At 74.7% G+C, this 48547-nt stretch carries 27 protein-coding genes; 17 read left to right on the top strand and 10 right to left on the bottom strand.

Translation table 11 applies throughout. The features are described 5' to 3' along the window. Positions 1-389 precede the first annotated feature (389 nt). A complete protein-coding gene (locus tag O4J56_RS16990; RefSeq protein WP_270686876.1) occupies positions 390-926 on the bottom strand; it encodes a gluconokinase in 537 nt (178 codons plus the stop codon). A 156-nt stretch (positions 927-1082) separates the two neighbouring features. Between O4J56_RS16990 and O4J56_RS16985 the strand changes: the two genes are divergently transcribed. Then, entirely contained in the window at positions 1083-1850 is a 768-nt protein-coding gene (locus tag O4J56_RS16985; protein ID WP_270686875.1) for a FadR/GntR family transcriptional regulator, read from the top strand. On the opposite strand, the gene O4J56_RS16980 is transcribed toward O4J56_RS16985, so the two are convergent. Beyond that, positions 1834-3237: a GntP family permease gene (locus tag O4J56_RS16980; RefSeq protein WP_270686874.1), complete on the bottom strand. Its 1404-nt coding sequence runs from the start codon at positions 3235-3237 to the stop codon at positions 1834-1836. The genes O4J56_RS16985 and O4J56_RS16980 overlap by 17 nt on opposite strands. Before the next feature lie 746 nt (positions 3238-3983). Between O4J56_RS16980 and manA the strand changes: the two genes are divergently transcribed. Continuing rightward, a complete protein-coding gene (gene manA, locus O4J56_RS16975; RefSeq protein WP_270686872.1) occupies positions 3984-5162 on the top strand; it encodes a mannose-6-phosphate isomerase, class I in 1179 nt (392 codons plus the stop codon). Between the two features lie 25 nt (positions 5163-5187). Here the strand turns inward: manA and O4J56_RS16970 are convergent, their stop codons facing one another. Continuing rightward, on the bottom strand, positions 5188-5754 hold the full coding sequence (locus tag O4J56_RS16970; protein WP_270686871.1) for a TetR/AcrR family transcriptional regulator: 567 nt from the start codon (positions 5752-5754) through the stop codon (positions 5188-5190). A gap of 208 nt (positions 5755-5962) precedes the next feature. On the opposite strand from O4J56_RS16970, the gene O4J56_RS16965 reads away from it, so the two are divergent. After that, positions 5963-6619, top strand: coding sequence for an MBL fold metallo-hydrolase (locus O4J56_RS16965; RefSeq protein ID WP_270686870.1), 657 nt, complete (start codon positions 5963-5965; stop codon positions 6617-6619). Between the two features lie 24 nt (positions 6620-6643). On the opposite strand, the gene O4J56_RS16960 is transcribed toward O4J56_RS16965, so the two are convergent. From O4J56_RS16960 to O4J56_RS16945, 4 genes are read right to left on the bottom strand one after another with little or no spacing between them, the layout of a single operon-like run. Further along, positions 6644-7423 (bottom strand): hypothetical protein, encoded by a 780-nt coding sequence (locus O4J56_RS16960; protein ID WP_270686868.1) that lies wholly within the window; start codon positions 7421-7423, stop codon positions 6644-6646. Continuing rightward, the gene (locus O4J56_RS16955) at positions 7410-9080 is read right to left on the bottom strand and encodes a VWA domain-containing protein (protein WP_270686867.1); all 1671 of its coding nucleotides are present in this window, start codon (positions 9078-9080) and stop codon (positions 7410-7412) included. Before O4J56_RS16955 ends, O4J56_RS16960 begins: the two co-directional genes overlap by 14 nt. Next, entirely contained in the window at positions 9080-10282 is a 1203-nt protein-coding gene (locus O4J56_RS16950) for a toxic anion resistance protein (RefSeq protein ID WP_270686866.1), read from the bottom strand. The genes O4J56_RS16955 and O4J56_RS16950 overlap by 1 nt, the downstream gene beginning before the upstream one ends. Continuing rightward, positions 10279-11547: a hypothetical protein gene (locus O4J56_RS16945; RefSeq protein ID WP_270686865.1), complete on the bottom strand. Its 1269-nt coding sequence runs from the start codon at positions 11545-11547 to the stop codon at positions 10279-10281. The genes O4J56_RS16950 and O4J56_RS16945 overlap by 4 nt, the downstream gene beginning before the upstream one ends. Before the next feature lie 547 nt (positions 11548-12094). Here O4J56_RS16945 and O4J56_RS16940 point away from each other — a divergent pair. The 5 genes from O4J56_RS16940 (at position 12095) to O4J56_RS16920 (ending at position 20192) form a co-directional block, all read left to right on the top strand. Next, positions 12095-13534, top strand: a complete 1440-nt coding sequence (locus tag O4J56_RS16940) for a hypothetical protein (RefSeq protein ID WP_270686864.1) — start codon at positions 12095-12097, stop codon at positions 13532-13534. Continuing rightward, positions 13521-14276 carry a hypothetical protein gene (locus tag O4J56_RS16935; protein ID WP_270686863.1) on the top strand — a complete coding sequence of 252 codons (756 nt, stop codon included), beginning with the start codon at positions 13521-13523 and terminating at the stop codon, positions 14274-14276. The genes O4J56_RS16940 and O4J56_RS16935 overlap by 14 nt, the downstream gene beginning before the upstream one ends. Next, positions 14273-18658 (top strand): coiled-coil domain-containing protein, encoded by a 4386-nt coding sequence (locus O4J56_RS16930; protein WP_270686862.1) that lies wholly within the window; start codon positions 14273-14275, stop codon positions 18656-18658. Before O4J56_RS16935 ends, O4J56_RS16930 begins: the two co-directional genes overlap by 4 nt. Further along, positions 18655-19701: a hypothetical protein gene (locus tag O4J56_RS16925; RefSeq protein WP_270686861.1), complete on the top strand. Its 1047-nt coding sequence runs from the start codon at positions 18655-18657 to the stop codon at positions 19699-19701. The genes O4J56_RS16930 and O4J56_RS16925 overlap by 4 nt, the downstream gene beginning before the upstream one ends. A 116-nt stretch (positions 19702-19817) precedes the next feature. Then, complete coding sequence (locus O4J56_RS16920) at positions 19818-20192, top strand: FKBP-type peptidyl-prolyl cis-trans isomerase (RefSeq protein WP_270686860.1); 375 nt, start codon at positions 19818-19820, stop codon at positions 20190-20192. A gap of 84 nt (positions 20193-20276) precedes the next feature. Here O4J56_RS16920 and O4J56_RS16915 read toward each other — a convergent pair whose 3' ends face one another. Beyond that, on the bottom strand, positions 20277-21452 hold the full coding sequence (locus O4J56_RS16915; RefSeq protein ID WP_270686859.1) for an acyl-CoA dehydrogenase family protein: 1176 nt from the start codon (positions 21450-21452) through the stop codon (positions 20277-20279). Positions 21453-21669: 217 nt separating this feature from the next. Here O4J56_RS16915 and O4J56_RS16910 point away from each other — a divergent pair, with 217 nt between their 5' ends. Continuing rightward, entirely contained in the window at positions 21670-22347 is a 678-nt protein-coding gene (locus O4J56_RS16910; protein WP_270686857.1) for a TetR/AcrR family transcriptional regulator, read from the top strand. On the opposite strand, the gene O4J56_RS16905 is transcribed toward O4J56_RS16910, so the two are convergent. After that, complete coding sequence (locus O4J56_RS16905) at positions 22289-23353, bottom strand: SMI1/KNR4 family protein (protein ID WP_270686855.1); 1065 nt, start codon at positions 23351-23353, stop codon at positions 22289-22291. The two genes, O4J56_RS16910 and O4J56_RS16905, sit on opposite strands and share 59 nt — an antisense overlap. Positions 23354-23413: 60 nt before the next feature. Then, complete coding sequence (locus tag O4J56_RS16900; protein ID WP_270686853.1) at positions 23414-24748, bottom strand: hypothetical protein; 1335 nt, start codon at positions 24746-24748, stop codon at positions 23414-23416. 161 nt (positions 24749-24909) lie between these two features. Between O4J56_RS16900 and O4J56_RS16895 the strand changes: the two genes are divergently transcribed. From O4J56_RS16895 to O4J56_RS16855, 8 genes are all read left to right on the top strand, one after another. After that, on the top strand, positions 24910-26448 hold the full coding sequence (locus tag O4J56_RS16895) for a choice-of-anchor A family protein (protein ID WP_270686852.1): 1539 nt from the start codon (positions 24910-24912) through the stop codon (positions 26446-26448). A gap of 704 nt (positions 26449-27152) precedes the next feature. Then, the gene (locus tag O4J56_RS16890) at positions 27153-28661 is read left to right on the top strand and encodes a sensor histidine kinase (protein ID WP_270686851.1); all 1509 of its coding nucleotides are present in this window, start codon (positions 27153-27155) and stop codon (positions 28659-28661) included. Positions 28662-28737: 76 nt separating this feature from the next. Then, positions 28738-29163 (top strand): roadblock/LC7 domain-containing protein, encoded by a 426-nt coding sequence (locus O4J56_RS16885; protein ID WP_017624247.1) that lies wholly within the window; start codon positions 28738-28740, stop codon positions 29161-29163. Between the two features lie 45 nt (positions 29164-29208). Beyond that, on the top strand, positions 29209-29571 hold the full coding sequence (locus tag O4J56_RS16880; protein ID WP_270679255.1) for a DUF742 domain-containing protein: 363 nt from the start codon (positions 29209-29211) through the stop codon (positions 29569-29571). A 13-nt stretch (positions 29572-29584) separates the two neighbouring features. Continuing rightward, positions 29585-30142: a GTP-binding protein gene (locus tag O4J56_RS16875; RefSeq protein WP_270686850.1), complete on the top strand. Its 558-nt coding sequence runs from the start codon at positions 29585-29587 to the stop codon at positions 30140-30142. A gap of 43 nt (positions 30143-30185) precedes the next feature. After that, positions 30186-31439, top strand: a complete 1254-nt coding sequence (locus O4J56_RS16870) for a styrene monooxygenase/indole monooxygenase family protein (protein ID WP_270686836.1) — start codon at positions 30186-30188, stop codon at positions 31437-31439. A gap of 489 nt (positions 31440-31928) precedes the next feature. Continuing rightward, complete coding sequence (locus O4J56_RS16865; RefSeq protein ID WP_270686835.1) at positions 31929-39824, top strand: type I polyketide synthase; 7896 nt, start codon at positions 31929-31931, stop codon at positions 39822-39824. Between the two features lie 43 nt (positions 39825-39867). After that, entirely contained in the window at positions 39868-48345 is an 8478-nt protein-coding gene (locus O4J56_RS16855) for an SDR family NAD(P)-dependent oxidoreductase (protein WP_333563806.1), read from the top strand. Positions 48346-48547 lie beyond the last annotated feature (202 nt).

Raw genomic sequence — 48547 nt, 5'->3', positions numbered from 1 at the left:
CCCCTCAGGCCCGCGGCTCCCCCCGACCCCGCGGACCCTCCCGACGTCTAGGCGCGCCCCACCGCGGAAGCGGCGGGCGCCCCGAAGGGAACGGCGCCGATACGGCCCCGAGGCGCGCCGCTCCCTTCGGCGGGCGCCGCGGACGGCCGACCGATCGGACCCGGACCGAAGCCGTGCCGCGGACTCCCCGTTCTCCGCGCGCCCGGCGGACCCACGCGCACGACCGGAACGACGAACGATGAACGGCGAAGGAGACGCCTTGCAGGCGTCTCCTTCGCCGTTTCCGGGCCGGGCGGCGGGGGCGAGCGCCGGGGCTCCTTCTTTCGGGTGAACGAATCGACGGGCGGCCGTCCGGGCGGGTCCGCCCGGGAGCACGCCGCCGCCGTTCCTCAGCCGGCGCCGTGCGCCGCGGACTCGCCGTTCTCCGCCAGGGCCGCGCGGACCGCGGCGACGGCGGCCTCCACGATCTCCTCGGGCGGCGGGGCGATGTCGAGAACCGCCCCCTTCTCATCCGGCTCCAGCGGCTCCAAGGTGGCCTGCTGGGAGTCGAGCAGGCCCGTCGGCATGAAGTGGCCCGCCCGCTCGGACAGGCGCTCGCGGATCAGCCCGACGGGGCCGTCCAGGTGCACGAACCGCACGTCCGGGGCGCCCGAGCGCAGGACGTCCCGGTAGGAGCGCTTCAGCGCCGAGCACGCCATCATGCTGCTGGAGCCCTCCGCCTCGCGCTCGCCGATCCACCGGGCCAGCGACCGCAGCCAGGGGAGGCGGTCGGCGTCGGTGAGGGCGACCCCCTCCGACATCTTCGCGATGTTCGCCTCGGGATGGAACGCGTCGGCCTCGGCGAAGGGCAGCCCGAGCCGTTCGGCCGCGCGCAGCGCGACCGTGCTCTTGCCGCTCCCCGACACGCCCATGAAGACGAAGTGCATGTACTGTCCCTCCCCGTGAGGCGGCGTTCAGACGCCCGTTCGGTCGCGGGATCCCGAACGCCCCGCTTCAATAGTGTTATCAATGGGGCGGTGCCGTGTGCGACACGCCCCGGCCCCCGGCCCGCACGGTGCGGGCCCACCGAGCCGAGGAGCCCGATGAGCCGCGAGTCCGACCACCGCACCCTGCACAACCGCGTGCTCGCGGAGCTGGGCCCGGCGATCGCGGCCGGCCGCTACGGCCCCGACCACGTGTTCACCCTGGACGGGCTGGTCCGCGAGTTCGGCGTCTCGCGCACCGTGGCCCGCGAGGCGGTGCGGGTGCTGGAGTCGATGCGGCTGGTGGTCAGCCGCCCCCGGACCGGCGTGCGGGTGCGCCCGCGCGAGGAGTGGAGCGTCTTCGACCCCCAGCTCATCCGGTGGCGGCTGGCCGGGCCCGGCCGCCTGGAGCAGCTCCGCTCGCTGAACGGGCTGCGCGCCGCCGTCGAGCCCCCGGCCGCGGCCGCGGCCGCCCGGCTCGCCACCCCCGAGGAGCGGGCCTCCCTGGTGGACCTGGAGCGGCGGATGGCCGACACGGGCCGCCGCGGCGACCTGGAGGCCTTCCTCGAGCTCGACATCGCCTTCCACCGGCGCATCCTGGAGCTGTCCGGCAACGACATGTTCGCCGGGCTGTCCGGGGTGGTCGCCGAGGTGCTGGCCGGGCGCACCGAGCACAGCCTGATGCCGCCCACCCCGCGCCCCGAGGCCTTGTGCCTGCACCGGCACGTGGCCTCGGCGATCGAGGGGGGACTGCCCCAGGTCGCCGAGGCGGCCATGCGCGCGATCGTCCGCGAGGTGGTCGAGGCGCTGGACGCCGGAGGGGATCTGGGCCCCGAGGGGACGGACCCCGGGGCCCAGAGGCCGGACGGCCCTACAGCAGCAGGCTGAGGACCAGGGCGAAGGCGAAGCCCACCACGCCGATCAGGGTCTCCATCACGGTCCAGGTGCGCAGCGTGGTCGCCACGTCCATCCCCAGGAACCGGCCCACCAGCCAGAACCCGGAGTCGTTGACGTGGGAGAGCACGGTGGAGCCGCAGGCGATGGCGATGACGATCAGCGACAGGTCGACCGTGCTCAGCCCCGAGGACGCCTCCACCGCCGGGGCCACCAGGGCCGCGGTGGTGGTCAGTGCGACGGTCGCCGAGCCCTGGGCCACCCGCAGCGCGGTGGCCACCACGAACGCCGCCACGATCACCGGCAGCCCGGTCGACTCCAGGCTGGAGGCGAGCGCCTCGCCGATGCCGCTGGCGCGCAGCACGCCGCCGAACATGCCGCCGGCGCCGGTGATCAGGATGATCGAGCAGACGGGGCCCAGCGCCCCGTTGACGATCTGCTCCACCCGGTCGCGCGGGTAGCGCCCGCGGCCCAGGACGAACATCGCCACGATCGCGGTGATCAGCAGCGCCACCGGGGTCTGGCCGATGAGGACCATGGCCTTGGCCCAGGTCGCGTCGCCGTTCACCGTCCCGGCGGTGGCCAGGGTCTCCACGCCGGTGTTGAAGAAGATCAGCACCATCGGCAGCAGCAGGATGCCGAGGACGGTGCCCACGTGCGGCGGGCGGTCGTGCTTGGCGTAGCCCGCCTCGCCGCCCCCGGCCGAGTCGGCGTCGGCGGTGACGTCGGCGGGCACCGGCAGTTCGAAGCGGCGCCCCGCGTAGAGGGAGTACAGGTAGCTGCCGATGTACCAGGTCGGGATCGCGAGCACGGTGCCGATCAGCAGGGTGGTGCCCATGTGGGCGCCGAGCAGGTCGGCGGCGGTCACCGGGCCCGGGTGCGGGGGCACGAAGGCGTGCATGACGGCGAACGCCCCGGCCGTGGGCAGGGCGTAGAGCAGCACGGAGCCGCCGAGGCGCCGGGCGACGCTGAAGACGATCGGCAGCATGACGATCAGCCCGGCGTCGAAGAAGATCGGGAAGCCGAACAGCAGCGAGGCCACGCCCAGGGCGAGCGGGGCGCGCCTCTCGCCGAACAGCCGGATCAGGCTCTGGGCCAGGACGGCGGCGCCGCCGGTGACCTCCAGCATCCGGCCGATCATCACGCCGAGGCCGACGAGCAGGGCGACGCTGGCCAGGGTCCCGCCGAGGCCGTCGAGCATGGTCGGCACGACGTCGGCGAGCGGGATCCGGGTGGCCAGCGCGACGAGCAGGCTGACCAGGGTCAGCGAGACGAAGGCGTGCAGCCGGACCTTGATGACCAGGAACAGCAGGACGGCGATGGCGGCGGCCGCGATGAGCAGCAGCGGCGCCGTGCCGAGGGTGGGAGCGGTTGTTTCCACGGGTTCCTCCGGACGGAAGAGGGGTGCGCGGCACGCCCGGGTGTGATCCGGGTCGCGCCGTCGGCCAATGGTAATACCAATTGTGAGCCTGTGTGACCACCGGCGTAAGGAAATGTGATCCGGGTGTTTCCGGCCCCGGTACCCCGCCGTGACCGGAGAGCCCCGGCTGCGGGCCGCCTGCGCGCTACCGTCCGCGGGCGCGGCCCGGCCCGATCGTTACCCCCTTGAGGCGGGATCGCCGCGTCAAGGTGCACGCGCAGAGCTGGAATGCCCGGCCGATGGAGGGGATGCGCCCGGCGCGGGGCGCCCCTGTGCGGGCCAGGCGGTGGCGAGTGGTCCGGCCGACGGAGCCCTTCGTGGCCGTGAGGCGTCTCAGTCGTCGGCGCCGGGGTCGCCGGAGCCCCGGTGTTCGGCGTGCCGGGCGCCGTGCACCCCCGGCCGGCCGCCGCCGGCGGCCGCCGCCGACGGCCGCCGTCCGGGGATCGCCGGGTTCTGCGAGGCAGGGGCGCATCCGGCGGCGCGGCCGGGGGTGGACATCGGGCGGCGCGGAAGGTAAACCAATCGGTAACTTCGTGTCCGCCTGATGGGTGGGGCCAGCACCACCGGCAGAGGTAGAGCCTGTCGTGGAGACAGGCCGGGCCGCCTCCGCGAGACTGGCACCGGATCCCCCTCCCGGCAGGGAGGAGGATCCCGCAGCGGGTCCGACGGCGGCAGCGAAGCGACGGGAACGGGAAGAAGCAGCGCGGATGCACAGGCTGATCAACCAGGTACGCCCCTATGCCTGGGGAGCGAAAGAGGCCATACCCCGGCTGCTCGGCGCCGAGCCCGACGGCAGCCCCCAAGCCGAGCTGTGGATGGGCGCCCACCCGGCCGCCCCCAGCACACTGCTCACCGACGGCGGCGAATGCGCCTTCGACGCGTTCATCGCCGACGCCCCCAAGGAGGTCCTCGGCGAGGACACCGTCGCGCGCTTCGGCGAGCGCCTGCCCTTCCTCCTCAAGGTGCTGGCGGCCGACGCACCCCTGTCCCTCCAGGCCCACCCCGACGAGTCCCGGGCGCGGGCCGGGTTCGCCGCCGAGGAGGCCGAGGGCATCCCCGTGGGCGCCGCGGACCGCAACTACCGCGACCCCTTCCACAAACCCGAGCTGGTCCTCGCCCTGGAGCCGTTCGAGGCCCTGTGCGGGTTCCGCGACCCCGTGGCGGCGCTGCGCGACCTCGCGGGCATCCGGTGCGAGCTGGCCCGGCGCCTGCGCGCCGACCTCGCCGCCCCCGACCCGCACATCGCCCTGCGCACCGCGATGACGCGCATCCTCACCCTGGACAGCCGCGATCTCGACCAGGGGCTGGCCGAGTTCATCGAGGAGTGGACCCACCGCGGCGGCGGCACCCACCACGCCACCGTGCTCGACCTGGTGCGCCGCTACCCGGGCGACCCGGGGGCGGTGGCGGCGCTGCTGCTCAACCGGATCACCCTGCGGCCGGGGGAGGCGCTGTTCCTGCCCGCCGGGAACGTCCACGCCTACCTGCGCGGCACCGCCGTGGAGATCATGGCCAGCTCCGACAACGTGCTGCGGGCCGGGCTGACCGCCAAGCACGTCGACGTGCCGGAGCTGCTGGCGGTGGTGGACTTCTCGGTGCTGCCGATCCCCTACACCCGCCCGGTGGCGGTTGAGGGGCGCAGCGAGTTCCGCCCGGGCGTCGACGAGTTCTCCCTGACCGTGCTGGGTCCGGGGGAGATCGCCACCACGATGCCCGGCGGAGCCCCGTCGATCGTGCTCGCCCTGGACGGCGGGGCGGAGCTGCGCTCGGAATGCGGGGCGCAGGCCAAGCTGGAGCGGGGCCAGTCGGTGTTCGTCCCCGCGAGCAGCGGCGCGGTCCGGATCGAGGGCAGCGGCCACCTGGTGGCGGCGACGGTGGGGTTCTGACCCGGACGCCCGGCGGCCGCCTCCCTCAGCGCTCCAGGGTCGCGCGCAGCGCGTCCAGCGACGCGTCGAGGAGCTCACCGAGGGACCGGTTCTCCTCCGGACGGGTCCACTTCTCGACCGCTGCCCGCTGCACGAGCATCCCGGCACCGGCGGCGAAGTGGGCGGCCTCGGGGTCCAGGCCCCGGTCCTGAAGCGCCCCGGCGATGGCGCCGGTGAGCGCGGCCTGCTTGTCGAGCTCGCGTTCGCGCAGCTCCGGACTGGCTCCCACGATCCCCTCCCGCCGGATCACCGCGGTACGGCGGTGCTCGAACAGCGTGTCCGCCGCTCCTTTGAGGGCGTGCACGACGGCGTCGAGGGGGCAGTGGGGGTCCGGACCGGCGGCGATGCGGCGGATGATCTCCTGCCGGTGCCGGGTGGCCAGGTCGAACAGGACCTCGCGCTTGTCGGTGAAGTGGTTGAAGAACGTCCGCGGGGTGAGCCCCGCCCCGCGCGCGATCTCGGCGACCGTCGTGCGCTCGAAGCCCTTCTTCTCGAACAGGTCGAAGGCGGAGGCCTGCAGGCGCTCGGCGGCGCCCGGTTCCCAGCGTGGCATGCCCCGAGGATAGCGATTGCATGGTGTGCAATCGCGCGGTTATGCTGATTTCACAGGATGCAATCGCCAATGGTGGGTGTACCGTCCTGCGGGGGTGCGGGGAACGCGAGGGTCCGCGGCCGTGCACGAGGGGTGCGGCGAACGGTGGACACGGGTGCCCGGCTCACCACAGGGGGACGGCCGCCTCCCGAGCGGAAGGAGAACGCCGATGCCGTCCGACGACACACTGGAGGAGCCGATCAAGGGCCTGCACGCGACCCCTCCGGCGCAGCTGCCGTTCCTGGCCCACGTCGAGGTGCGCGCCTTCCTGCTGGAACGGGACCACGGGAACGTCATCGTCTACAACGCGCCCGGCATCACGTCCGCCGCGCAGGGGGTGCGGGCGCTCGGCGGGGCGACCCGCCTCCTGGTCAACCACGGACACGAGGAGATGTACGGCCGTCCGGACCTCGATGTACCCGTCTACGTGCACGAGCGGGACCGCGGCCAGGTGGCCGGGACCCTTCCCGTCGCCGGGACGTTCACCGGGCGCCGCATGATCGACGACGATCTCGAGGTCATCCCGACCCCCGGCCACACGCCCGGGTCGACCGCCTACCTCTGGGACAACGGCGCCCACCGGTTCCTCTTCACGGGCGACTCGATCTGGGTCGATCGCGGTGAGTGGTCCGCGGTCGTGCTCGACCCCGGCCAACGCGCCCGCTATGTGGAGAGCCTCGCGCTGATGCGCGACCTCGACTTCGACGTCCTCGTCCCCTGGGGCGCGACCAAGGGGGAGCCGTATGTCGAAGAGGTGACCCGGGCACAGGCACGGGAGCGGATCGGGGCGATCATCTCGCGCGTAGAGGCCGGCGGCACCCGCTGAGGCCGACGGCCCCCGGCACGTCGGCTATGGGTCCTGAAGGGGCGGGTCGTCCGTCGGTGTCTCCGGGGGTGTCCCGGGATGGGGTGCAGAGGGGGCGGCACCCGGGGGCACCTCCGGGGCCGACGACGTTGACCGCTCACGTTCGCGCAGGTAGGTGGTGTGATCGCGCTGGCGACGGGTGTGGGCCTCCAGCAGTCGTTCGGCGGCTGTGCCGACGGACGCCTCCAGGAGTGCCAGCTGCGTGCGCAGCTCCTCGGCGGCGCTGCCGCCCCCGCCCGCCCTGCGGCCCGCGTCGAACCACCACGGCAGGTTCAGGTACGCCTCCACCGCCTCGGGCAGGTCCGTGCGCACCACCCGCTCCAGCTCGTAGGCGGTCTCCGGGTCGGCCTCCAGGTCGGTGTCGAGCTCCAGCAGGTCCGCGAGCCTTCCCCGCAGGCGCTCGAAGGCCTCGGCCGCGTCCCCGGGCAGGCGCGACCGGCTCCGCCCCACCGTCCGCGCCAGCCCTTCCAGGTCCTGCTGCAACTCTTGGGGTGTCCGGCCGACGGCCTCAGCGGCCAGGCGCACCCGCTCCGGCGGCGCGGCCAGCGCTCCCGCCACGTACAGCGCCACCACCGCGAGCGGCCACAGCGGCCCGAGCACGCCGGTGAACGCCAGCGCCACGCCGACGAGCCCGGCCCCCGCGCCGACCAGGTTCCGCGTCGACGACAGGTACGCCGTCACCCGGCCCGGCGGGCGGTCGGCGCCGCGTCCGGCACCGCCACCGCCGCCGACACCGCCACCGCCGCCCCCGTCACTGGTACCCACGGATCTCCCGGAAGGCCTCGTCGAGGGAGGCCCCGCCATCCCCCTGGGCGTTGAAGGCCCGGCCGCCGGTGAGGGCGGCCAGGTCCTCCATCTCCTCGGGGTCGGACTCGCCGAACACCACGGGGAAGACCGGCACGCTCCGCAGTTCGTCGGGCAGGTCGGCGTGGGCCTCGGCGAGGTCGTCGAAGGACATGCCCTCGTTGATCCTGCCGTCGGTCATCAGAACGATCGACGTGAAGGCGCCATCGGTGTCCTCGCCGTCCTCGTCCTCCAGGAGCGCGTAGGCCTCGTCGAGGGCGTCGTATCCGGCCGTTCCGCCCTCCGGCCGCAGGGCGTCGACATGGTCGCGGATGGAGGTGAGCACCCCGTCCGGCTCCTCCTCCGGCACCTCGAAGGACTCCGGGGCATGGACCGACGAGGAGAACGGCAGCACCGTCACCCGCTCGCGGCCGTAGAACCGCTGGAACCGCCCGGGGATCGAGTCGGCGTCGCCGCCGGTCAGGGTGTGCATGGCCGACCGGAGCCCCTCGATACGGTCCCCGGCCATCGACGAGGACACGTCCAGCACGTACACGGTGCGGGCGGGCTTGCGGATGCGGTCGTAGTAGGCGGCGATCAGCGCGTCCGCGGATTCGGCGGTGGCGGGGAACGGCAGCTCCGGCAGCTCGGGGAAGGCACCGCGCGCGTCCTCCGGAAGGGCGTCGCGCTCCATGGGCCTGCGGTGGGTGTCCGCCGCGATCTCCCGCTGCACCTCCGGCGACAGCAGGTGCTCCACCACGGCGTCGTAGTCCGCGGCCGCCCCGTCGGAGGCGGACTCCAGCAGGGACAGCGGGTAGTCGGCGGTGACCGCGCCGTCGGTGGGGTGGACCGGCAGCAGGCCGCCGGGGATCCCTTCGTCCTCCAGCGACATCAGAACCGACTCGTAGTTGATCATCGCGTCCGGCGCGGGCCGGCCCTCCGGTTCGCGCACCCGGTCCGCGTACTCCTCGGCCAGCCACCCGGAGGATCCGGCGGTGAAGGTCTGCCCGGCGAAGAACCCCTGCAGCTCGTCGGTCACGCCGTCGATGTCGGAGGGCTCCAGCGCCGCGCCCGTGTCGGCGAGCGCCGCCGCCACCCCGACCAGCGCGGAGAAGCCGGAGTTGGAGGCGGCCGGGCCGGTCATGGCGTAATCGAGGTCGCCCGCGTTCACGGCATCGGCGATGCCGGACCAGGACACGCCCGTGACGGCGCCGCCCTTCGACACCTCCCAGCCCAGTCCCCGGGCCTTGTGCTCGCTCACGCCGAGCACGACCGGCGAGGCCATGACCGGCGTCTCCTGGCGGAGCGCCTCGCGCGCCTCCGGGTACAGGTTCAGGTAGCGGTTGGAGGAGAACCAGACCGCGTCGTACCGGCCCTCCGTCCCGCCGCCGACCACCTGCTCCACCCCGTCCAGGGTGCCGGTGTACTCCATGGTCACGGTCACGCCGGTCTCCTCGGCGGCCCGCTCCAGCAGCGGCTCCATGTCGGCCAGCTCGCTCCCGGCCAGCACCCGCAGCTCGCCGGAGCCGCCCGACCCCCCGTCGCCCCACCCGCACCCGGAGGCCGCGGCGAGCACGGCGGCGGCCGTCGCGGCCGCGGCGAAGGAGGAGCCGGACGCCGGGCGCCCCGTCCCCGCCATCAGCCCTCACCCCCCTCGCGGGAGCGCGAGCGCTCCACGTACCCGGCGGCGTTCTCCAGCTCCCCGCGCAGGGCGTCGACCGTGGCGGCCATGTTCTCCACCGCCTGCTCCTTGAACCTGTCGATGCTGTCGATGGAGGCGTAGATGCTGCGGAACGACGAGCGCAGCGTCTCCACCCCGACCGCGGGATCGGCGGCGATGCGCTGGATGTCCTGGCTCTGCGCGGACAGCATCTCGGCGTTGGCGGCGATGATGTCCTCGGTGGTGCCGCGGAGCGCGTCCACCTGCTCGACGACCCGCTTCTGCGCCGAGAGCGCCTGCGCAGCCGTGACGGCCACCCGCAGCGCCGAGACGGTGGTGTTCGCCGCCCGGTCCACGCCCTTGATGAGCTCGTCGTTGCCGCGGCGGACCGTGTCCAGCGCCAGGTACCCCTGCACGCACACGGCGAGCTGGGTGAGCAGGTCCTGGTGGCGCTGCCGGATGGGGAACAGCACGTCGGAGCGGAGCCGGGAGGCGGCGTCGGGGTCGGCGGCCGCGGTCGCGTCGATGCGCGCGGACGCGGCCCCGTCCAGCGCCTCGGCCAGCACCGCGTACTCCTGCAGGCGGCCCATGGTCTCCCAGAGCCGCTGCCGCTCGTTCTGCAGGGCGGCGTTGTCCCTGCGCAGCTCGTCCTGGCCCGACCGCAGGGCCACGACGATGCGGTTGATGTGCGCGTCGGCGTTCTTGTACTTGTTGACGAAGTCGCGCACCGGCGAGCCGAAGGGCAGGAACGACAGCAGCCTCCGGCCGGTGGGCCGCGCCGCGTCCTTGGGGTCGAGGTCCTCCACGGTCCGGCGAAGCTCCAGCAGGCCGCGCCCGACCCGTTTCTGGGCGTCGGCGCCCTCGCCCTTGGCGTCGGCCAGCGCGGTCACCGAGCGCTTCAGCATGCGGTTGGCGGACTGCGCCGATGCGCGCAGCTCGTCCTCGCCGAGGGCGGCGATGTCGGCGGCGCGGGAGGCGAACTCGGGGGAGCGGGGGTCGAGCCCGGACAGGCCGCTCACGTAGGCCTCGGCGCGCTCGCGCAGCTCGGCGCGTTTGGCGTCGTCGACGGGGACCAGCGCCCCGGCGCGTTCGGGGCGTACCGGCTCGACCGGCTCGGGCGGGGTGAGCACCGGCGGCTCCGGCTCGGGCGGAGTGAGTGGTGACGTGGGGCCTTCGTTCATGCGGTCTCCGGGTTCGGGTCGGGGCGCGACGGGGGAGCGCCCGGCGGGCGGGCGGGGGCGGCGCCGTCGCGCGGGTCGCGGGTGCCGGTGTCGCCGCCGCCGTCGTCGCTGTCGCTGCTGCTGCCGCCGCTATCGCCGTCGTCGGCCCCGTCCCCGCCGATGCCCGACGCCTCCTCGGCGGGCGCGGGCATGCCGCCGTCGGCGTAGGCGGTCTCCAGGCCGGAGAGCATGCCCTCGACCACCTCGAAGGCGGGCGCGTTCACCACGTCGGCGACCTGGGCGCGCACGGGGCGGCCGGCCTCCTCGGCTGCGGCGGCGAACTGGTCGGCGTCGGCGGTGCGGAAGCCGTGCTCGGCGGCGAGCCGCTGCAGTTCGGGGTCCTCGGTGAGCAGGCGGCCGACCTCGTCCCCGGCGTCGGTCAGCGGGAGCAGGGTGTGGTTGGAGACGGTCGTGGGCGCGGGGTACATGACGACCGCCCCGTCCGGAAGGCCGGTGCCCGACCCGCGGGTCCCGGCGTACTGGGCCTCGTAGGCCCACAGCAGCGGGGTGTGGCCGGGGCCCAGCGCGGCGTACTGGTCGAAGGGCTGCTTGGAGCTCTCCGGCGGCGCGCCCTGGGCCAGGAAGAGGCGCGCGATGCGCTCGGCCTCCCCGCCCGCGGGGGGCTCCTGCGGCACCTCCTCCCCGTTGAGGAGGTAGGCGATGACGGCCAGGTACATGGCCGCGGAGTTGGAGGTGCGCGGGTCGGTGGTGCGCACCAGGACCTCGCTGCGCCCGGCGCCCTCGTAGCCGCCGCCCGGAAGGTCGCGCCAGCGGGTGCGCTCCTCGGTGAGGTCGAGGTAGGCGGCCATGTCGAGGGTCCAGGTGCCGTCGTCCTCCTCGGCGGCGGCCCCGGCCTCGCGCAGGGCCTCGGCGACGGGGCGGTGGCTGAGCACCACCATGGGCGAGTAGAAGGGGCGGTACTCGCGCTCGGTGCCGTGCTCGCGCTGGAAGGCCTCGGCGGACGGGTCGCTGCCGGGGAAGCCGAAGTCGGCGCCGTCCAAATCGGCGCGGGCGATGGAGCGCGACCCGCGGGTGCGCACCTCCACCTCGTACCCGAGGTCGGCCAGGCGGGCGACGACGTCGGGGTCGTCGAAGTAGGCGGCCTTCTCCGAGCCGATGACGCCGGTGACGCGCTGGGGTGTGGGCCCGGCGAGGTTCCACACGACCGCCGCGAGGACGCCCGCCACGAGCAGGCCCGACACCACGAGTGCGGTGATCCGGCGCATGCGCCTCCCGTCGAGGGGGCGCGTCGGCCGCCCACCCGGCGGCCCGGGGGACCCGCGCACCCCGTACGACGAGTCTCGGACCGTGCCCTGTCACAGGGATGGCGCGCCGTTGGCGGAGTGGTGACGGCCACATGTCCAAACGCACGCTACCGACACTGGCGGGATCGGCCTCCCCGGTGAGGCCGTCGACGATCCGTGACGCCACCCCGACCGCTCAGAGGCATCCGCTGGTGGCCCGATCCGGCCAGACATAACGGCGTGGAAAGGTCCGACGAGCCGCGCGTTTCGGCCATATGCTCGCCAAAGGTCCATGACATCTCGGACCTTTCCCGCGGTGTCCGCCCTCGGTACGGGAAAGGGGTCGCGCCGTGCCAGCTGCGCCCAGACGGACCGCGGACCGGTCCGACCCGATCCGTCGCGACATCGCGAGTCGCTTTCTCCACCCATGGGCGGGCATCGGGTGAGGCCGCGGCCCGGGGAGACGGGCGGGGGCGGCGATCCCCCGAACATCGGCGGTGCCGGGCGTCGGCGCCGCGCCTTGGCGCACTTGTCGCCCATCTTCGATCTCCACATCAATCGGGCCCGCAATCCTTCCGAGGTCGACTGGTCGGCCTACGACTTCATCGCGCTGATCCAGTTCACCGTCGACACCGTCGCCCTCTCCTCGGGCCTGGACGGAACACTCGGCATCGCGCGTGAAAGCCTGCTGGGCGAGATGACGCGCGCGGCATCGGGGATGGCCTCCGACCGGCCGCCCGATGAGCATGAGAGGGTCGCCGCCCACGTCTTGGAGCACCTTCTGCGGCACGGTGAACCCACGCCCTACTTCACCGTCGTCTACGCCGACCCCGACGCGGACTGGGCGAAGGTCTCCCTCAAGGTGCGGATCCTGTACGAGACCATCGCCGCGGACGGCGCGACGCTCTACGTCAACGTCGACAACACGGCGGTGATGCTGCTGCTGGTTGCCACCAACCGCTCGCTCGAGGACGAGCACGAGGCCGTCATCGCCGTCATGCGTGCACAGACGGAGAGCGGTCGTCTCGAGGCGGCGATCGACTCCGCCGAAGACGCGCTCGCCCTTTCGCGCACCTATGCCGCCAACGTGCGCCGGATGATCGCCGAAGCGGAGCGCGACGTGACGCGGGTCGACTACCTCGCCGTCCTCCGTCCCGAACTCGCCGCGGCCATGGGGCATCTCGACCGGAGGGTCGCGATCGACGGCGCGTTCCTCCGCCACTTGGAGACCCTGCGCTCCCAGGCCTCGCACGACGAGGAGCCCGGGGCCGTTCGCCGGCTCATGAGGGCGGCCTCGCGCCTCCGCGACGCCGTGGACACGCTCGCCGGGCTCCACACCGAGGTCGTGGGGGCCACACCCCGCTGGAGGGAGGCCCAGGCCGCCCAGGCGTTCACGGCGGTCCCGGCGGGCGAGATCGACCCGTCCACCGATGTCCTGGGGGCGCTGCTCGCGGGCGAGAAGCTTCCCCGAGGAGCGGAGATCACCCCGCCGACGGCGGGGATGCTGCTCGACGTCAAGGAGACCGCGGACCGCCTCGCGGCGCCGCCCCGGCGCAGGGAACGGCCCGAAGGGCCGAGGCTTCCGGAGGAGCTCGAAGACGCCGCGGAGATGTACGAGATGTACCCGGCGCTGTTCCAGGACACGGCGCACTTCCTGCGGGTCGGAAGGATCAGGCCGGGAGGAGGGGCGCGGCTGTCGGCGCTCCTGGACACCGTCGACGCGCGGTTCCTCGACCCGCAGAACGAGCTCGTCCGCGACCTGGCGGCGCTGGTGGGGTCGGCTGAGACCGCCCGCCGCCGACTGAGGCTGCTGCTGGTGCTCGAGGCGCTGATGATGTGGCGGCCGGATGGCCCGGCGGCCGAGGAGGACTGGTGGTCGACCATCGACGGTGACCAGGTCCGACTGTCCGAATTCGACGTCGCCGACTTCGTCGTGCACAGGAGGGGGCCCAACCGTGAGCGACCGTGACGACGCGCGGGACGCAGGCATGCTGCTGCGGTTCGCGCTCGACCACTCCCTGGTACCTGCCCGCCATGACACCTACGGCCGCCTCCTCGACCGCTACCACACCGACCCCGAACTGCGGACGGCCTTCGACCAGGTGATCACCGGCCTCGGCCTGCGCGTGGCCGCGGTCGACCGGAGCACGGGGATCGTCCTGTTGGCGGAGGCCGGCTCCCCGCTGGCCGTCGCCGACACCAAGCGCTGGCTGCCCATCGACAGCGCGGCCGACCGGATGGTGTACGGCCTCGCCCTGGCCGGGGCCGCGGCCTGGTGCTACCCCAACGCCAAAGCGGTGCGCGAGCCCGGGACGCGCCGTGTGACGGCGGTCGACGTCGACCGCCTCATCAGGGACCACGCCGCCGCCGTCGAGAACGGAGGGGAGCCGTCGTCCGACGGGTTCGGTGAGGCCTGGAACGCCTACCGCTTCACCTACAAGCAGGTCGACGAGACGCCGACCGGGCGGCTCAAACGCAGGACCACGGTGCGCATGTGCGAGGACGCGCTGGCCATGCTGCACGAGTTCGGCCTGCTCCTGGTGGACAGGACCACGCCCCCGCCGCGTCCCGACCTGCGCGCGTGGCGTTCGACCGACCGCTTCCGGGCCTGCGTCGCGGTCGGCGGAGGGCCGCTGGTCTGGCAGACCCTCGCAGGGGTCCACGCGGAGGAACCCGTCGGCGCTTCCGGAACAGGCGGGGAGGACGGATGACGGGCACCGGATGGCGCTTGGAACGCACCTACATGGCCGGTGCGGGCTTCCCCGAGTCGCGGCTGGAGGGCCTCGACCTGACATGGTCCGATCCCCTCGAAACCACGGGACACGCGGCGCTATGGGCGGACAACGGCACGGGGAAGACGACCGTCACCGCCCTGCGGTACGCGCTCTACCTGCCGAACATCCGCGACTTCATCCGCGGTGAGTCGGACCGCTCCCTGGCCAAGCTGGTCCGCTCCGGCAACGTATGCCACGTCATCGAGCAGGCGACCCGCGTCGTTCAGGGGGAGCAGCAGCGGCTCGTCGTCGGAATGGTCGCCGACTGGCCGGACGGCGGGACTCAGGACCTTGAGAACCCGTCCCGCCTCACCCGCGCCTTCTACGGCTGGCTCACCGGCCCCGAGGGCCCCACGATCGACGATCTGCCCCTCCAGACGGAGGCGGGGCGGTGGGCCACGCGCGCACAGTTCACCGCCGGGGTCCGGAACATGCTGCCGCCCGGTGGAGCCGTGCCGCCCTACGCCCCCTCGGAACGTCAGAGGGAATGGCAGAGATGGCTGGCCGACGCGGACGTCGACATCGAGCAGATCCGCTTCCAGGCGGTGATGAACGCCTCGGAGGGCGGAGTCGACCGAGTGATGAGGTTCGGCGACTCCGACGCCTTCGTGCGCTGGCTTCTCGGGGCCACGATGTCCACGGCCACCGTGGACCAGATCTCCCAGAGCATCGACAGGCTGCGCGCCAACGCGGACGCGAGGCCGAGCTGGGAGGACGAGCTCCGGCTGTGGGAGCAGATCACGGATCCGCTCTTGAACCTGGCGATCCGGCACGAGGCGGCCGAGGGCGCCCGGAGCAGGGTCGAGACGGCCAAGAGCGACGCGGTGGCCCTCGTGGCCGACGCCGACGCCACACTCGAGGAGCTGGCGGAGCAGAAGGCCGAGGCCGACCGGCGGTTCGCCGATCATGAGCAGCTGCGCAGGGACGCGGCGACCGACCTGCGGCGTGCCCAGGCCCACCGGTTGCGCATGCGCTTGCGTGCGGACGAACTACGGGCGCACGCGGCCGAGGACGTGGCCGAGGAACGCCGACGCCGCCTGGACGAGGTGGCGCGTACCGCCGCCGCGTGGGAGAGCGTCGAGGACGTGCTCACCGCCCGAGAGGCGCGGAACGGGCTTGCGGCCCTTGAAGCGCGGCGCGACGCCGCCGCTCGGAGCATCGAGCAGCTGGCGCAGGCGGAGGAGCGGCACCGTCGGCACCTCGCGCGCCTGTTGACGGAGCGCCGGGACGAGGCTTCCCGGGAACTGGACGTGGCGAAGGAGGGGAAGAGGCAGGCGGAGGCGGAGGCCGCCGACGCCGAAGAACAGGTGCGGACCCGAAGGACCGACTACGGTGCCGCGAACCAGCGACTCCAGACCCTGCGTGAACGCATGGACGGCGCGGAGGCGGTCCTGGCCGCAGCCGCTACCGAAGGACTCCTGCCGGAGGGGGCCGACCCCGCCGAAGCCGATGCGCGGCTGGACGAGAGGATCGGTGAGGCCCGCGCGACCCGGGACGACACCGAGAGGCGGCTCACCGACTCCGCGGCCGAGGCCGCCGGGCTCGAACGCGAGAAGGACGATGCGCAGCGGCGTGCCGAGGCGGCGAAAGGCGACGCGCGCAGAGCCGAAGACGAGGCAGAGGCCGTTTCCCGGCGTGTCGGTGCCTTGGCAGAGGATGAACGCCTTCTCGACGCCCTGGGCACCGGGATCGACCTGTGGGCCGATCGTGCGGCGCTGACCGAGGCGCTGCGGCAGCGTGCCGCCCGCGCCGATGTGGAAGCCGCGGGGGCGCGGCAGGCCATGGAGGCGGCGCAGCGGACCATCGAGTCGGTCGGCGCCGACGGCCTCCTCCCTCCGGCCCGGACCGTGGAGGCGGCGGTCGCCCTCTGCAGGGAGGCGGAGGTGACGGCGTGGCCGGGATGGCGATGGCTGGCCGACACGATGCCGACAGGGGAGGCCGAGGCCTTCGCCCGTGCGCGGCCGGACATCGCGTCCGGGGTCGTGGTGGCCCGGCCGGACCACGTCGGACGGGCGGTGGATGCTCTCGGCGGCCTCCACCTGGACACTGCGCTCTGGGTCGGTTCCGTTACCGATCCTCAGGAGGTCGAGTCCGCCCTCCGCGCGGAGGGCGATGACGGGGCCTATGGGCACGTCCTCCTCCCCGCCCCGGGTACGTTCGACCGGGACGAGGCCCGGCGGATGGTCGCCTCTGCGAAAGAGGAGCACCGGCTGGCCAGAGAGGCCCGGTCGTCGGCGGAGGAGCGGGCCCAAGGGGCACGGGACTTGTCGGCTGAACTGAGGGGGTTCTGGTCGGACCTCCCCGGAGATCCGCGCCCTGAACTCGCGAGGAAGGCGGGAGACGCCTGGGAGAACAGGCGCGGTCACGAACGGCGGGCACGCGCCGCCGCAGAGGCCGCCGAGGCCCTCACCGTTCAAAGGGGTGAGCTTCAGGAGAAGTGGCACTCCGCGAACGCCCTCGCCGAGAGCCTGGCGGAGACGCGTCGACGGCTCGCACCCGCCATCGAGGCCGCGCGTGTTCGGGCCGAGGCGGCGTCCGCGCTTCCGGGGGTCCGCGAGGAGGTCACCGCACTTGAACGGGCCATTCGCGACCTGGAGCGCCGGCGGCCCGAACTCGACGAAGCCCTCCGTGCGGCACGGGAAACGGTGAACCTGTGGACCGTGCGCCGCGAGGACGCAATGGAGGCGCTGAGGCGGGACGGGCTGACGCCGGTCGTCGAGGGCCCCGTGCCCGAAGACGCCGAAGAAGTGCTTCGGGCCCGCTTGGAGGCGGCGCAGGACGCGCTCACCGGTGCCGAGATCCCCCAACACCTCAACGAGGACATCGAACGGCTGCGGCGGACCTTGTCCGAGGCGCGGAGCAGGCTCGACGCCGACCCTGAGCGCACGTCGCTCGCCGAGGGGTTCGCCGACGGCGAGGGGGCACGGCACCCGGTGGCCCTCGCCGCTTCCGTGCGCCGGGCCCAGGAACGCCTCGGCGAGGAGCGCACCGTATTCGCCAAGGCGCAGGCGGAGGCGGATCACCTGAGGCAGGAGTACAGACGGCGTGCCGCGGAATCGGGCGACCGCACGTCTCCGGACGTCGACAGGTTCCCGGCGGCGGCCTCGGTTCAGGACCCTGACGAGGCCGACCGCACGGCCCGGCTCCTGGACGATCTGGCCCGGAGCCTCACCGAGCTGCACCGGGGAGAGGAGCAGAAGGCGGAGGAACAGCGTGGCCGGGGACAGGAGATCGTCCGCCAGATCGAGAACGTCACCATGGCGATCAGGCCGCTGCGCCGCATGGCCGTCCCAGAGCTGACCGGTAGTGCCGCCGCCGACATCGACCGTCTCGTCGAACAGGCGAACCGTGCCGACGAAAGGCATCGAGAGGCGACGGAGGAGTCGGAACGAGCCGAGCAGGGACGACGGCGCGTGATCGACGTGATCCGCGCTCACGCGAACGGTCCGCTGGCGCGCAAGGTCGAGGACCGCGGTGATCAGCGCATCATCGAGCTGGTCCACCGGCTCCGGTCGGACCAGCGTCTGTACATCGAGGCCGAGAGCCTGGCGGGACAACTCGAACAGCGTGCGGCGACGCTGCGCGACGACCTTGAGCACCACAATGAGCACGTGCGCATGTGCGCGGCCATGCTGCACTTGAAGGCGGACGGCGCACTGGTGACGCTCCGCTCCTACCAGAACCGGTCCCGGCTGCCGGATGGGCTGGGAGAGTGGTCCGAGCGCAACTTCGTCCAGATCGCCCATGAGCCCGCGCCGAGCGACGACTCGGTCGCCATCGACCGTGTCGCCCGGGTCGTGCACGCCCAGCTCGCTCCAGGCGCGGGGCGTACCGACGCTCAGACCATGCTCTTCGCCGCGACACGTGCGCTGGTCGACGCTCCGTTCCGGGTGCGGATCCTCAAGCCTCACACGGACATGGCCCTCGACCGGGTCGACGTCACCGACCTGAAGAACTTCTCCGGGGGCCAGCGCGTCACCGCAGGGGTGCTGCTGTACGCCGTGATGACGCGCGTGCGCGATGCCGACGAAGGGACGTCGATCGGCTGGCTCTGGCTGGACAACCCCTTCGGTCAGGCCTCCGCGGACCAGTTCGTGCGGACGATGAGGCTCGCGGCGGACCGGCTCGGCCTGCAGCTGGTGTTCACCGCGGCCCCTAAGGACAAGGGGGCGCTGTCCATGTTCGACCGGATCACGGTGCTCACCCGGCGGCTCCGTCCCTCCTCGCGGGAGAAGGTGGTGGTCGTGGACGAAAAGGAGCATGAACTCGTCAATGCGGAGATGGTCCAGCGTGACGTCATGGCGGTGCTCGGCGAGTGAGTGGCGTCGTGGAGGCCGTACGGCTGGCCGCGGTGCTCGATCCGGCCGGACGGGGCAGGCGGTGCTCGGTCGATGAGGTCGCCGAGGCCCTTCGGGGGCTGGTCCCGCAGACAGAGCCGTGGGCGTTCCTGGATCTTCTCGAAGCGGTTCTCCGTCAGGGGGAGGAGCAGGGGCGTTGGAAGGCGACGCGTGTCACTGTGCAGCGGGGTCGGGCCAGGCTGCCCAAGTCGATCCTGCTGACGAGGAGGACACCGACCGGTGAGACTCTCCGGCCCGTCGATGTGCCGCTGCGCGGCGAGCTGGCCTCCTGGGCGGCGGATCTTCCCCTGTCCGCCTCGCAGAGGCGTCTCCTGGTCTCCGTGAACGACTGGCTCCGGCGGACCGATGGCGGGGATGTCCCGATGGCGGCGGCTGCCGAGCGGGCCTACGAGCTCTTGGGTGACGAGAAGGCGTTCGACTCCACACCGCCGCGCGGCGGGGCGACGCTGTGGCGGCCTGATCGGCTGACCTTCGACCTCCTGCGCTGCGAACGGGTCGCGACTCCGCTGACATGGGAGCCGACGGGCGCGGATCTGACGGGCGACGGGCCCATGGTGTGCGTCGAGAACCACGCGACCTTCCGTACGCTCCTGCGCGTCCTCCGGGAGCGGCGTGTGCCGCGTTGGAGGGCGGTGGCCTGGGTTCAGGGACGCAACACCGCGCCGGTCAAGTCCGTCGCGGACCTTCCCTTCAGGGTCACCCGGCTCGACTATCTCGGCGACCTCGATCCGGCCGGGTTGGAGATCGCCGCCACCGTCTGTTCCATCGCCGAGGACGCCGGGGTGGAGGCGGGTCCGGCCGCGGTCCTCTGGCGGATGCTGGTGGAGGCCTCGCCGCGTAGCGGGCCGAAGGTCGATCGGGACCGGGCACGGCGCCTGGCCGCGTGGCTGCCTGAGGCGCTCCGGGAGCCGGCCGCCGTTCTGCTCACGGAAGGTAGGGCGGTTCCTCAAGAGGCCCTGCGGTACGAAACGCTCGTGCGGTCGGAGGCGTTCAACGGGGAATGAGCGCCCTGCGGCTCGACTGAGGGACGCCCCGGCCGGTCCCCGAGGTCCCGTGCGCAACGTGCTTCACGCCGCCACTACGCTGGGGAGCCGTTGCCCGGAACACAGGGGGAGGAACCATGGCGCTGGAGCGTCCCGAGATCGACTTCATCGACGGCCCGCCGCCCGCCGAACTGCAGGTGGAGGACATCACCATCGGCGAGGGGGCGCAGGCCGGACACGGCTCCATGCTCGCCATGCACTACGTGGGCGTGAGCCACTCCACCGGGGAGGAGTTCGACGCCTCCTGGAACCGCGGGGAGCCGCTGCGGTTCAAGCTCGGCGCCGGGCAGGTCATCCCCGGCTGGGACCAGGGCGTGCTGGGCATGCGGGTCGGCGGCCGGCGCAAGCTCGTCATCCCGCCGGGCCTGGCCTACGGCAGCCGCGGCGCCGGCGGCGTCATCAAGCCGAACGAGACCCTGGTCTTCGTGATCGACCTGGTCGAGGTCGCCTAGCCGCACCGTCGGCGCCTGCTCCGCGAGCGCGCGCGAAGGGGACCCCTCGCCCGAGGGGTCCCCTTCGACGTGCGCGGGCCGTGCTCACCCCAGCGAGGAGCCGACCTTGACCCGGCCCGTGAGCAGGTCGCGGGCGATGGTGCGGCGCTGGATCTCGTCGGTGCCCTCGTAGATCCGCAGCAGCCGCAGGTCGCGGTACCAGCGCTCGATGGGCAGCTCGCGCGTGTAGCCCATGCCGCCGTGGATCTGCATGACCCGGTCGACGATCTCGTTGGCCTTCTGGCCGCCGTACAGCTTGGCGATGGACTGCGCGTGACGGGAGTCGGCCCCCGCGTCGACCTGCCAGGCGGCCTGCAGGACGAGCAGGCGCAGCGCCTCGGTCTCCATCTGGGAGTCGGCGATCATCCACTGGATCGCCTGCCGGTCGGCGATGGGGGCGCCGAAGGTGGAGCGCTCCTTGGCGTAGCGCAGCGCCATCTCCAGCAGGCGTTCGCAGGCGCCGACGGCGCGCGCGGGCAGCAGGTAGCGCCCCTTGCCGATCCACTGCATGGCCAGGCGGAAGCCGTTGCCCTCCTCGCCGAGGATGTTGGTGTGCGGGACGCGCACATCGTCGAAGACGAGGGAGGCGGGGCGGCGCTCGCCCATGGTGTCGATCGGCTCGGACGTCCAGCCCATGTCGCGGTCGACGATGAAGCAGGTGACGCCGCCGTCGGCGCCCTTCTCGGGGTCGGTCACCGCGAACACGAGGGCGAAGTCGGCCTCGTTGCCGCCGGTGATGAAGGTCTTCTCGCCGTTGATCACCCAGGTGTCGCCGTCGCGCACCGCCCGCGTGCGGATGGCCTTGGCGTCGGACCCGGCGCCCGGCTCGGTGATGGCGAAGCAGGACTTGCGCTCGCCCTCGATGGTGGGCAGCAGGTAGCGCTCGCGCTGGAGCGGGTTGGCGTGGAAGAGGATGTTGTCGGCCTCGCCCCCGAACTTGAAGGTCAGGAAGGTACGGCCGAGCTCGGACTCGATGATCGCGGCGCTGACGGCGTCCAGGCCCATGCCGCCGTACTCCACCGGGGTCTGCACGCCCCAGAAGTCGGACTTGCGGGCCAGCGCGCGCAGTTCGTCGGCCTCGTCGGCGGTGAGCCCGGGGGCGGCCCCGGCGCGCTCGCGGCGCAGCACCTCGTTCTCGCGGGGGATGAGCTCGCGCTCGACGAAGGTGCGGACCCAGTCGCGGACGCCCTTCTGCTCGTCGGTCAGGGCGAAGTCCACCATGGCCGTGCTCCCTTCTGAACCTAACAGTGTTCGGTTACTCGACCGTAGACCTCCTTTCCCCGCGCCGCAAGGGGGTACCGCGCCGGGCACGGCGGGCGGGACCGCGCCGGGCATGGCAGGATCGTTCGGTACCCGCACACGGCGCGCCGCGCCGAGGCGGCGTGCGACCGGACCGGCGCACGACGGAACCGGCAGGGACCGACCGAGAGGACGAGGAGTGGCCCGCCCGAAGACCCCGCTGCTGACCCGAGAGGGCATCCGGGACGCCGCCCTCGGGCTGGTGGACCGCGACGGCCTCGAAGGGCTGTCCATGCGCAAGCTGGCCCAGGAGCTCGACGTGCAGGCGGCCTCCCTGTACAGCCACTACCGGACCAAGGACGACCTGCTCGCCGACATCGCCAACGGGATCATGGCGGGCGTCGACGTGTCCGGCTTCGACAGCGGCGACTGGCGGCACGGGCTGACGGTGTGGGCCCGCACCTACCGCCGGGCCCTGGCGGCCCACCCCAACCTGGTCCCGGTGATCGCCGTGGGCCCGGGGCGCCGGGAGGAGGCGCTGCGCCGCGCGGACGCGATCCACGGCGGCCTGGTGGCGGCCGGCTGGCCGCCCCGGCACGCCACGATGATCGGCGCCTCGACGAAGTACCTGGTGGTGGGCGGCGCGATCAACTCCTTCGCGCGCGGGTTCGACGACGACGTCCAGGTGTACCGGGACCGGTACCCCAACCTGTTCCAGGCCCACAAGCTGGCCGAGCACGCCGTCGAGATCGACGAGGACAGCTTCGAGCTGGCCCTGGAGGCCTTCCTGGCGGGCCTGGAGGGCATCTTCGAGAAGGTCAGGACGCGGACCGGCGGGAATCCCGACGAGGGCGGGGGCGAGGGCGTGCGGCACTGACCCCGCCGCGGTCGGCCATCGCGGCGAGCAGTGCGCGCGCCAGGTCGGCGGGGTCCCCCTCGGTCCCGGGCAGGGCGGTGAGGAGGCGGTCGGCGCCGTCCGGGCCGCGGGACAGGGCGCACACCGCGGCGAGGCGCACCCGGGGGTCGGTATCGGTGTGCAGGGCCGCGAGGGCACCTTCCACGGCCCCGTCTGTCAGGCCGTCTCCACCGTGTCCATCGCCGCACGTGGCCGCGAGCAGCACCTCCCGGGCGCGCTCGGCCCCGTCGAGCGGCGCGCCGGAGGGCGTCCCCGGGGAGTGGACGCGCAGTGCAGGGCCCGGCCGTCTCACCGGTACCGCGTCGCACAGCAGCAGGTCGAGCCAGGACTCGTACCAGGCCGCCAGATCGGGTTCGGGGGCGAACAGGGGCGGCCCCTCCCTCCACCATGTGAACACCACCCGGCCCTGCGCCTCCCCGTTGAACACGATGTTGATCGCGTATCCGCAACCCAGCTCACCGAGCATCAGCAGACCGGGGAAGAGGTCGTAGTTGCCCCGTCCCCGGTCGTCCTCGCGCCAGCCGAACACCTCCTCCCACCACGGCTCGGCGGCCCTCAGGGTGTCGGCTTCCCAAGGGAAAGCGGGTCCGTTTCCAGGGGCGTAGGCGGATCCTCCGAAGGGAGTGAAGACGAGCTCATCGCCGGGGGCGAGAGGGAACGGGCCGCGAGCGTAGGCGGGGTCGGGCCATTCGTCGGGTTCCTCCCACAGCCATGCCTTGGCCAGCGGGGTGACCCGGACGCCGAAGGCCTCGACCCCGTCGGCGACGCCGGTGATGAACGCCCGGTAGGACTCCGGGAGTTCGATCCCCAGCGCCTCCTCGCATGCCCGCACGGTGGCCTCCGCCGTCGGCGGCCTGCGGGCGGCGGTCACCGCCCGCCCGCGCCGCTCCAACAGCGCGTACTTGGCGTGGATGCGGGCGTGCCGCCGCTCGGCGGGCTCTCCGGTACCGGGTCGATCCGTGTTCACACCGCTCCGACGGCGGGGCCGCAGGGCACGTTCCCCTGCTCCCCTCACCCCTTTCTCTTCTCACCCCTCCGGCACGCACACCGGTTCCGTCCACGGATCGGAGCCGAGTCCGCTGTCCGGGCGCAGGCGGACGACGTAGTCGTCCGTGGACACCGGCACCACCTCGGGCGGGAACGCGTCGTCCTCCACCGGGCGCAGGAGCAGCCAGGCGGCGCCGTCCTCCCGGCCGATCAGCGTCGCCGCCCGCTCGGGGGCCGCGCAGATCCCGGCCGGGTCGGTGCCCGCCCCGACCGGGGACACCTGGACCGGCCGGATGGTCCTGGGCAGGGCCAGGGCGGACCGCTCCGGCGGCAGGTAGCCGTACTCGCGCACGGCCAGCCCCGCGTTGACCGCGCTCCCGGCCGCCAGGATGTACCCGCCGAGTCCAAGAAGGCCCAGCAGCCCGACCCCGACCAGGAGGGCGACGACCGTCCGGCGCGCCTGGGCGCCGGGGACGCGCGACGACAGGTCCCGCGGATCAGAGAAGGGGACCAGGTCGTGCAGGAGGCGCATCAGCAGGTCGCGCGGCCGGGCCGTCGCGGAGTCCTCCCCCTCGCCGACCCCGTCATCGCCCCCCGCGCCGCCCCCGTCGGTACCTCCGTCGCCTCCACCCGGGACGGTGGCCGCCACGGCCGTCCTCCCCCGTGCCCACCGTCGCAGGACGGCGAAGGTCGCGGCGGCCCCGGTGAAGAACAGCAGCAGTGGCCAGGGCTGGGGGAGCAGCCACACGCGCAGGGCCACGGCCGGGGCGGCGGCGACGGCCGCCGCCGCGCCCCCGATCGCGCACCCGGACAGGTAGGCGTAGGCGTTGTCCCGCCTGATGAGCCGGGCCGCACTGCCGAGCCACCCCAGTCCGACCACCGCGGCCGCGAGCGTCGCGACCAGGTCGATCGCCCCTTCGGGAAGCCGGGTGAGCAGCGCGGCGTAGGCGGCTCCGTAGACGACGGCGACCATGCCGGCCAGGTAGATGAGCGTCGTGAGAGCGGCCGTCGGTGCGACGAGCGCGCGTGAGGGGACCGGGGCGATGAGCGCGGCCCCGGCGGCATAGGCGGCGACCAGGACGACCACGACGGTGGCCGCGACGACGACGGCCTCGGCCGTGGCGGCGACGAATTCGCCGTACCCGACCGGCACCTCCCCGAGCCCGACGCCGAGCGTCCGGTAGAACTCGGCATAGCGGGCGAGCACGACCCCATGGACGAGCAGGAGGCCCAGCACCCCCAACACGGCCCCGACGGCGAGCCGCGACCCGCGCTGAACGAGTGTGAGCGACCCGTGGACGTCCCTGAACTGGAACACCGGCCCCGAGTTCCTATGCGCCTCGTTCCTCAGCGAAGTGAGATCCCCATCGTCCATCGCACCCTCAATGGTCGGAACGCTCAGACCTTAGTGCGCGGGCGCGCGCGTTGAGAATCCCTGAACGCGCCGGAGCCCGGCCCTGAGGGATGGGGAACTATTTACCCCGCGCCGCGTCGTGGAGCGTGAATACGTTCCGTGATGAATGTGACGCTCAATGTATGGGAACCAACGTTGACGTCGAGACCGGCCGGGGCCGGTGGTCGATGAGGTGGCGGGCCGTGGGGCTCCTGGGGACCGGGGCCGCCGGGGCCGCGGTGCTCGCGGGGTCGCTCGCGCTCACCAGCGTCGCCGCAACCCTGCCCGGTGGGCTCGGGCCCTGCCAAGGGGATTGCCCGGACGAGTACTCGGACCCGCACTCCGGCCCCATCGAAGGGCGGGACAACTCGATCAACATCTTCGTCGGCGGCGACATGCTCGTCCGTGAGGGCGCCGCCGAGGCCGAGGGGAAGATCGTCGTCCTCGGCGACTTCGACCAGAACAAGAGCTCGGGTGTCTCGCAGGTCTACAACGTCGGCATCGTCGGCGTCGGGTCGCGGGTGCCGCCCGACGACGGGACCGACTTCCTCACCGTCGGCGGGAACGTCACGGTCGCCGACGGCCAGCGGCTCCTCGCAGAGGAGGGGAGCGTCCACGGGGTGGTGCGCTACGGAGGCGACCTCCAGGGCACCGTGAGCCCGACGGCGGTCCAGGACCCCGACGCCGCCGCCCCCTACGCGGACCTCCGCTCGCAGCTGGAAGAGGCCAGCAACTGCTACGCCTACCCTGACGGAGAGCCGCGCGAGGCCACCGGCACGGCGGTCAACGAGGGGCACCAGACCGTGTTCACCGGGGACGGGACCTCCTCCCTCCAGGTGTTCAACGTCGACTTCGACATGGTCAACACGAACGGCGGCGACCAGGGCATCGTCTTCAATGACATCCCGAACGACGCGACCGTGCTGGTCAACGTCACCGGGGACGAGCGCACCATCGGCACGTACATGGGCACGCTCCCCGACGGGCTCCGGGAGAGGATCCTCTGGAACTTCCCGGACGCCACCACCGTGAACCTCCAGGGGAGCGGACAGTTCCAGGGCAGCGTGCTGGTCGGCAACCCCGACAGCATGACCAACCTGTCGCTGCCGGGCACCAACGGCCGCTTCTTCACGGCCGGTTCCCTGACCCACGAGTCCGCCGGGGGCGGCGGCGGGCAGGAGTTGCACGCCTATCCGTTCAACGGCGACCTGCCGGAGTGCACCGAGCCTGCGCCGAGCCCGAGCCCGAGTCCGAGCCCGAGTCATTCGGTCTCTCCGAGCCCGTCGGTCTCTCCGAGCCCCGACCCGACGCCGTCGCCGACGCCGAGTCCGTCTCCGACGGTCTCTCCGAGCCCCGACCCGACGCCGTCGCCGAGCCCCACCGACTCGGACGATGATCCGACCCCGACTCCGACGCCGGAGCCGACCCCAACGCCAACCCCGACCCCGACTCCTACGCCGGAACCGACCGACGGTCCTGGCCCGGGCCCCGGGCCGGACGGGGGAGGGGATGACAGTGCCGGTGGCGGTGACGACGCCCCCGCCCCGGACGCCGGCGGGCTCGCGCTGACCGGGCCCGCGATCGGGGGGCTCGCCGCGGCGGGGCTGGTCCTGCTCGCCCTCGGTGCGCTGGCCGTCTACGCCGCGCGTCGGAAGCGGGCCCAGGGGGACGGAGCCCTATGACCGGGGTCCCGTGACCGGAGCCCGGTGACCGGGGCGGCCGTCCGACCGGCGCAGCAGCATCCGCGCCGCCGAGCCTGAGCCGCCGAACGGCACCGCCGAACCCGTACCGCCCGCCCCGACCGGAATTTCCGGCCGGGGCGGGTTTCTCTGTCCGGAAGATGGTGGTTTCGCATTCGGCGACCGATGTCGTGACGACTAATCCACTTCGTAGGAGTCGGGTCGGAGGGGAATGCAAGGGGTGCGTTCCCGGTGAAAGGTGTGAAGTGGGGCGACAGGGTTCCGGTTCTGGTCTGGAACCCCTGTGGCCTGGGGCTTTGAGAGTTCTCAGGATTCTCTTCGTTTTCCTGATGCGGGCGTGTCGTGCTTGCTATCGTGGGCCATCGAATCGGTCGAACGCCGATGGTTCGACCGAAACCCCGACTTCGGTGTGCGAAATATCCCCTGTGATCGGAGGCCGCTTTCCCAGCGGGGCGGAATGGCCGACACCCCCGTTCCCACCCCGACGGTTCCACCCGCGGTGCCGCGGCGCTCGCCCCCCTTGAGCGCGGCGAGCGACCCCGCGGCCCCTAGCTCGCCCCACCTGTTAGAGGAGACGTGTTGTGGCACACGCGCCGTCACCGCCAGGTCGCGATGGCAACCCGTTAGCGCACATGATGACGAACGACAACGCACGTCACAGGCAGCCCGGGCGGTTCCGCCGGCTCATGGCCCGCATGGGCCTGGCCCGCAGGGATCCGGACCCGGTGGCCGATCCCGCCGCCCCCGCGCCCGCCGCCGAGCGGCCCGCGGCCGACGCCGTCGAGTACGCGGACCCCGCGGCCGACCGCCCGAGCGACCGTCCCGCCGACCCCGCCCAGTGGTCGGCCGCGCCGTCGCCCTACGCGGTCCCCGACCCGGCGCCGCAGGCGCACCCCCCGTCCAGTGGGCCGCCCCCCGGGGGCCCAGCCCTCGGGCACGGCGCCCCCGGGGCCGGCGTCCCCGGCGCCGGCGGCTACGCGCGCCCGCAGACGCCCCCCGGCGGCGGACTCCGCCCCTCGCAGGGGCGCGGCGTCCCCGCGGCCCAGGGCCCGGTCCCGGTCGGCGGCCCCGGACAGCCCTTCGGCGCCGCCCACGGCGGCCTCCCCGGCGGCCACCCCGACGGGGGCGCGTTCAACGGCGGGGGGACGGCCACGGCGGTGCGCCACGACACGGTGCGCATGACCGACTTCATGGCCGGGATGGCGATGCGCGACCTGAACCTGGTCGACGCGCTGCTGGCCACGGTCGAGGAGCTTGAGGACACCGCCGACGACCCCAGCCTGATGGACCGGCTGTTCGAGATCGACAACCTCGCCACCCGGATGCGGCGGCACAGCGAGAACCTGCTGCTGCTGACCGACCAGACCACCGTCGAGCCCGACGAGGAGCCGGTCTCGGTCCTGGACGTCGCCCGCGCCGCCATCTCCGAGATCAAGGACTACCCGCGCGTCCAGGTGGGTCGCCTGCCCAACGGGTACGTGGTGGGCACCGCCGCCGACGACATCAGCCACCTGCTGGCCGAACTGCTGGACAACGCCACCCAGCACTCGCCCGAGCACGCCCAGGTCGTGATCAGCGCCCAGCCCATGGCCGACGGCGGCCTGCTCTACATCGTCGAGGACGAGGGCGTGGGCCTGCCCCGCGAGGAGGTCACCGACCTCAACTCCCGGCTCACCGGGCCGCCCCGGCTCGACCAGCGCGCCCTGCGCCATATGGGCCTGTACGTCGCCAGCCGCATCGCCTACCGGCACGGGCTCACCGTCCAGCTGGAGGCGCGCGCCTTCCGCGGTGTCAGCGCCTACGCGGTCGTCCCGGCGACCCTGCTCACCGACAAGGGGCCCCGCCCCGAGCGCGGCAAGGGCATGACGGCCAGCCGCAACACCCCGTCGCTGCCGCCCCGCCCGCAGCAGTACCCCCCGGCGCGTCCGGCGCCGCCGCCCGGGGAGGCACCGCAGTCCGCGATCACCGATGCGGGCCTGCCGCGGCGCAGCGCCCACCGCGACCCGGCCAAGGCCGCGATGCTCCAGCAGATCGCCCAGGACCTGGCGGCCGAGGACAACGCGGCCGCCGCCCCCGGGGGCCGGCACCACGGCCGCTCCGAGGAGGGCTCGGTGGAGGACCGCGCCGCCCGGATCCGCGACGAGCTCGGCGGCTTCCTCGAGGGCGAGCAGGCGGCGTTCCGGGAGAAGGAGTGAGCGGGCACCCGGCCGCCGCCGGCGGCCCCGCGCCGCACGGACCCCAGACCACTGCTGACAAGAGGCGGATACACCCATGAACGAGCAGTTGACCGTGAGCGCCGAGGACTTCTCCTTCCTCGTCTCCAACTTCGTCCGCGACACCCACGGGGCCGAGCACGCGATCGTCGTCTCCTCGGACGGCCTGCTGCTGACCGCCTCCCGGGACTTCCCCGGGGAGCACGCCGAGCAGCTCGCCGCCATCGCCAGCGGTCTGCAGAGCCTGGCCCTGGGCGGCTCCAAGCTCTTCGACAAGGGCGAGTGCCAGTCGCTCATCGTGCGGATGCGCGAGGGGCACCTGATCGTGATGGCCATCAGCGACGGGTCCTGCCTGGCCGTGCTGAGCGACCGGCGGGCGCAGATGAACGTCGTCGCCTATGAGATGACACGCCTGGTCGAGCGCGTCGCGCATGTGCTCACCCCGCAGCTCCGCACGGAGCTGCGCGAGGTCGTCGGGAAGTGAACCGGTGGCGCGGACGGCACGGAACATGAAGAGGATGCCACTGTTATGAGCAACCGCAGGCGCAGGGGCGGCACACGGATCCGCTCCTTCACCTTCACCGGTGGGCGGACCCGGTCGCGGCATCCGCTCATGGTGCAGACGCTCGTGTCCACCGGGGACCCGGGCCACGACCCGCCCGAGAACCTGATGCCCGAGTCCCAGGACATCTACCTGCTCTGCCGGGAGACGCGGTCGGTCGCCGAGGTCTCGGCCGAGCTGAAGATCCCGCTGGGGGTCGCCCAGGTGCTGCTCAGCGACCTCGCCGAGCTGGGCCTCGTGTACATCCACCCCACCATCACGGGCTCCAGCCCGTCGGAAAACCAGGTTCTCGAGAGGGCTCTCCGTGGTCTCGAACGACTTTTCCAGTGACGCCCGGACGAAGATGTCGACGAAGATCGTGGTCGCCGGAGGGTTCGGCGCCGGCAAGACCACGCTCGTCGGCTCCGTCAGCGAGATCCCGCCGGTGACCACCGAGGCGGTCATGACCGAGGCCAGCGTCGACCACGACGACCTGTCCGCGACGCCGACCAAGGTGACCACCACCGTCGCGATGGACTTCGGCCGGATCACCGTCGACCAGCAACTCATCATGTACATGTTCGGCACGCCCGGCCAGGCGCGGTTCTGGTTCATGTGGGACGACCTGATCCGCGGCGCGGTGGGCGCGGTCGTGGTGGTCGACTGCCGCAGGCTCGCCGACAGCTTCGACGCCGTGGACTACTTCGAGACCAACCGGCGCATCCCCTACATCGTGGCGCTGAACAAGTTCGACGGCCGCCTCGACTTCAGCGCCGACCAGGTGCGCGAGGCGCTGGAGGTGAGCCCGGACGTGCCCATCGTCGACTTCGACGCCCGGGACCGCACCTCCGGCGGCGCGGTGCTCAAGACCCTGCTCCGGTACGCGCTGCAGTCCAACGCCGCGGCGGAGCCGGTCGGCTGACCCCTCCGGCAGGCCGCCTCTCGTGGAGTAAGGAATCACCTCTATGCGCAAGATCCTCATCGTGGGGGCGGGGCACTCGGGTCTCCAGCTCGCCCACGGGCTGCTGAACAACGGCTACGACGTCACCGTGATCACCGGGCAGACCTCGATCGAGATCCGCACCGGGCGGCCGGCGATCACGCAGCTGACCATGCCGACCGCGCTCGAACTCGAGCGCGAGCTGCACCTGGACTTCTGGAGCGCCCAGTCGCCCCAGATCGACAAGTTCAACATCGGCCTCTTCCCGCCCGGGGCGCCGCCGACGATCATGCCCAGCCACTTCGAGCAGGGGTACGGCATCGCGGTGGACCGGCGGGTCAAGATCGCCGACTGGCTGGAGTACTTCGAGGACTGCGGCGGGAAGGTGGTCATCCACGGGGTCACCGTCAGCGACCTCGACTACTTCTCCCGCATGTTCGACCTGATCGTGATCGCGGTGGGCCACGGCGAGCTGGGCGCGCTGTTCGACCACGACTCCTCCCGGTTCAGCGGGGCCCGCAAGCGCGGCACGGCCCAGGCGCTGCTCTACGACGTCGAACCCGAGCAGGGGGAGAAGGAGAGCATCGGCTGGGCCGGGACCGCGCCCGCGCTGGGCTGCTTCTTCCTGGTGCCCTTCCTCAGCCGGGAGGGGCACTGCCATGCGCTGTTCATGAGCGAGCGCCCCAGCGAGGCGGGCAGCCGGTGGCCGGTGCGCCCCCGCCCCGACGAGCAGCTGGAGTGGATGAAGGAGAACCTCCGCATGCACGCGGCCCCGTACTACGAGCGGGTCCGCGACGCCGAGCTGATCGACGGCAACAGCACCACCGCCGGCGTGATCCGCCCGCAGGTGCGCAACCCCGTGGGGGTGCTGCCCTCCGGCGGGCTGGTTCTGGGCATCTCCGACGTGGTCATCTCCATGGACCCATACGTGCTGCAGGGGTGGAACCACTCGGCGCGGTGCGCCAAGAGCTACCTGGACAGCATCCTCGCGCACGGGGACAAGCCGTTCGACCGGCCGTTCCTGGAGCAGACCTTCGAAACCTTCTGGGACTACGGGCACACCGCCCAGCACTGGTCCGAATGGGTGTCGACGATGTGGGACCAGGACTTGCCCGAGTGGGTGCAGGAGATCTTCGGTGCGATGGCGGACGTGCCCGGAGTGGGCGACAGGCTGCTCAAAGGCTGGAACTACCCGCCGGACTTCTTCACCTGGCTCTACGACGAGCAGGGCGGCCGCAAGTGGCTGGAGGAGATCCGCGCGATGCGCGCACGGATGTAGAGCCGCGCGGCCCCGGTGCGCACAGGGTGCCGCGGGCGGGGCCGCCGGGACTGGAATCGGGCCCGGACGCCGATGAGATCGGCGTCCGGGCTTTTTGTCGCTTGTGGCACATGTGCCACTTTCGTCCCCTCCGTTCGGCGCGCATGTCCGCCTCCGGAGTCCCATGTCCGAAATGAGCTTGCATATTGCCGTGCTTATGCATGGGAGTTATGATCACCCCATTGTCAGGAGAAGGGGATACCTATGCCCGTCTGTGGAGATCGCATATTTTGACGGTTTTCGGATCGTTCCCGAAGACGCCTCCCCGACCGGCCGTTCAACCGTGAGGACCGCCATGGACCGGCACGAGCCCCGCAATTTCGCCGCCGCCCCCTGGGAGAGAGCCGCGCCGCGGCGGCGGCGCCCCGCGGGGCCCGCCGAGGCCTGAGGCGCCGGACCCCCCTTGACTCCCGCGCCCGCCGGAGGCGGCTCCCTTTCCTTTCCCCCTCGATGGACGTCGCGATCCTGGAGTGGATTCCCATGCGGTCGAGTGCCCGGTTCCCTGTTGCCCGCCCCGAGAGCGACGCCGAACCCCTTTCCCCGGCGGCCCGGTCCGGATCGCGCGGCGAACGCCGGGCCCGTGAACGCCCGATCGCGATCGTCGGCATGGCCTGCCGCTTCCCCGGGGCGCCGGGGCAGGAGGCCTTCCGGCGCCTGCTCGCCGAGGGGCGCGGCGCCGTGGGCGCCGTTCCGGGCGACCGCCCCTTCGCCGGGGACCCGGCGGCCGGCCCGGCCGGACGGTTCGGCGCCTTCGTGGACCGCCCCGACCTGTTCGACGCCGGCTTCTTCGGCATCTCCCCGCGCGAGGCGGCCGAGACCGACCCCCGCCAGCGGCTCCTGCTGGAGCTGGGCTGGGAGGCCCTGGAGGACGCCCGCATCCCCGCCACCGCGCTCGCGTCCACGGCCACCGGGGTGTTCGTCGGGGCGTTCGGCGACGACTACGCCCTGGAGCGGCACGAGCGCGGCGGCCCGGCCACCCCGCACACCATGGCCGGGCTGCAGCGCACCATGATCGCCAACCGGCTCTCCTACACCCTGGGGCTGCACGGGCCGGGCCTGGTCGTGGACACCGGCCAGTCGTCCTCGCTCACCGCGGTGGTGGAGGCGGTGCGGGCGCTGTGGGAGGGCTCCTGCACGGCGGCGTTCGCGGGCGGGGTGCACCTGCACCTGTCGGGGCGCGCCGCCGCCGCGGAGGCCGGGCTGGGCGGGCTGTCCCCGCAGGGGCGCTGCCGCCCGTTCGACGCCGCCGCCGACGGGTATGTGCGCGGCGAGGGCGGCGGCCTGGTGCTGCTCAAGCCCCTGGACCGGGCGGTCGCCGACGGCGACCGGGTGCACGCGGTGATCCTGGGCGGGGCGGTCGGCGGCGAGGGGGCGACCCGCGGGCTGACCGTGCCGGGGCGCGGCGGGCAGGAGGCCGTGCTGCGCGAGGCGTGCCGCAGCGCGCGGCTGGCCCCCCGCCTCATCCGCTATGTGGAGCTGCACGGCACCGGCACCCCCGTCGGCGACCCGGTCGAGGCCGAGGCGCTGGGCACGGTGCTGGGGGCGGGGCGCCCGCGGGACGAGCCGCTGCGCGTCGGCTCGGTCAAGTCCTCCATCGGGCACCTGGAGGCGGCCGCCGGGATCGCGGGGCTGATCAAGGCGGCGCTGATGGTCCGCGACGGCGAGCTGGTGCCGACCCTCGGCCACACCGAGCCGAACCCGGGCATCCCGCTGGAGCGGCTGCGGCTGCGCGTGCAGACCGAGCGGGAGCCGTTCCCCGGCCGCGGCACGCCGGCGGCGGGCGTGTCGTCGTTCGGGATGGGCGGCACCGACTGCCATGTGGTGCTCGCCGGGCCGCCGCCACCGCCCCGTGCGGTGTGGGACCGCCGGCCCTTCGTCAGGCCCCGCGCGGAGGAGGGCGCGCCCGGCGGCGCGACCTGGTGGGTGCTGTCCGGGGCCACCGAGGCGGGGCTGCGCGCGCAGGCGGCGCGGCTGCACGCCCGCCTGGCCGATGAGCCGGCCGTGGAGGACGGCGGCGCCGATGAGACCGACGCCGACATCGGGCTGACGCTCGCCGCCGGGCGGACGGCGCTGGAGCACCGGGCGGCGGTGTTCGGGCGCGACCGCGCCGAGCTGCTCCGGGGGGTGGCGGCCGTCGCGGAGGGCAGGGCCGCCGACGGCGTCGTCACCGGCCGCGTGCGCGGGGAGGACGAGGGCGGGGCCGTACCGGAGGGGGCCGTACCGGAGGAGGGGCCGGAACCGTCCCCCGGCGCGCTGTTCTGCGCGGGCGCCGAGCGGCGGGTGGACTGGCGCGCCCTGTTCGGCCCGGATGCGCGCATGGTGGACCTGCCCACCTATGCGTTCCAGCGCCGCCGCCATTGGTTCACGGACGCGGCCGACGGCGGGCCCGAGGGGGGTACCGGATCCCCCGCGGAACGGACCTCCGCCGGCACAGCCTCCCTCGACCTGGTGCGCGAGCACGCCGCCCGGGTCCTCGGGCACACGTCCCCGGACGCGGTCGACCCCGGGGCGGCCTTCCGCGACCTCGGGTTCGACTCGGCGCTGGGCACCGAGCTGCGCACGGCCCTCGAACAGGCGCTGGGGCGGCGGCTGCCCGCCGGGCTCGTCTACGACCACCCCACGCCCGAGCGCCTGGCCCGCTTCCTGGACGCCGGGCGCGAGGAGGCGCGGGCCGGGGACCGGCCCCGCCCCGGTGCGCCGCGTGGGGACCGCGAACCCATCGCGATCACCGCCATGGCCTGCCGTTTCCCCGGCGGCGCGGACACCCCTGAACGGTTCTGGGAGCTGCTGGCCGAGGAACGCGACGCCACCGGGCCGTTCCCCGTCGACCGGGGGTGGGACCCCGCCCTTTCGCGCCCGGGCGGCCCGGGCCCGGGCACCTACGTGGCCAGGGGCGGGTTCCTGTACGGCGCGGCCGACTTCGACGCGGCGTTCTTCGGGATCAGTCCGCGCGAGGCCGACGCCATGGATCCGCAGCAGCGGTTGCTGCTGGAGGCGGCCTGGGAGGCGGTCGAGCGGTCGGGAACGGACCCGGCGTCGCTCCGGGGGACCCGGACCGGGGTGTTCACCGGGGTCACGGCGGCCGGGTACGGCACGGCGGGCGACGGCCGGGGGCACGAGGGGTACCTGATGACGGGCTCGGCGCCGAGCGTGGCGTCGGGGCGCATCGCCTACCTGCTGGGGCTGTCCGGGCCGCCGGTGACCGTCGACACGGCGTGCTCGTCGTCGCTGGTGGCGGTGCACCAGGCGGTGCGGGCGCTGCGCGGCGGCGAGTGCGACCGGGCCCTGGCGGGCGGGGCGTGCGTGATGGCGACCCCGGAGATGTTCACCGAGTTCAGCGCGCAGGGAGGGCTGGCCCCGGACGGCCGGTGCAAGCCGTTCTCCGCCGACGCCGACGGCACCGCCTGGGCCGAGGGGGCGGGGATGGTGGTGCTGGAGCGGTTGTCGGACGCGGTGCGCGGCGGGCGGCGTGTGCTGGCGGTGCTGCGCGGGTCGGCGGTGAACTCCGACGGGGCGTCGAACGGGTTGACGGCGCCGAGCGGCCCGGCGCAGGAGCGGGTCATCGCGGACGCGCTGGTGGACGCGGGGCTGGAGCCGGGCGATGTGGACGTGGTGGAGGCGCACGGCACGGGGACGAGGCTGGGCGACCCCATCGAGGCGGACGCCTTGGCGGCGGCGTACGGGCGCGGGCGGGAGCGGCCCCTGGTGGTGGGGTCGGTGAAGTCGAACATCGGGCACACCCAGGCGGCGGCCGGGCTCGCGGGGCTGATCAAGTGCGTGCTGGCGATGGAGCACGGGCGCGTCCCGGCGACGCTGCACCTGCGGGAGCCCACGCCGCACATCGACTGGGGGAGCAGCGGTCTGGTCCCGGCGGCCGGGGCGGTCCCGTGGCCGGAGACGGGGCGTCCGAAGCGCGCGGGGGTGTCGTCGTTCGGGGTGAGCGGGGCCAACGCCCACGTGGTGCTGGAGGAGGCCCCGGCCGGGGAAGGGGCGGCGCCGGAGGCGTCCGACGCAGGTGAGGAGAGCGCCGAGGAGGAGGGGCGCACCTGGCCGTTCGTGCTGTCGGGGGCCGACCCGCAGGCGCTGCGGGAACAGGCGCTCCGCCTGAGCGACCACGTGCGGGCCAACGAGGGGGAGCGGCTGCGGGATGTGGCCTACTCCCTGGCAACGTCCCGGACCGCGATGGCGCGGCGCGCCGTCGTCCTCGCGGACGACCGGGCCGGGCTCCTGGAAGGCCTGGACAAGGTGACCCGGGGCGAGGACCCGCTGGTGGTGGGCACCGCAGGGACGGCGGCCCATTCGGAGGAGGAGGCCGAGGACCGGATGACTCCGGCCTTCTCGGACGGCTCAACGCTCGCGGCGGAAGGAACTCCTGCGGAGTCCCGTGGTCGAGCCGGTACCGGGCCTGCAGGAGTGAGGGGGCCTTCGGTCGCCGGGGGCCGTGACCGTGACGAGGTCACCAGGCCTTTCGAGGAGGCCGTTGACGGGGTGGACACCGCTCATGCCGCGGGTGGGGCTCCGGGGGTGTCTTCGGGTGCCGGTTCTGGTTCTCATGCGGGTGCCGACGGTGCCGGGCCTGCAGGAGTGAGGGGGGTGTCGGACGCCCTTGAGGGGCCTGAGAGGGGCGGTGCTTCGGTCGCCGGGGGCCGTGACCGTGACGAGGTCACCGGGCCTTTCGAGGAGGCCGGTGACGGGGTGGACTCCGCTCGGGCCGCGGGTGGGGCTCCGGGGCTGTCGTCGGATTCTGGTTCTGCTTCTCAGCCGGGTGCCGACGGCGCCGAGCCCGAGGGGGAGGGGGATCTGTCGGGTGGTCGCGATGGGCAGGGCGCTGCGCCGGTAGGGCCTGCGAGGGGCCCAGCGCGGCCGTCGTCCCCCGGTCGCACTGGCCATGACGGGCCCGTTCCTGGTGCGCCCGGTCGGGCACCGGGTTCCGTGCTGGCCGCGGACAGGGCATCCGACGCCGGAGCGCAGCACGCGTCCCCTGCTCCCGGCGCTGACTCCGGTTCTTCCCTCCGCTACGACCCCGACGGGCCCGTGTTCGTCTTCCCCGGGCAGGGGACCCAGTGGGAGGGCATGGCCGCCGGGATGCTCCGCGACTCCGCCGCCTTCCGGCGGGCCGCCCACGCCTGCGCCGACGCCCTGCGCCCGCACGTCGAATTCGATCCCATCGCCGTCCTGCGCGGCGACCCCGGCGCTGCCCCGCTCTCGCGGGTCGACGTCGTCCAGCCCGCCCTGTGGGCGGTCATGGTCGCCCTCGCCGAGGCCTGGCGTGCCGAAGGGGTCGCCCCCTCGGCCGTCGTCGGCCACTCCCAGGGCGAGATCGCGGCCGCCTGCGTCGCCGGGGCCCTCTCCCTGGAGGACGGTGCCGCCGTGGTCGCCAGGCGCAGCGCGGCCCTGGTCGAGCTGGCGGGCACCGGCACCATGGCCGCGCTCGCCCTGCCCGAGGAGCGGGTGCGCGCCCTGCGCGCCCCGGTGCACGTCGCCGCGCTCAACGGCCCCGGGTCCACCGTGGTCTCCGGCACCGTCGAGGCCGTCGAGGAGGCCGTGGCCGAGTGCGGGGCGGCCGGTGTCGACGCGCGCCGCATCGACGTCGACTACGGGTCGCACTCGCCGCTGGTCGAACCGGTGCGCGAGCGGGTCGAAGGGGCCCTGGCGGGCATCGACCCCCTGCCCCCCGAGGTGCCGTTCCACTCGACCCTGCTCGGCCGCCCGCTGGACGGCGAGCCGCTCGATGCCGCCTACTGGTACCGCAACCTGCGCAACACGGTCCGCTTCGCCCCGGTGGTGCGCGCGCTGGCCGACGCCGGGAGCGCCCTGTTCATCGAGGTCAGCCCGCACCCGGCGGTCACCCCGGCGGTGTGGGCGACGCTGGAGGCGGCCCACGCCCCCGGCGCCGCCGTGGGCACCCTGCGCCGGGGCGAGGGCAGCGGGGCCCGCTTCACCGAGGCGGTGGGGGAGGCGCTGGCGCGGGGCGCCGCCGCCGACCCGCGCCGGGCCTCGGGCGGCGGGCGGCTGCTCGCCGCGGCCGCGGCGGCCTTCACCCGGGGCGCCCGCATCGACTGGGGCCGCTTCTTCACCGGCGGGCGCACGGTGCCGCTGCCCACCTACCCCTTCCAGCGGCGGCGGCACTGGCTGGCGCCCGCCCGCCGTCCCAGCCCCGCTGTCGCGGCCTCCGGCGGCGCCGATCCCGCCGACCCCGCCGAGGGCGCGTTCTGGGAGGCGGTCGACCGGGAGGACGCCCACCGCATCGCCGAGGCGATCGGCGTGGACGGCGGCGAGCCCCTCAAGGCGGTGCTGCCCGCGCTCGCCGACTGGCGTCGCCGCCGTCGCGCCGACCGGGAGCAGGACGCGCTCCGCTACCGCGAGGAGTGGGTGCGCACCCCCGTGGCCGGGCGGCCTGCTCTTGAAGGCACCTGGCTGCTGGTGGCCGAGCGCGGCGGCAACGGGGCGGCCGTGGCCCGCGCATGCGACCGCCGGATGGAGGCGCACGGCGCGCGCACCTTCCGCGTCGAGGTCGACCCGGGAACCGGCCGCGAGGCGCTGCGCCGCGCACTGGCCGGCGCCCCGGGGCCGGTCGCCGGAGTGGTCTCCGTGCCGGCGTCCCGGGCGGAGGGACCGGCCTCCACCGCGGCGCTGCTGCAGGCGCTCGGCGATGCTGCCGTTTCGGCGCCGCTGTGGTGCGTCACCTTCGGCGCGGTGGCGGCCGCGCCCGGGGACCGCATCGGGGACCCGTGGGACGCGGCCGTGTGGGGCCTGGGCCGGGTCGCCGCCCAGGAGCACCCCGACCGGTGGGGCGGGATGGTCGACCTGCCGCCCGGCCCGGCCGGCCCCAGCGAGCACGATCTCGACGCGCTGTGCGCGGCGCTGGCCCGGCCCGGAGGGGAGGACCAGTTCGCGGTCCGCCCGCAAGGCCTGTTGGCGAGGCGCCTGGTGCGGGCCTCTCTGGACGGGGAGGCCCCGGTGCGGCGGTGGCGGCCGTCGGGCACGGTCCTGATCACCGGCGGCACCGGCGCGCTCGGCGCGCAGACCGCCCGCCGCCTCGCCGCCGCGGCGGACCCGCCGCACCTGCTGCTGGCGGGGCGGCGCGGGCCGGACGCGCCCGGCGCCGCCGAGCTGGCCGACGAGCTGCGCGCCGCCGGGGCCGACGTGACCCTGGCCGCCTGCGACGTGGCCGACCGGGCGGCCCTGGCCCGCCTGCTGGAGGGGATCCCCGCCGACCGGCCGCTGACGGCGGTCGTGCACGCCGCCGCCGAGCTCGACGACGCCCCGGTCGGCGCGCTCACCCCCGAGCGCATCGGTCGGGCGCTGCGCGCCAAGGCGGTCGGCGCCCTCAACCTGCACGCCCTCACCCGGGACGTGGAGCTGGACGCGTTCGTGCTGTTCTCCTCGGCGGCGGCGCTGGTCGGCGTCTCCGGCCAGGGCAACTACGCGCCCGGCAACGCGGTGCTGGACGCGCTCGCCCACCACCGGCGCGGGCTGGGGCTGGAGGCGGTGTCGGTGGCCTGGGGAGCCTGGGCCGACCAGGGCATGGCGGCCGACGGCACCGGCGACCGGCTGGTCCGCCACGGCCTGCCCGGGATCGACCCGGCCACAGCGGTCGAGGCGCTGCGGCGGGCCGTCGAGCACGGCGACACGGCGGTGGCGGTGGCCCGCTTCGACTGGTCGCGCTTCCCTGCCGCCTTCACCGCCGTGCGGCCCTCCTCCCTGCTCGACCTCATTCCCGAGGCCGCCGGGGCGGGCGGCGGGGGAGCCGCGGACGGGCCCGGAGGCGGGGAAGGGCCCAGCACGCTGCGCGGCCGGCTGGAGGCCGCGGACGGCCCCGAGCGGCGGCGTCTGCTCCTGGCCGCGGTGCGTGCGGAGGCCGCGGCCGTGCTGGGGCACCGCGCGCCCGGCGACCTCGCCGACGACCGCAGCTTCAAGGACCAGGGCGCCGACTCGGTCACCGCCTTGGAGCTGCGCAACCGGATCGCCGCGGCGGTGGAGGAGCGCCTGCCCGCGTCGGTCGTGTTCGACCACCCGACCCCCGCGGCCCTCGCCGCCCACCTCGACGGCCTCCTGCCCGGGGACGCGGGCGGAGCGGCCGGACGACCGGTCGGCGAACTGGACGGGCAGGACGGAAAGCACGGACAGGACGGGCCGGACGCCGCCGGCCCCGAACCGGAAGGAGACGAGGAGAGGCTGAACCGTGCCCTGGCGGTACTGGAGGAGGTACTGCCGGGGCTCAAGGAGGGGACGCCCGCGCGGACCGCGGCCGAGGGGCGGATGGAATCGCTGCTCGCCGGCGTGTCCTCGGCCACCCGCGAGGAGCTGTTCGCCCTCATCGACGAGGAACTCGGCGACGCGTGAGCCGCGCCGCACTCCCCCCGACATCCCCGAACGGAGAAGCCGCATGGCCGACGATGCGAAACTCCTCGACTACCTCAAGCGCGCCACCGCCGACCTCCGCCGCACCCGCGGACGCCTGCGCGAACTGGAGGAGGCGCGCCGCGAACCGATCGCCGTCACCGGCATGGCCTGCCGGTACCCGGGCGGCGCGGATACGCCCGAGGACCTGTGGTCCCTGGTGCAGGGCGGCGCCGACGCCGTGACCCCGTTCCCGGACGACCGGGGGTGGCGGGACGTGCGCGGCTACGCCGACAGCGGGGGCTTCCTGGAGGGGGCCGACGCGTTCGACGCGGCGTTCTTCGGGATCAGCCCGCGCGAGGCGGCGGCGATGGACCCGCAGCAGCGGCTGCTGCTGGAGACGGCCTGGGAGGCGGTCGAGCGGGCCGGCGTGGACCCCACCGCGCTGCGCGGCACCCGCACCGGCGTGTTCGCGGGCGTGAGCCACCTGGACTACCGGGAGTGCGCGGCCGGTGCCGAGGACGAGGCCGAGGGGTACCTGCTGACAGGGACCGTGGGCAGCGTCGTCGCCGGACGGGTGGCCTACGCCCTGGGGCTGGAGGGGCCCGCGATGACCGTCGACACGGCGTGCTCGTCGTCGCTGGTGGCGGTGCACCTGGCGGTGCGGTCGCTGCGCAGCGGCGAGTGCGACGGGGCGCTGGCGGGCGGCGTGACCGTGATGAACGGGCCGTCGCTGTTCGAGGAGTTCTCCCGGCAGGGGGCGCTGTCGCCGGACGGCCGGTGCCGCGCGTTCGCGGCGTCGGCGGACGGGACGGGGTTCGCCGAGGGGGTCGGGCTGCTCATGCTGGAGCGGTTGTCGGACGCGGTGCGCGGCGGGCGGCGTGTGCTGGCGGTGCTGCGCGGGTCGGCGGTGAATTCGGACGGGGCGTCGAACGGGTTGACGGCGCCGAGCGGTCCGGCGCAGGAGCGGGTGATCGGTGCGGCGCTGGCCGACGCGGGGCTGGAGCCGGGCGATGTGGATGTGGTGGAGGCGCACGGCACGGGGACGAGGCTGGGCGACCCCATCGAGGCGCACGCGCTGATGGCCGCCTACGGGAAAGGGCGGGAGCCGGGGCGGGCGCTGCGGATCGGGTCGGTCAAGTCGAACATCGGGCACACCCAGGCGGCGGCCGGGGCGGCGGGGATCATCAAGACGGTGATGGCGCTGCGGCACGGGGTGCTGCCGGGGTCGCTGCACATCGACGCGCCGACGCCGCACGCGGAGTGGGACGGGACGGTGCGGCCGGTCACGGGGAACGAGCCGTGGACGGGCGAACCGGGGCGGCGGCGCCGCGCGGGGGTGTCGTCGTTCGGGGTGAGCGGCACCAACGCCCACGTGGTGCTGGAGGAGGCGCCCGACCCGGAGGCGGCCGGGGACGCGGGCGGCACGGAGGCGGTTCCGGGTCGGGCGGGGCGGACCGCCGCCGCACCGGGCGGCCGCACACCACCGGAAGGCCTGCGGGGACCGGAGGAGCAACGCTCGGCGGCGCAGGGGCGCCCGGGAGCTGAGGCGGTCGGTACGGCTGCCGGTGCTGGCCGTGTCCCTGAGGACGGTCCGGGTGACCGTCCCGCCGCCCCGGGGGCCACGGGGGTGCGGGGGCGGGACGGCGCGCATGGGGTTCCGGGCGCGGGTACCTCGGAGCCCGGCGGTGAGATCGCAGGGCCGGGTGGCGATGACCATCCGGCCGAGGCTTCGGACGCCTCCGTACCCGGCCACGGGTCGGACCGTGGCGGTACTGGCCCGGCCGACGGCGGATCCACCGGTCCGCTCCCGTTCGCGCCCCGGCCCGGCAGGCCGCTGCCGTGGGTCCTCTCGGCACGTACCCCCGACGCCCTGGCCGCGCAGGCCCGCAGGCTCGGCTCCCACCTCGCCGGTCCCGGGGCGGCGGAGGGCCCCGCGGCCCTCGGACGGGCGCTCGCGCGGTCCCGTACCGCCTTCGAGTACCGGGCCGCCGTCGTGGCCCGCGACGTTGACGCCGCCCGCACCGGCCTGCAGGCCCTCGCCGAGGGCCGCACCGGACCCGGCGCGGTTCCGGAAGGGGTGCGGATCGTGCCCGCCGGCCGCGCCGGGGCGCCCGGCCGCACGGTGTTCGTCTTCCCCGGCCAGGGCCAGCAGTGGGAGGGCATGGCCCGCGAGCTCCTGCGCGAGTCCCCCGCCTTCGCCCGCCGGATGGGCGAGTGCGTGGAGGCGCTGCGCCCGCACGTGGACTTCGAGCCGCTGGCCGTCCTGCGCGGCGACCCGGGCGCGCCCGCCCTCGACCGCGACGACGTCGTGCAGCCGGTCCTGTGGTGCATGATGGTCTCCCTCGCCGCCCTGTGGGAGTCGTGCGGCGTGCGACCCGACCTGATCATCGGCCACTCCCAAGGGGAGATCGCCGCCGCCTGCGCCGCCGGGGCGCTGTCCCTGGAGGACGCCGCGCGGATCATCGCCGTTCGGGGCCGCGCACTGCTGGCCCTGGCCGGGCGCGGCGCGGCCACCTCGGTCGGGCTGCCGGTCGGGCGGATCGAGGAGTGGGTCGCCGACAACGGCGCCGAGCTCGCCCCGGCCGCCATCAACGGGCCCGAGTCGGTGGTGGTGAGCGGTGCCCGGCGCGACCTGGAGCGGCTGGAGGCCTGGTGCACCGCCCAGGGGGTGCACAGCAGGCGGCTGGCGGTCTTCTTCGCGGCCCACGGCCCGGCCGTGGAGGAGGTGCGCGACGACTTCCTCGCGGGCATTGCCGGGGTGGAGCCGCGCACCGCCCGGATCCCGCTCGTGTCGTCGGTGACGGCGGGTCCGGTGGACGGGGCGGAGCTGGACGCCGGGTACTGGTTCCGGAACCTGCGCCTGCCGGTGCTGTTCGCCCCTGCGGTCGGCCGCGCCGCCGAGGACGGGGCGGGCCTGTTCGTCGAGGTGTCGGCGCACCCGGTGGCGCGGGTCGGGCTCGCCCAGACGCTGGGCGAGGCCGGAGCGGCCGTCGGCACCCTGGCACGGGGGGAGGGCGGCCCCGACCGCTTCCTGGCGTCCCTGGCCGAGGCCCACCGGCACGGGGCGCGCCCCGACTGGGACCGCCTGTTCCCCGAGGCCCGCGGACCCCACCCCGACCTGCCCACCTACCCGTTCCAGAGGCGGTCCTACCGGCTCCGGCCCGCGCGGCCGCAGGGGGACCTCGCGGCGGCGGGGCTGGAGGAGGGCGGCCACGCGATGCTCGGCGCGGCGCTCGACGGTCCAGGGGGCGGGCGCACGGTGCTGACCGGTCGGCTGGGGCTGGCCGACCAGCCGTGGCTGGCCGAGCACGGCACCGGCGGCAGGCCGCTGCTGGCAGGGACGGGCCTGCTCGACCTGGCCCTGCACACGGCCGCGGCGGCGGGGGCGCCGACGGTGGAGAGCCTGGAGCTGCTCGCCCCGCTGTGGATCCCCGCCACCGGGGACGTCCGGCTGCACGCCGAGGCCGACCAGGGGCCTGAGCCGGGGGCATGGCGGCTGAGGATCCACTCCCGGGAGGGCGACGGCGACTGGCGCCTTCACGCGGAGGGGGTGGCGGTCGAGGAGGAGACGGTCGGCGGCCCCTTGGCGGCGGACGGGGAGGCGCGTGGTGGGCCTGGCCGAGGGGACCGGCCCGATGCTGTGGAAGCGGTTCCCGGTACGGCCCTTGGGGAGGGGCGATCGGGGACCGTCCCGCCGCCTTCTGGTGGGCGCGCGCCCGACCGGGACGGGGCCGTCGGCGGCCCCGGGGCAGGTGGGCCGGGCGGGAAACGAGGACGCGACACTCCCCGTACTTCGACATCTGCGGAGACGGACGGGGCGGCGCGGCCCGATCGCGGCGACCGGCCCGATGCTGTGGAATCTGGCGGGCGTGCGCCCGTCCAGGACAGCGCCGTTGGCCACGGCCCGGGAGCGCCCGACCTCCCGCCGCCGCGGAGTGGCCCCGCTGGAGTTGGTGGGCTCCGAGGCGACGAGGCGCAGGACCGCGCGTCCGCAGCCGGGACCGGGCGGGCCTCCCCGGGTGGGCGTGCATCGGAACGCGGCGGAGCCGGCCGCGGGGACCGGCCCGATGCTGTGGAATCTGGCGGGTGTGCGCCTGACCGGGACAGCGCCGTTGGCCACGGCCCGGGAGCGCCGGACCATCTGCCGTCGCGGAGTGGCCCTGCTGGAGTTGGTGGGCTCCGAGGCGACGAGGCGCAGGACCGCGCGTCCGCAGCCGGGACCGGGCAGGCCTCCCCGCATGAGGCGCCAACCGGGGACTCGGGGCCGGGGGGACCGGCGCCCTTCCGGGGTGTGCACCCTCCGCTTCCCGTGCAGTGGCCGCCCCCGGGCGCCGACGAGATCCCCCTCGACTCCTCCTACGCCCGCATGGCCGAGATCGGCTACCGCTATGGGCCCTCCTTCCGCGGGCTCCGGCGCGCGTGGGTGCGCGGTGAAGGCGTCGGGGCCGACGTCTACGGCGAGGTCCGTCTTCCGGACAGTCTGGAAGCCGACGGGTACGGCCTCCACCCCGCCCTGCTCGACGCGTGCCTGCACGCCATGATCGCCGTCCTCCCCGAAGTGCGCGGCACCGGCGGCACCGGCGCCGCGGCGCGGGTACGGATGGCCTTCTCCTGGGAGGGCGTCCGCCTGCACGCGACCGGTGCCCGGGCCCTGCGGGTGCGCATCACCGAGACCGCCCCCGGCGTGCACCGGGTGACCGCGGTCGACCCCGCCGGTGCGCCGGTGCTCACCGCCGACGCCCTCACCATGCGGGAGGCGGCCGGCGCTTCGGCTGCCGAGGCCGCGGGAGCCGCCGCCTACCGGCTGGAGTGGCGCCCCCTCCCCGAACGGGAGGGCGCCGCGGCGGACCCGGGCGTCCAGGCGGTGCTCGGCGGGCTGCCCGCCCCGGCGGGTGCGACCGCCCACCCCGACCTCGCGGCCCTCGCCGCGCACATCGACTCCGGCGCCCCCGCCCCCTCCCTCGTGGCCGCGCCGGTGCCCGCGCCCGACCCCGGGATCCCCCGCCCCCGCGGCGGCCCCCGCCCCGACCCGGGCGCCGAGGCGCGCGGCGCAGTCCGGCGCACCCTGCGCCTGCTCCAGGCCTGGCTCGCCGACGAGCGCTTCGCCTCCTCCCGGCTGGCCGTGGTCACCAGCGGGGCGGTGGCCACGCGCCCCGGCGAACACGTCCCCGACCTGGCCGGGGCCGCCGTGTGGGGTCTGCTGCGGGCGGCGCAGACCGAGCACCCCGGCCGCTTCCTGGCCGTCGACGCCGACCCGGCGGCCCCCGGCGCCCCCGACCCGGCCCACGCGCTGGCCTCCGGTGAGCCACAGGCCGCCGTGCGGGACGGCCGGGTCCTGGTACCGCGGCTGGCGGCCCCCCGTCGGCGCCCCGCCGCCGACCCGGCCGACCGAACCTGGCGCCTGGTGCCGGACGGCAGCGGGCGCGTCGACGGGCTGGAGCGGCTCCCGCACCCGGGCGCCGACGGCCCCCTCGCCCCCGACCAGGTGCGCATCGACGTGCGCGCCGCCGGGTTGAACTTCCGCGACCTGCTCCTGGCGCTGGGCTACTTCTCCCCTGGGGAGCCGATCGGGTTCGAGGCCGCCGGGGTGGTCACAGCGGTCGGCGCCGACGTGCGCGACCTGGCCCCCGGCGACCGGGTCATGGGCCTGGTGGTGGGCGCGGTCGGCCCCGTCGGCACCGCGCACCGGAGCACCTTGGCCCGCGGTCCCGACGGCTGGACCCCGGCCCAGGCGGCGACCAGCCCCGGCGTGTTCCTGACCGCCTACCACGCCCTGGTCGGCACGGCAGCCGTGCGCCCCGGCGAACGGGTGCTGGTGCACGCCGCCACCGGCGGTGTCGGCATGGCGGCCGTGCAGCTCGCCCGCCACCTGGGCGCCGAGGTGTACGCCACCGCCGCAGCGCACAAGCGGCACCTGCTGCGCGCCGCGGGCCTGCCCGAGGAGCGCATCGCCGACTCCCGCACCCCCGCCTTCGCCGACCGGTTCCTGCGCGCCACCGGCGGCCGCGGCGTGGACACCGTGCTCAACTGCCTGACCGGCGAGATGCTGGAGGCGTCGCTGCGCCTGCTGCCGCGCGGAGGCCGCTTCGTCGAGCTGGGCCGCACCGACCTGCGCGACCCCGCCGAGGTGGCCGAGCGGCACCCCGGCGTGCGCTACCACTCCCTCGAACTGCCCAAGGTGGACCCCGAACGGATCGGTGAGATGCTCACCGACCTGCTGTCCCTGTTCGAGCGCGGCCGCCTGTCCCCGCTTCCGGCCGCCTGCCTGCCGGTGGGGGAGATCGGCGCCGGCCTGCGGCGGCTGCAGATGGGCCTGAACACCGGCAAGCTCGGGCTCACCGTGCCGAGGCCGCTCGACCCGGAGGGGACCGTCCTCATCACGGGCGGGACCGGCGCCCTGGGGCGCCTCGTCGCCGAGCACCTGGTGAGGGAGCACGGGGTGCGGCACCTGCTGCTGCTGAGCCGGAGCGGTCCCGACGCCGAAGGGGCGCGGCACCTGGTGGACGGGCTCCGCTCCCTGGGGGCCGAGGCCACCGTCCTGGCGTGCGACGCCGCCGACCGGGCCGCCCTGGAGCGCGCCCTGGCCGCGGTGCCGCCGGAGCACCCGCTCACCGGCGTGTTCCATGCGGCCGCCGTCGTGGACGACGCCACCGTCGAGGCGGAGACCCCGGAGCGGTCCGGGCGGGTGCTCGCCGCGAAGGCCGAGGCCGCCTGGGCGCTGCACGAGCTGACCCTCAAGGACGACCTGGCGGCGTTCGTGCTGTTCTCGTCGGCGGCGGGCGTCCTCGGCAGCGCGGGGCAGGGCTCCTACGCCGCCGCCAACGCCTTCCTCGACGGGCTGGCCGCCCACCGGGCCGCGCTCGGGCTGCCCGCGCTGTCGCTGGCCTGGGGCCTGTGGGACGTGGAGAGCGGACCCGCCGGGCGCCTGGGCCGCGCCGACCAGGCGCGCATGGCGCGCGCGGGGCTGCTGCCCATGCCCGCCGACGCCGGGACCGGCCTGCTCGACACCGGCCTCGCGGGGGAGCACACCCACCTGGTGCCGATGCTGTTCGACCCCTCGGGCCCGCGCGAGCACGCCCGCCGCACCGGTTCGGCCGCACCGCTGCTGAGCGGCCTGGTGGCCCCTGCGCGCCCGCGGCGCAGGGTCCTGCGGGCCGCCGCGTCCGAGCGGGCCCCTGCCCGGCCGGACGCCGCCGCACTGGCCGCGCTCCCCGAAGGCGAGCGGTGCGCGGCGCTCCTGGAAGCGGTGCGCGGGCACGCCGCCGAGGTGCTCGGCCACGCCGATGCCGCCGCGGTGCCCGCCGACGCCGAGTTCCTGGAGTCGGGGTTCGACTCGCTGACCGCGGTGGAGCTGCGCAACCGGATCGCCGCCGACCTGGGGCGCAGGCTCCCCGCCGGGCTGGCCTTCGCCTACCCGACGCCGGAGCGGCTGGCCGCGCACCTGGCGGATCTGCTGGCCGCCGACGCGCCGGGCGGCGCGTCCGCTCAGGCGGCGGGGGCGAACGCGGCGCCCGACGCGACCGGGGGGCCGGGAACGCCGGTCGACGGCGCGCGCACCGGGGCCGCCGACGGGGCCGCCCCTCCCGCCCCCGCCCCGCCGCCTGCGGGCGGGGGGAACCCGTCCCGGGAGGGGCACGGCCTGGTCGACCTGATGCTCCGTGCGTGCAGGACCGGCAGGGCCGCCGAGGGGATGCGGATGCTGGAGGCCGCGGCGGCGCTGCGCCCGGTGTTCGAGTCCGCCCTCGACGCCGGGGACGTGCCGCCGCCCAAGCGGTTGGCGGCGGCCGGGTCCGACGCGGCGCCCGTGCTGGTGTGCGTACCGTCGCTGCTGATGAACTCCGGGCCGCACGAGTACGCGCGCTTCGCGGCGGCCGTCGAAGGGCGGGCCGAGGCGCTGTGCGTGACCCACCCGGGGTTCTCGGCGGGGGAGCGGCTCCCGGCGGCGGTGGACGCGCTGGTCGAGCTGCACGCCCGCAGCCTGCGCGAACACGTCGGCGGGCGCCGGTTCGCGCTGGTCGGGCGGTCGTCGGGGGCGTGGGCGGCGCACGCGCTGGCCGCCCAGCTGGAGAGCGCGGGCGTGCGCCCGGCCGGGCTGGTGCTGCTGGACCCGCCGATGCCGGGCGACGAGCGCCTGCCCGAGGTGGCGGCCCGGGTCCTGCTGGAGCGCGAGGAGGAGATGCGCCTGGCCGACGACGCGCGGGCGACCGCGAGCGGCGGCCACCTGGCGCTGTTCCGGGGGTGGACGCCGGAGCACGTGGCGGCGCCCGCGCTCGTCCTGCGCCCGGAGGACGGCGCCCCCGGGGACGAGGGCCGGACCCACCGGTTCACGTGGGAGCCCCCGCACGAGGAGGAGGTGACGGGCGGCGACCACCTGACGATGCTGGAGGGCCGCGCCGCCGACACGGCTGCGGCGGTGCTGCGATGGCTCAAGGTGCCGGAGAGCGCCGACAAGGGCGCGGGCGCCGGAGAGGACGCCGACGAGGGCACCGCGCCCCGCCACCGGTGCCAAGCGGTCCGCTGAGGAGGGGGAAGGTGCCGGTGGCGGGGCATGCCTCGCCACCGGCACCCGCAAGCACGGCCAATGCGCGGCGGCCACCGGGGAGCGGGCGGGTGGCCCATGCGGCAGCACTGTCGGCGCGGCGCACGTAGGTGGTCACCGTGAATGGCAGCGACGGCGAGAGCGGGGCGGTTCCCCTGCCCCCGCCTGCCGGGCGACAGGCCGC

This window comes from Nocardiopsis endophytica (assembly GCF_027706725.1).
Classification (GTDB): Bacteria; Actinomycetota; Actinomycetes; order Streptosporangiales; family Streptosporangiaceae; genus Nocardiopsis_A; species Nocardiopsis_A endophytica.
This window is presented reverse-complemented; position numbering and strand designations above follow the sequence as displayed.

Excerpts from the sequence above, each read along its gene's own strand:
- O4J56_RS16965 (WP_270686870.1), top strand. The coding sequence starts at position 5,963 with ATGCCGTCCGACGACACACTGGAGGAGCCGATCAAGGGCCTGCACGCG.
- O4J56_RS16900 (WP_270686853.1), bottom strand. The coding sequence starts at position 24,748 with ATGGACGATGGGGATCTCACTTCGCTGAGGAACGAGGCGCATAGGAAC.
- O4J56_RS16990 (WP_270686876.1), bottom strand. The coding sequence starts at position 926 with ATGCACTTCGTCTTCATGGGCGTGTCGGGGAGCGGCAAGAGCACGGTC.
- O4J56_RS16875 (WP_270686850.1), top strand. The coding sequence starts at position 29,585 with ATGTCGACGAAGATCGTGGTCGCCGGAGGGTTCGGCGCCGGCAAGACC.
- O4J56_RS16985 (WP_270686875.1), top strand. The coding sequence starts at position 1,083 with ATGAGCCGCGAGTCCGACCACCGCACCCTGCACAACCGCGTGCTCGCG.
- O4J56_RS16920 (WP_270686860.1), top strand. The coding sequence starts at position 19,818 with ATGGCGCTGGAGCGTCCCGAGATCGACTTCATCGACGGCCCGCCGCCC.
- manA (WP_270686872.1), top strand. The coding sequence starts at position 3,984 with ATGCACAGGCTGATCAACCAGGTACGCCCCTATGCCTGGGGAGCGAAA.
- O4J56_RS16865 (WP_270686835.1), top strand. The coding sequence starts at position 31,929 with ATGGACGTCGCGATCCTGGAGTGGATTCCCATGCGGTCGAGTGCCCGG.
- O4J56_RS16890 (WP_270686851.1), top strand. The coding sequence starts at position 27,153 with ATGGCCCGCATGGGCCTGGCCCGCAGGGATCCGGACCCGGTGGCCGAT.
- O4J56_RS16950 (WP_270686866.1), bottom strand. The coding sequence starts at position 10,282 with ATGAACGAAGGCCCCACGTCACCACTCACTCCGCCCGAGCCGGAGCCG.
- O4J56_RS16895 (WP_270686852.1), top strand. The coding sequence starts at position 24,910 with ATGGGAACCAACGTTGACGTCGAGACCGGCCGGGGCCGGTGGTCGATG.
- O4J56_RS16955 (WP_270686867.1), bottom strand. The coding sequence starts at position 9,080 with ATGGCGGGGACGGGGCGCCCGGCGTCCGGCTCCTCCTTCGCCGCGGCC.
- O4J56_RS16930 (WP_270686862.1), top strand. The coding sequence starts at position 14,273 with ATGACGGGCACCGGATGGCGCTTGGAACGCACCTACATGGCCGGTGCG.
- O4J56_RS16885 (WP_017624247.1), top strand. The coding sequence starts at position 28,738 with ATGAACGAGCAGTTGACCGTGAGCGCCGAGGACTTCTCCTTCCTCGTC.
- O4J56_RS16915 (WP_270686859.1), bottom strand. The coding sequence starts at position 21,452 with ATGGTGGACTTCGCCCTGACCGACGAGCAGAAGGGCGTCCGCGACTGG.
- O4J56_RS16855 (WP_333563806.1), top strand. The coding sequence starts at position 39,868 with ATGGCCGACGATGCGAAACTCCTCGACTACCTCAAGCGCGCCACCGCC.
- O4J56_RS16970 (WP_270686871.1), bottom strand. The coding sequence starts at position 5,754 with ATGCCACGCTGGGAACCGGGCGCCGCCGAGCGCCTGCAGGCCTCCGCC.
- O4J56_RS16870 (WP_270686836.1), top strand. The coding sequence starts at position 30,186 with ATGCGCAAGATCCTCATCGTGGGGGCGGGGCACTCGGGTCTCCAGCTC.
- O4J56_RS16880 (WP_270679255.1), top strand. The coding sequence starts at position 29,209 with ATGAGCAACCGCAGGCGCAGGGGCGGCACACGGATCCGCTCCTTCACC.
- O4J56_RS16945 (WP_270686865.1), bottom strand. The coding sequence starts at position 11,547 with ATGCGCCGGATCACCGCACTCGTGGTGTCGGGCCTGCTCGTGGCGGGC.